We start from the raw sequence: 56,748 nt of genomic DNA, 5'->3' as shown, positions 1-56,748 counted from the left end.
ACCAGAGCCAGCACCAGCAAGGCCAAGGGCGGCACCAGCAAGTCCAGGGTCATGGCCAGCAAGCTGCCGTTGCCCTGCTTGAGGGCGGCCAGCGCGCGCCTGGGCGCATCGCTCAGCATCAGCCCCAGGTGGCCATGCTCCCAGCGGGTGCGCTGGCTGTTCAGGCCTTGCTCGTTGGCTGGGAACTGGCTGGTGACCAAGGCCTCGGGGCAGAAGACCGGCGGCTTGCCTTGCTGGCACAGGTCCAGGCCCAGCTTCACATCCTCCACCAGGTGACCATTGGCCAGGTCGACCAGGCCCAGGTCGTGCCAGCCGAACGCCATGCCGGCGCCCATCAACTGGCATGGCAGGCCCAACCGGGACCAGCCACGTGGGCGGACCAGGTTCTTCACCCGCCAGGCGAATTCGGCGACTTGCACCTTCGGCCCGGCCCCCGCCGGCGCATGGGTCAGGTACAACGCCTGGACCGGGCGGGCGACTTGCTGGCAGCGCAGCGCCAGGCGTTCGATCGCACCCTCGCCCACCCGGCAATCGGCATCCACCACGATCACTACCTCGGGCGGCTGGCGCGCCAGGTGCCGCACGCCAAAGTCCAAGGCGTAACCCTTGCCACGCAGGTGCAGATCGTGCCGCTCCACGACCTCGGCGCCGGCCTCGCGCGCCAGTTGCGCGGTGTCGTCGGTACAGTTGTCGGCGACCACCAGCAGGCGGTCGCCAGGCTGCAATTGGGGGGTGATGCTCGCCAGCGTGGCGCGGATGATCGAAGCTTCGTCATGGGCTGGCACCAGCACAGCCACCTGCCCGCGCCTGCTGCTGGCGAACGGCTGTACCGGCCTGGGCAGGCAAGCCAGCAGCACTTGCAGCAACAGCAACAGCACCGGTAGCAGGACGATGATCGCCAGCAGGCCGAGAAACCAAGCCAATACACTTATCATGCGGATGCCTTGAAATAGCTGGCCAGCCGGGCCGCCTCGGTGTCGATATCATGCCGTTGCAGCACACGTTGGCGGGCCGCCTCGCCCATCCGCTGCAGCACTTCGACAGGTTGCGCCAGGCACTCGGCCATGGCTGTCGCCAGTTCGTCCACCGCACCGGCGGGAAACAACCAGCCATTCTCGCCCGGCTGCACCAGCTCGGGAATGCCAGCCACATAGGTGGTCAGCACCGGCCGGCGCAACGCCATGGCTTCCATGATCACCACCGGCAAACCCTCGGCGAAGCTGGGCAGCACCAACGCGCGGGCGGCCAGGATTTCCCCGCGCACCTGCGCGCTGCTGATCCAGCCGGTGATACGCACGTGCTGCTGCAGGCCGTAGCGGGCAATCAACGCCTCGATCTGTCCGCGCATGTCGCCGTCACCGGCCAGCACCAGCTCGAAGCTGATTGGCCGTGCCGCCAGTAGCCGTGCTGCTTCAAGCAACAGCAACTGGCCTTTCTGTTCACACAAGCGCCCTACGCAGACCAGGCGCAGCGCTGCGGGTACGCTGGCTGGCGCCACGTCGTGGAAACTGCGCTCGAGGCCACAATGCACCAGCTTCACCTTGGCCCAGTGGTCGTGTGCCACCCAGCGGAACAGCTGGCTGCGCCCGTACGAACTGACCGCCACGACAAAAGCGGCGCGCCGCACCTTCTCGCCGAGGTGCAGCAACATTGGTTTGTCGAATTCTTCCGGGCCGTGCACGGTAAAGCTGTAGGCTGGCCCGCCCAGTACGTGGGCCAGCATCACCACCTCGGTGGAGTTGGTACCGAAATGAGCATGCACATGTTGCGCCTCGCCGGCGTGCAACCATTGCAGCACCTGGCAGGCCTCGGCCAGGTAGACCAGGTGGTAGGGCCAGCCGCGATCGGCCCGCAGGCCCAGGCGCGTGGCCAGCCACAGCGCGCGGCAGAAGCGCCGTGGCTGCCTGCGCAGCACTTGCCAGGTGGGTTGCAGCAAACCCTTGATGCCGCTTTGCAACACGTAGCGGGTGTTGCTACGTTCCATCGCGTCTTCGGCGTCCTGCAGCTCGGCGTCCCACCCGCGCAAGGCAATACGTTGCACCGTAAGCCCCTGGCGCTCCAGCGCGAGGATCTCGCGACGGATGAAACTGTGGCTGACTTTCGGGTACTGGTTGATGAAATAGGCAATGCGCATAGAAATCCAGATCAAGACCTGCATGATGAACCTTCTGACCCGCCGCAGTAGCCTCAGCTGTCATTTCAAGCTGTCGACCACCGGCGGCTGGCGCCCCGCCGATGCCCCTTGGTCAGGTGCATCCCCCTGCTTCTCTTGTAGCCCAAGGTTGTGACCGCTGCCTGCCAAAGCAGCCTGCAAGCGCGCGAAAACATCCTCGAGCAGTGCCTGGCGACGGCGGTACATCGCCCGTTTCTTGCTCGGGATGTCCTCGTTCGCGCGTTGTGCCGGAGCCATTGGCAGGGCAAAAAAATCCGCACGCTCGCTGGCAATGGCGCCGTGCTCCTGCCAGATCGCATCATAGTTGGCGACCAGGTCCTCGCCCTTGTCATGGCCGAAATACGCGTGCCGGTGGTGGCGGCAGGCATCCCGGACGGCATACAGATGCACCACGCGCAAGGTCCTGGCCAGGCACTTCAGCGCTTCGAGCAGCAGGCTGCGCGGGCGCAGCCCCTCGAACGCCTTGGTCAGGTCGCGGTAGATGGCCAGCGAGGTTGCGCTGTCGACGCCCTTGTGAATGCCTTGCACAGCACCGATGAACAGGCACAGCTCGCCCTGGCTGCGGCACAAGGTGAATGCCAGGGAGGCGACACGCAGGTCGTTGCGGAACAGGTTCAGCACCAGCTCGCCTTCCCGCTTGAACCAGATCGGCCGGTCAAGGACCAGGCGGCAGCCGGGGGAAAAATTGGACAGCTCGCACACTACCTGGCTGGCTGTCCGTTCCAGCAGCAACAGGGCCGGAAACTGCCCGGCCACCACCTCGAAGTGCGAGGCCACCACCTCCAGGCGCTGGGGTGCTTCCCAGCATCTGCTGATGTAGGGCCACTGCACCACGCCGATGCAATCCACGCCCAGCCGTCGCCAGCGCGCCTCGCCCAGGGCCAACCTCATGCGCTGCACAAAGGCGTTCAGTTGCGGCCATTGCCGGGCAATCTGACGTAGCAGCCGGTACTTGTTGTTCAGCGCCCGCAACGAGTAGCCCGGTTGCAGGGTGAACACGCTTTTCACGATCGTGCCAAGCATCCACGGCCCCTCTTGCTTGTATTCGATCAAGGCCGGCGTGCCGGCCACGAAGCGCTGCTGCAGGAACCGCAGCTGCCCGAGCATTTCCGGGAACTTGCCCAGCACCAGGAACACCGCCTGCAGCCAGTTCTGCCGCGCCGACCTGCCACCGCGGCGGGCCAGGCGCACGACCTGCAGCGGGTAGACCAGCAGCAACAGCAGGCCCCAGCCGCCCAACGCCAGGCAGGCCAGCAACGTCGCCACGGGGATGCCCAGGCCCCAGACCCAGGCGCGGCGCGATTCGCGCAGCCAGTGCCGCTCGGGCGCCTGGCCATGCAGGTAAGCCCCTTCTGCGTAGGCGTGGCCGGCGCGCAGGCTGCGCCGCCACCATTGGCTGAAACGGCTCATGGCGGCGTCGTGCAGGGTCATCTCGGCGTCCAGGCGCCAGATTTTCCACCCCTGAGCGCGCAGGCGGACGCACAGCTCAGGCTCTTCGCCCGCGATCAGCCCGGCGCGGAAGCCGCCGGCAGCGGCAAACGCATCTGCCCGCATCAGGGCATCGCCACCACAGGCCTTGGCCTCACCGATCGGGGTATCCCATTCCAGCTCGCACAACAGGTTGTATACCGAACGCTCGGGGAAACGCTCACGTCGCCGGCCACACACCACCGCCACGTCGGGGTGGCTGTCGAGAAACGCCTGCGCCACCGCCAGCCAGCCAGCGGCGACCTCGCAATCGCCGTCGACGAACTGCACCAGGCGCAGCGACGGCAGCAGCTGTTGCAAGGCGGCAAAGCCTTCGTTGCGCGCGCGGGCGGCGGTGAACGGCTGGCCCATGTCCAGCGCCAGCACCTCCACACCCAGGCTGCGCGCCAGTTGCGGTGAGCCGTCGCAAGACCCCGAGTCGACGTACAGCACCTGGTCCGCGCCATGCACCAGCGAACGCAAGCAACGCGCGAGGCGCTGGCCTTCGTTGCGGCCAATCACCACCACGCCGATCCCGCGCGCCATGGGTTTCACTCGACCGGCACCGTGCTGGCCGCTTGCCGGGCCTTGATGGTTGCCGGCACCCCCACCGCCAGCGAGTTGTCGGGCACATCCACCAGCACCACGGCATTGGCCCCAATCACCACGTTGTTGCCGATGCGGATGCTGCCCAGCACCTTGGCTCCACTGCCGATATCGACATTGTTGCCGAACACCGGCGCAATCGGCTCGCTGACGTTCTTCAGGCCCACCACCACGCCGTTGCGGATGCGACAGTCATCGCCAAACCGGGCATAGCCACTGATCACGATGCCGCCAAAATGGTCGATGACGAAGTTGCGGCCAATCACCACTTCGCACGGCAACTCCACGCCGGTGAGGATCTGCACGCATTTGAACAACACTTTGTACAGCAGCGAAAACAGCTTGCGCAGCGGTGCCGGGCGCACGCCATAGCGCCAGCGGCCGAAGCGGTACACCAGCAATACCCAGAAGCCCTGGGCAGCCCAGTCGCCCCCATGGGCCCGCAGGTCGGCACGTACATTTTCGAACATGGCTCCACCTACCTTGTCGGTTGGCTGGCGTACCGGGTCTTGAACAACAGTGACCAGGTCGCCCGACAGTGACGCCAGCAAGCGCGTATCGCGCCCCAGCCGCGTCGTTTCAACAGCGCCTTGAGTGCCAGCACCAAGTCGCCGAGGGTCACCAGCAGCATGTGCAGGGCCAACCCGGCCAAGCCGTGATGCTTGCGAAAGTACAGCAGCTCGCTCTCGATCTGGTACGCCGAGATCTGCCGGCTGGCTGCCTCCAGTTCGGCGACCGAGCGCGAACTCTCGCCACCGATGTGCACCACTGTGGTGTGCGGGTAGAACACCACCTTCCAGCCCGCCGCCTTGACCCGCTTGCAGTGGTCGACTTCTTCGTAATAAAGAAAGTAGCGCGGGTCGAACAGCCCCACCTGGTCAAGCACTTCGCGGCGCACCAGGTAGAAGCAGCCAGGCAGCCAGTCACATTCGCGCACCGATGCGTGGTCCCAGCCCATGTCGTCGACCATCTTCAGCCCCGGGAACAAGCGCCCCAGCCCGGTGCGCCCGACAAACACGTTGAGCGGTGTCGGAAAGTAGCGGCAACTGGGCTGCAGGTCGCCATCGCGGCCCTCCAGGCGCACACCCAGCACGCCGCACTCGGGGTGCGCCTCCATGTACTCGAGGGTCTTCTGCAGGGAATCGGCAGCGACGAAGGCGTCGGTGTTCAGCAGCAAGGCGTACTTGCCCTGCAGGTGCGCCAGCAGCTGGTTGTTGGCCCGGCCGAAACCCACGTTGTGCTTGTTGCTCAGCAGCAGCGCCTGCGGGCACACCGCGGCCAGGCGCTGCAGCGAGTCATCCATCGAGGCGTTGTCCACCACCAGGTAGTTGGCCAGCCGTTCGCCGTCGGCCCGGCGCAGCGCATCGAACATCGGCTGCAGCAGCCCGGCCGTGTTGAAGTTGACCACCAGGACATCGACCGGTTTGCTAGCCATTGCTGCCATCCCCGAAGAAGTACTGGCGCCTTTGTGCCATCAGCAGCGGTTCCAGCTGGGGGTCATAGGCGCCGTTGCGCTGCTTGACCAGGTCGATCCACGGGTAGGCTTCGCAACGTGCCTCGACCCGTTTGATCAATTCTTCGGTGGTACAGATGAATTCTGCCGGGTTGCCGCCGAATACCGTGCCTGGCGGCACGTCCTTGGTCACTACCGCGCCGGCGGCGACGATCGACTCCGGCCCGATGGTCACGCGCGGCATGATGATCGCGCCATGGCCGATGAAGCAGTTGTCCTTGATGTCGATATAGCCGACCGAGTCCAGGTGCTTGCCGAAGCGGTGCTCGATCAGCAATACCACCCCGTCATGACCGATCAGCGTGCAGTCGGCCAGGCCCACACTGTTGCCGATGCGCACCAGCGAAGGGTCGAGGAACTTGCTGCCGGGGTTGGCGTGAAAGTGGCTGCCCACCGAATGAAAGTTGCCCCAGCGGCTGAGGTACGCGCCCCATTCCAGCGCTGTGGGCCTGCAGAATCTGCGGTAGAACGAGCTGCCGCGCCCGGTTGCATGAACATACTGCGCCACGGCCTTGCGTATCCATCCTTTCATGCTGCCAGCCTCGCACTCTAAGCAATCTGGACTGTTCCTGAGGCGCCTCCGGTCTCGTTCTTGTAGGTGCTGACCGCAACGCGCTCACCCCGTTCACAACGTTTGTCACCCCACAGCGTCCCTGGCCGCGCTCATCCTGGCATCGAGGTGGTCAGCCAGGCGCAAGGCAAACTGCAGCAACGGCAAGGTCGGATTGGAGGCACCGCCGGTGGCGAAGATGCTGCTGCCAGCGATGTACAGGTTGGCGATCCCGAACACCTTGCAGTCGCGGTCGACGACACCGGTTTGGGCGGAGGACGCCATGCGCGTGGTGCCCATGTGGTGGGCATGTGGCGACATCCTCAATGGTATCGAGGTGTCATAGACATAGTCATTGAGCTTGATGAAGCCCAGGTCGGTGTCGGCCCATTGCTTGGCCAGCTCACTGCCAATGCACTTGATGGTGTGCCGGTCATCAGCGCTCAGGGCCCAGTTGACGTTGACCTTGGCGACACCGAGCGCGTCCCTCTCGTCGAGCAGCGAAATGCGGCTGTGCAGGTTGGGGAACTGTTCGATCAGGGTGCTGATGAGGCCGTCGCCGGGGCAACTGAACCGAGCGACGAAGGCGATCTTGTTGGCGACCCCCATGTCGCAGGCCAGGTTTTCCAGAAAGTGCTTGACCTCGGCCGTGCGCCCATAGGTCTGCACTTCGGCCAGCAGCGCGGCCCTGACATTGCCCTTGCCGGCCTTGTACGCGTCAATGAAGGTATCGGTGGTGAAGTACTCGCGTGGCTCCGGGGCCAGTCCCGACTTGAGGATGAAGGTGCCCAGGTCGATGTTCAGGTGCTCCATGAAACAGCTCCCGACCAGCCCGTCCTTGCTCACGATGCCCGCCCGCAGCAACGATTCGCTGTTGAGCAGTTGCCTGGCATTCTCGATGCCGCCGGTGGCCAGCACGAAGGTTCTCGCCACCAGCCGCTGGCGGTTGCGCTGGTAATCGGACAGCACCACCGCCGCCAGGTTGCCGGTGGCCTCGTCGAACTCCAGGTCCACGCAATTGCAGTTGATGAACACGTCCAGGCCTTCGGTCTGCTCGAGAGCGGCGGCGTATTTCTGCGCAAACCGCGTTGGCGGGCTGAGCAGGAAGCGGTCCGGTTCGAATTCGTCGCCCCCGAGCCCGCTGTTGATCGCCTCGAAATCCGACCCGGGTGGCAAGTCGACGATGTCCATGGCGGCAGGCAGGTAGCTGGCGATTTCCGCATAGGGGATCGGCCAGCCAGGCAAGCCGCCAATCGGCGCAAGGGCGAAATCCGAGGCCGTGAACGGCCGGCAACGGCCGGCCCAGTGGTTCGATGTGCCACCCAGGTAACGCAGCCGGGACTCCTGGGCATACAGCTCCAGGCCGGTGGACTTGCAGGCATACAGGTCTTGCGAAAGCGCTGAATACTCGCGCCCGCCACCTTCGGCGAGCAGCACCTGCCAGCCCGCAGCAGCCAGGCGCAGGGCCAGGGTGATGCCGGCCGGGCCAGCGCCGATGATGCAGACGTCATAGCGGTCGCGCAGGGTCTTCTGTTGTTGGTAATCCTTGATCATGCTTGCTCGTTCCGGAAGTAACGGGACGGCAACACCCAGCCATTGATCAACACGTGCCCGCGCTTGCCGCCACCTTCGCTGGCAATGGCTGTTGCAGTAGCGAACACTGCCCCGCCGACGCCCAGCAAGACACAGCTCTGGATAAAACCCCTGCGCCCCAACTGCCCAGCACAAAAAGTCAACTTGTCCATGGCCCGGCCTGTGCCCTTGAAAGTCTCTTTCGGCAAGCCGCATCACAGCCAGTTGAAAAAGGCTGTCAGCAGCGCCCCGCAAAGCGCGCCGAGCAGTAGCATCGGCAGCACCATCAGCTCACGTTTGAGGCTGAAGATATCCAGCTTGCAATTCACGTACACGATCAGCACCAGCGTCGGCAAGGTGTGCAGGGCCACCCCCCAGATCGCCCAGTCCACACCGCCAAGCATCAGCAACAACGGCAGCAGCACCCACAGCGAGACCAGGCGGATGATGTTGTCGATGGCCTGGTACTTGGTCAGGCCCAGGGCAATCCACACCTGGTGTGCCAAGGTATAGCGCAATGTGAGGAACGACAGCGAAAGAATAGCCAGCATCGGGCCAGCTTCACGGTAGCGGTCGTCGTACATCCAGCCGATCAGCAACGGGCTGGCAGTGAGGAACCCGCCACAGATGAACAGTACCAGCAAGTCGACCAGCAGGCGGAAGCGGTGATACAACGCCTTCAGGCGCTCCTGGTCGCCGGCCCGGGCTGCCTCGCTGAAGGCGGGGAGCGCCACCGCCCCGAAAATCTTCATCAGTGCGGTCTGCACGGCACCCAGGATGAGTACGGCAATCGAATAGACCCCCAGTTGCGCCGTCGTCATGCTGGCACCGAACCAGATGCGGTCACCGTACATGGCCAGCACACCCACCATCGACGACAACAGGATCCAGCGGCCAAACACGATCAATTCGTCCAACGCACTGCGGTCCCACTGCAGGCGGTTGCGCGGCCACTCGAGAACAGTATGGCCGAGCAGGGTCCAGGCCAGGGCCGACACCAGGCCGGCGATGACCAGTGCCCAGACCGAGTGGGTCAGGTAACCCAGCACCAGCATCACCACCAGGCCGACCACTTGCGAGGCCAGGTCGACCAGCGCCACGCGCTTTTGTTGGAAAGTGCGCACAGCCACATCGATCTTGGTGGACTGGAAACCCCAGATCACCGCCGACAGCGCGGTGGCCGCCAGCACCATCGGCAGCTCGGGTTCGGCATAGGTGGAATCTGCCGGCCACACTTCGGCGTGCTGGGCAAGCCAGGCCGCCAAGGCCAGCAGCACGGTCAGCACGCACAGCACCAAGCCGCGGATGATCTGCACCGTCCAGGCGGTATTGAGAAACTGCGGGTCGTCGCCGCGCTGGCTCTGCACGATGTTCTGCCGCAGGCCGACATCGGACAACAGATGCAGGAGTACCGAAACGGTGTTGGCAATGACCATCACCCCGAACATCTCCGGCACCAGCAGGCGGGCCATGAGCAGATTGCCGCCAAGGCGCATCGCTTGTGACGCCACCTGCGAGACCAGGTTCCACGACCCGGCCTTGAGGGCCCGCTTGCGCAGGCTCGCGGTGGCTGACACATCAATCGACGGCATGACATCGATCTCTGACTGACTAAAAAGTCACTATAGTTTCAATTAGCCACGATGCTAGCCGTTGCCCACCAAGGGGAAGGTGCCCATAGCCGATGCCTGAACATTTGCGTGCGTTGATCGTCATCCTGTTCCTGGCTAGCGTGGTCTTCCTGCTGGCCCGGCGGCCTGCCTGCGACCTTATCCCGCTGCGCGACTTCAAGCGCCGGCGCAACCTGTGGTTCCTGCTGACCCTGCTGGCCTTCTTCTCGCACAGTTTCTGGCTGTACCTGGGCGCAGGCGCAGTCATCCTGTACATCGCCGGGCGCCGCGAGCACAACCCCATGGCGCTGTTCTACCTGCTGCTGTTCCTGATTCCGCCGGCTTCGCTGCAGGTGCCGGGGTTCGGCCTGGTCAACTACCTGGTCGAAATCGACCATATCCGCCTGCTGAGCGTGTGCGTGCTGTTGCCGGCAGCGCTGGCCCTGCGCCGCCAAGGCGACACCCTGCGCTTCGGCCGCACCTGGCCCGACAGGCTGCTGGCGGCGGGGCTGCTGCTGATGAGCGTGCTGTACCTGCGCGAAACCACCCTGACCGACACCCTGCGCCAGACGTTGTACCTGTTTATCGACGTGCTCCTGCCGTATTACGTGGCCAGCCGTGGCCTGCGCCAGATCAGCGATTTCAAGGACACCCTGCTGGCCTTCGTGCTCGCCTCCTTCCTGCTGGCCCTGATCGGCGTTGCCGAGTCTGTGCGCCACTGGCTGCTGTACAGTGCCCTGGTCGACGCCATGGGCGTGCCATGGAGCATGTCCGGCTACCTGAACCGCGGCGGTTCGCTGCGCGCCAGTGCCACCACCGGGCAGGCCATTGTGCTGGGCTATGTGATGTGCGTGGCCATTGGCCTGTTCCTGTTCGTCCAGGGCTACGTGCGCCGCCCCTGGCAGCGTTTGATGGGTGCCCTGCTGCTGGCCGCCGGGCTGTTCGCGCCGCTGTCGCGCGGCCCGTGGATCGGGGCCATGGTCATCGTGGTGGTATTCGTCGCCCTGGGCAAAGGTGCGCTCAGGCGCCTGGCACTGCTGGCGGTGGCCGGCATGCTGGCCCTGCCCCTGCTGACCGCCGTGCCCGGTGGCGACAAGGTACTGGACCTGCTGCCGTACATCGGCAACGTGGACAAGGACAACATCACCTACCGCGAGCGGCTGATGGACAATGCGTGGATCGTCATCCAGCGCAACCCGCTGTTCGGCTCGTTCGATTTCCGCAATACCCCGGAAATGCAATCGATGATCCAGGGTGAAGGCATCATCGACATCGTCAACACCTACATCAATGTGGCGCTGCGGGTCGGGCTGGTCGGCCTCGGGTTGTTCCTGGCGTTCTTCGCCAGCGTGCTGCTCGGCATGCGCAAGGCCATGCGCAGTTTCCCCGACAAGGACGACGAGCGGCGCCAGCTCGGCCGAGCGTTGCTGGCGACGCTGGCCGGCATCCTGGTGATCATCTTCACCGTCAGCAGCATCACCTTCATCCCGGTGGTGTACTGGACGATCGCCGGGCTGGGCGTGGGCTATAGCCAGATGGTACGGCGGCTTCATGACAGCCAGGTCAGCGAGCTGGCCAGCTCAGGCCTTCAAACCGGGTGACGCCTATGAACCTGCTTCTGCTGCGCCGCTCGGCCCTGCAAACCCTGCGCGTTTCGGCCCTGGCCGGCCTGGCCCTGCTACCCTCTGCCGGCTGGGCATCGGCGTGGCAAGTCAGTGTCGATGAGCAGAATGGCCTGCCCATGGTGACCCTCGGCGGTGGGCCGGTGATGAAAGCCAAGTTCGACTTCTGGGCGGCCAACTGGAGCTGGACCGGCTTCGACACCGCAGTCAAGGTCGATGGCCCCTACCACTACTCGCTGCAGGGCAGCAACAAGGCGCTGGATTTTGACCTGACGGCGGATATACGCAAGGAGCAGGCGCAAACCCTGAGCTGGCTTTTCAACCTTGCCGCGCATAGCCGCCAGGCCGGGGTGATCGGCGGTGGCATGGTGTTCCAGTTCGACCCGGGGCAAATCGCCGGGGGCATGGGGGCGCCGCAGTTGCTGCCCGGCAACCGTGGCTGGTGGTGGGGTAAGGCTGAGCAGGGTCGACGCATCGAGATGCGCTTCGACCCGCCGCTGGCCAAAGTGTATTTCGAACGCGGCAACCCGTCCGAATTGCGTGCGTTTCTCTACGGCGACCCGATCAACGCCGGCCAGCAGCAGATCAAGGCGGTACTGAACATCAGTGGTGACATCGAGCTGGGGCCTACGCCCAGCGAACGCTTCGGCCTGACCGACCCCAGCCGTTGGCCGGATGACCACCTGGACTGGCGCACCTCGCCGGTCGACCTGTCGTTCCTCAACGATGCGGAAAAGCCCGCGGGCAAGCGCGGCTTCGTCAGGGCTGTCGGCGAACAGTTGCTGTTCGAGGACAATACCCCGGCGCGCTTCTGGGGTACCAACCTGTCCGCCTATGCATTGTTCAAAAGCCCGGACGAAGAAATCCGCCACCAGGCCAAGCGCCTGTCGGCGCTGGGCTTCAACCTGGTACGCCTGCACCACCACGACTCGCCATGGGTCAGCCCGAACGTGTTCGGCGACGCCACCGTGGTACGCGATACCCGCCAACTCGATGCTGAGTCGCTGCGCAAGCTCGACCTGTGGATCAAGGCGCTCAAGGACGAAGGCATCTATGTCTGGCTGGACCTGCACGTCCAGCGCGCGCTTACCGCCAACGATGGCATTGACGACTTCCAGGAGATCGCCAAGGGCCAGGATCACATCGACCTGAAGGGCTACGCCTATGTCAACCGCAGCATCCAGCAGGCCATGAAGCGCTTTGCCGAGCAGTACCTGGGCCATGTGAACCCGTACACCGGCCTGGCCTACAAGGACGACCCGGCGATTGCCGCGGTGCTGATCACCAACGAGGACGACCTCACCCAGCACTACGGCAACGCCTTGCTGCCAGACAAGGACGTGCCCCGCCACAGCGCACGCTACATGGACGCTGCCAAGGCCTTCGCCCGCCAGCATGGGCTGCCGAGCGAGCTTACCTGGCATGCCTGGGAGCATGGCCCGTCGAAGCTGTTCCTCAACGACCTGGAACAGCGTTTCAATGCCGACATGATTGCGCACCTGCGCAGCCTCGGCGTGAAAGTACCGATCGCCACCACCAGCACCTGGGGCGGCAATGGCCTGAGTGCGCTGCCAGCGCTGACTGCAGGCGATGTGATCGATGCCCACAGCTACGGCGCCAATGGCCAGCTGGAGAAGAACCCACTGACCAGCGACAGCATGATCGACTGGCTCGCTGCCGCCCAGGTAGTCGGCAAACCGATCACCGTCAGCGAGTGGAACGCCGAGCCCTTCCCGTTGCCCGATCGTCATTCGTTGCCGCTGTATGTGGCCGCTACCGCCAGCCACCAGGGCTGGGACGCCATGTTGCAGTATGCCTACAGCCAGCAAGCCTTCAACCCAGGCTGGCGCACGGCAGACAATTGGCACGCCTACAACGACCCGGCGATGCTCGCCACCCTGCCCGCTGCCGCCCTGCTCTATCGCCGTGCAGACGTGCACCCGGCCAGCACCCGTTACGTGTTCGCACCGACGCCTGCCACGCTGTACCGCCAGGAAATCACGCCGCGCAATTCGGTGCTGCTGCGCACGGCCATGGAAAAGGGCCAGTTGCAGATCGCCCTGCCGCAAACGCCGGAACTGCCCTGGTTGAAACCCGCCGCCATCCCGGCCGATGCGCAGGTGCTGAACGACCCGGGGCAAGCCCTGCTGGCGGCCAACGCCAACGAGGCAGTTACCGACACGGGTGAAATCAGACGCAACTGGCAGCTGGGCATCTACACCATCGACACCGCGCTGACGCAAGCCGCCAGCGGTTGGCTGGGTGGCCGCTCGATCAGCCTTGGCGCCATCCAGGTGCAGGCACAGACACCCTATGCCAGCGTCGTCGTGCAAAGCCTGGACGGCCACCCCTTGGGCCAGTCGCGCGAGCTGTTGGTGTCGCTGGGCACCCGGGCCGTGCCCAAAGCCGATGCCAACACAGCGTTCAACGTCGAACCGCTTGCCGGCACCTTGAACATCAAGGCGCCTGCTGGCCTGAAACTGTACGCCCGGGAGCCAGCGGCACAGCTCAAAGCCTTGCCCGTGACCTACCAGGATGGGCATTACCGCATCACCTTCGATGGCCAGTACATGGCCAATTGGCTGTTCTTGAAATAGGGCATATGGCCATCTACCCTCAAACAGACCTGTAGCTGAAGCGCCCGCCCGGCTTGGCCAGGGATGATTCACTGCGGCTGTACAACAGCAGAGTCCAGGAGGCTTGGATGAAGTTTCTGGTTGTCGGTGGCGCAGGCTACATTGGTTCGCACATGGTCAAGCATCTGCTTGGTACTGGCCATGAGGTGGTAGTGGCCGATCTGGTCTCACCCGGCCCTGGTGTGCAGTGGGCGAAACTGGACATCGCCGACGAGCCGGCCCTGGACGTGCTGTTCGCTGTTTGCCGCTTCGATGCGGTGTTCCACTTTGCCTCGTACATCCAGGTGGGCGAGTCGGTCAGCGTGCCCGGCAAGTACTACCAGAACAATGTCGCGGCAACCCTCAGCCTGCTGCAGGCCATGGTCCATGCCGGCATTCGCTACCTGGTGTTTTCTTCCAGCGCCGCTGTCTATGGTAACCCGCAGTATGTGCCGATCGACGAAGCGCATGCCAAGGGGCCGATCAACCCCTATGGGCTGAGCAAGTGGATGGTCGAACAGATTCTCGAGGACTTCGACCGCGCCTACGGCCTGAAATCGGTGTGCCTGCGCTATTTCAACGCCGCCGGCGCTGACCCGCAGGGCCAGCTGGGCGAATGCCACGACCCGGAAACCCACCTGATCCCATTGATCCTGCAGGCCGCTTCGGGCCGGCGTGAAGCGATCACGGTGTTTGGCCGCGACTACGACACGCCGGATGGCACCTGCATTCGCGACTACGTGCATGTGGCCGACCTGGCGACGGCCCATGCGCTGGCGGTGGACTACCTGCTGGCGGGCGGCGAGCGCACCGCATTCAACCTGGGCAATGGGTTGGGCTTCTCGGTGCAGCAGGTTATCGATACCGCCGGGGGCGTGACCGGCCGACAGATTCGCAGCCTCGATGCCCCGCGCCGTGCGGGCGACCCGCCGCGGCTGGTGGCCGATGCTGGCAAGGCCCTGCGTGTATTGGGCTGGCGCCCGCAATTTGCCGAGCTGGAACAGATCGTGCGGCATGCGTGGCAGTGGGAGTTGCAGTATCCCTGGCTGATGCGCCAGCGCTAGGCTCTGTATGAAAAGTCTGAGACGCAGGTCAGGCAAGGCGAAAACAGCCAAGGAAGCGGAGTGTACTGGAGTACATGAGCATTCCGAGGCTGTTTTCAACGCAGCATGAACAAGTATCAAGGCTTTTCGTACAGAGCCTAGGGCACACCTGTGGCAGCGGCTATGCGCTATGCCTGCCTGGCAGCAGAAGGCTCAGTAATAGGTTCGCGGTTGCTCGTCTGCCTTGTTCAACACTGTGCCGACCAGGTTCACCCTGGCCAGGTGGTGCAGGCAATCCTCGATTTCCTTCTTGTTGTTCATGCCGTTGGCCACCACCAGCAATACACAATCGAACTTGGGTATCACGGTGATCGCATCGTCAGAACTGAGCAACGGTGGCAAATCGAAAATGCAGATGCGCGACTCATAGCGGTTGCGCAGGTCGCTGATCAGGTTGCTCACCTTGGGCGACGACAGCATTTCGGTGGACATCGGCACCGGCACCCGCGTGGGCAGTACCACGAAGCGTGGCAGCGTCGGGTTGACCAGGCAGTCCTGCAACTCGGCCTGGTCGCTCAGGAACTCGTTCAATGACTGCTCCATGGGCAGGCCCAGGCTGCTGCCGACCTTGGGCCGACGCAGGTCGAAGTCCACCAGCAATGCGGTCCTGGTGGTGTGGTGGGCGATACTCATGGCCAGGTTGATGGCCAGCACGGTCTTGCCCGCTTCAGGCGTTGGCGAGGTGATGGCCAGGGTACGCCAGCCATTCTCGTCCATGGCCCTGAGCACTTGCGTGCGCAGCAGGTCGATCGGCCCGTTCATGCTGGAGTTCTTGTTGTACGCCACGATGCGGTGGCGCTCCAGGTGCTCGGCGCGCAGTGGCACCACCTTGGTGTTGACGTAGTCGAACTCGCCAGGCACTTCCCTCAGCGCCGTGCCAGGGGCTGGGGACAATGCCTGAGGGGTACCCGGGGTCACCGGGTGAAGCGTGTGGCCAACAGCTGGCTTGGTCCCGTCCATCGCTGCTTTCCTTATGCAAACCGAGACATGACTTTGAACAACAGCACATCCAGTGGCAGGTAGAACACGTGCACCAGCACCATCAGGATAGCCACCAGTACCAGCGCTGCCAGCAACAGCCAGTTGCGCCACCGCTTGCGCCGGGCCACGTCGGCCTTGGTATCGATGTACGGCAGCGCCACCAGCACGCGTCTGCCCAGCAGGTTCTCCAGGGCGCCGACGCCGCGAATACGCTGGTTGAACATTTCCAGCAGCATCACCAGCGCACCACCCCCGGCCGGTGCCAGCACCAGGCCCAGGGCGGCGATCTTCTTGCGGTTGGGCTTGATCGGCTTCTCCGGCAGCAGCGGTGGTTCCAGCAGCACAAAGCGCTCGGCCTTGTTTTCCTGCTCGAGGCTTTCGGTGATCTTCGCGCCCATCTCCTTGGCCCGGATTTCCTCGTACTTCTTGCGCGCGTTGTCATGGTCACGCATCAAGGTCACCAGGCCACGCTCGACCTGCGGAGCCTCGAGAATCTCGGCCTCGTAGCCTTCCATCTTCCTGGTCAGTTCGCGTTTCTGCTCGGCCAGCGACGCGATGCGCTCCTGTGCCGCGCTGATCTTGGCCCGCACGCGCGCGGCATCGAGGTTGCCGGTGGAAACCGCCGCCGTTGAGTTGCCGCTGGCCTGGAGTGCCTGGATCTTGCGCTTGACCGCCACCACATCGGGGTGGGCTTCCTTGTAGCGGCTCAGCAGCCGCGCATACTCGGCCTTCAGGCTTGGCAGGTCCTGGGGCTCGTCGGCAGCCGTGGCCCGTGGGCCTTCGCCAACCTTGGTGGCCAGCCCGGCATTGGCCGCGGACAATTCCAGCTCCAGGTAACGCAGCTCTTCCTGGGCGGCCTTGTAATCGCGGTCGACTTCGCGGAATTCCAGCTCCGAGCGCGACAGCATGTTCATGCGCAGGGTCTGGTGCTCGGGCAAGGCGTTGGCATGGGCCTGCTTGAAGTCTGCCAGCTGGTTCTCCAGGCTGGCCAGTTCAGCCCCCAGCTTGTTCGCTTCCTGGGTCAGGAACTCGGTGGTCTCGTTGGCGCGCTCGGTGCGCTGCTTGAGGTTCTCGTTGAGGAACAGCGTGACCAGGTCGTCAGCGACTTGCTTGGCCACTTGCGCTTGCCTGTGCTCGAACGACACATTGAACGCCACGGTCGCTTCACCCCGCCCGCGTACATAGGTGGTAAGCGGCTGGACCACGATGGCGCTGCGCATCTGGTCGATCCTGTCGCCTTCGCTGAAACGCTCGTCGGCGAACAGGTTGTACTTGTCGATGATGCGCAGCAGGTTCTCGCGGGTCATCACCCGTTGGCGAATCACCTCGATGCGCTCGTCGGCAAAGCTGCTGTTGTTGGTCGACACCAGCTCGGGGGAAATCTGCTGCGACTCCACCAGGATGGTGCCGGCCGACTGATAGATCGGTGGCACCATCACCGCCACTGCGACAGTCGCCGCGAGAATGACTACGATACTCACCGCCAGTAACAGGGCTCGGTCCTTGATAATGGCGATGTAATCTCTGAGGGACAGTTCGTAGTCAGACTTCATGGGGCCACCTGCCTGAAGTTCAGATGTCGGGGTACCTGTACGTCAACGTCAAACCCACGATCGTAGCGCTAGCATCGGCTTCGCGATCCTGCTGCCGTTGCTTGTACATCAGCGACAGGCGCAGGTCCCAGTACGGCGAAAACTCGCGGCTGGCCCACACGCTGTAGGTCTGCAGGGTGTTGGGTGTCTGCCCTTTGCTGTCCTGCCAGGCAGCGTCCGCACCCACCCGGGTCAGCTCGCTGACCGCGTAGCTCCACACACCGCGCACCTGGTCCAGCTGGGCGAAGCCGCCCTCGGCGCTGGCCACCGTGCTGCGCTCGGCGGTGAGGCTGGCAAGGGCGCGCGCACCGGTGTACAGCAGCGCCACGCCACCCTCGCCACGCCCGCCGCCTTCGTTACCGGAGACTTCAGTGGCACCGACGTGCACGTCGGCGCTGAGGTCTTCGGACAACTGATACTTGACCCCGATCGCCGGGCTGTAACTGTTCGAGGCCGTCGCTGTCTGGTCCTGCTCGGGCTCGTAACGGCGCACGTCAAAGCGGCTGCAGACATCGGCCCGCTCGCTCCAGGCGTAGGTCCAGGTGAACACGTTGCCCAGTTCGTCGTAACCGGTCAGCGTACTGATGTCATAACGCGCCCGGTTGTAGGTGGTCTCGTTGCTCAAGGTGCTACGTTCGGTGACTGCCTGGCTCCAGTTGCCGGTCAAGGTATAGAGCTTCTGCGTGCCATCGGTGGTGACCACTCCGGTATCCAGCACTGTCCCCGACAGCGTCGAACTTTCGTTGTAGCGCGCCAGCAGGCCAAAGCGCCCACGTTCGGTCTGGCGTTGCCAACCCAGGCTCACATCCGGGTCCTCACGGTTGTCCACCACGGCCGTGTCCGACGAACGCAACACATGCATGCCCAGCCCCAAGCGCAATTCATCACGGTCGAAAGTGCCGATCAGGGTGTAATCGGGCGCGATGATCGTGCGCGTTATGCCCTTTTCATCCGACGACAGCAGCAAAGGGTTGCTGTCGTATTCGACGGAGGTCGGTACCACCACCGTCGACTGCCAAGTTGCCGCCAGTGCAGCGTCGGTAAATGGCAAGACCAAGATTGCCGTTGCAATGCGAGTTGTTCTAAGAAGAGGCATTAAGTGTTCTTATTAAAGGCAAGATCAAGGAACGACCAGCGTGTCGCCAGCCTGAAGTTGGATGTTGGTGGACATGTCCCTGCCCGACACCAGGTCTTTATATCGCACAGGCAGGATTTTTTGGGAAGCGCCGGCACCCCGCACGACTTTGATTTCGCTTTCATCGGCAAACTTGTCCAGGCCGCCGGACATGCTCAGGGCCTGCAGCACTGCCGTAGGGCCGGCCATTTGTACCGGCCCGGGCTTGATCACTTTGCCCTGAACATAAACCAGGTTGCCGGCGATGCTCTTGACGACGACACTGACGTTCGGGTCGGGGAGGAACTTCTCGAGTTTGGCGGCCACTTGTTTTTCCACCGCCGTTACATCCAGCCCGGCAACTTCGATACGCCCGGCCAGGGGAAAGGTAATACTGCCATCGGGCAGTACCGTGGCTTCCTGGCGCAGGCTGTCTTCCTGCCACACCGAAACCATCACCACATCGCCGGGGCTGAGCAGGTAGGTACTGTTCGGTTCGGCATTGCTGGCACCGGCCCCCAGCATCAACAGGCAGAACGCGGCAAACATTGAACGCACCATGAGGGTCCCTCCGGCCCAAAGGCCCGACGAAGAGCACTGAATGAGAACAGCCCACCAACGCTCGCTCCGCATTGCGGCAATATGCCCGCCGCGACCGGCTCACCTGCCTGGAGGCCTCTACCTTGACGCTGTGCAGCTTGGGCTATGCTGCCGGCAACCGTGGACCTTCAACGGCTACTGGCAATATAGCAACGGCTGGCAAATTGACAAGGAAGGCGCGGCCGCTCAGATCTTCCTTCTATTGGCAACTGCCACGAAACCAACGACGGCAAAGGCAAACAGCCAACCTGCGGTTGACACGGGGATGATACTGTTCTGGTTGATATATAAATCCGCTGCGCGCGCCGCGCCACTTAACAGCGCCAGCAAAGACATCGATTTGATTATCAGAGCCGTGCGCATACGCCCCTCCTTTAAAGAGGAAAATCAATAAGTTATTGGCGTGGTAGTGCAGGAGTTGTTCGCTGTTGAATTGAGCTTATGAGCACAATGGCAATGCGTCAATGATTCGACACAATAATAAAATTCAATAGACGCCCGAGCGATTCGTCAAAAAAACGACAGGCAAATTGTGCATGCCCGTGTTACCTCGGCGTTGATAGCGTTTCATCGCTGAGAAAGGCAACGGCCGGGGCGCTACGGCCCCGTGGTTTCATCATCGGCGTGGTGCACCACCACCAGCAACTGCGCTGGCAACGGCCCCACCGAGCGCAACCGGTGCGGTGTCTGGGCGTTGAAATGCAGGGCATCGCCTTGCTCCAGCAGCACCCGTTCGTTCATGAAGTCCACTTCTACCTGGCCGGCGTGGACGAACAGGAACTCCTCGCCCAGGTGTTCCTTGAAGGTGGGGTCGCTGAACTCGAGCGGGGGCTGGATCAGGAATGGCAACAGGCTGCGTTGCCCGACCTGGCTGGTCAGGGCCGCATACCCCGGCCCTGCCCCGTCACCCACCAGGGCTTGGCGCTGGGCATGGCGCACCAGGCTGTAACGGTGTTGGCCGGCCTGCTCTTCGGCGAACAGCTCTTCGACATTGACGTTCAGCGCCCGCGCCAGTTTCAGCGCGGCGGCGATCGACGGTGTGTTCAGGCCACGCTCGACCTTGGACAGGTAGCTTTTGGTCATGGCGGTCTTTTCGGCCAGCGTTTCCAGGGTCATCCCCAGTTTCTTGCGCAGCAGTTTCAATCGGATAGACATATAACGCGGGTTCCCAGGCGAAAGCAGCCGGGCAATGATACGTGGACTGCCAAGGAAATGCTGGGGCTGCTACGCAGGCCATCGCTGGCAAGCCAGCTCCCACAGTGGCTGCGCATGGCTTGAGATCGATGCGGCCAAAGTGGGCGCTGGCTTGTCGGCGACGCGGCGCAAAGCGCCCCCCGGCTTCAGGGCATAACCGGCGGCACATACTGCAGTGTGGTACCCAATGCCCACAGCAGCACCAGCACCAGCGGCACATGCACCAGCAGCTGAACGAACGAGAAGCCGATCAGGTCGCGCGCCTTCAGCCCCAGCACGCCCAGCAGTGGCAGCATGTAGAACGGATTGATCAGGTTCGGCAGGGCTTCGGCGGCGTTGTAGATCTGTACCGCCCAGCCCAGGTGGTACTGCAGGTCGTTGGCCACCAGCATCACGTAAGGGGCCTCGATGATCCACTTGCCACCCCCCGAGGGGATGAAGAAGCCCAGTACTGCCGAATACACCCCCATCAGTACGGCGTAGGTGTCATGCGTAGCGATCTGGGTGAAGAACAAGGAAATGTGATGGGCCAGGGTCTGTTCATCGACCCCCTTCACCTGGGTCAGGATGGCCGCGATCGAACCATACAAGGGGAACTGGATCAGCACCCCGGTGGTGGTCGGGACCGCACGGGCCACGGCATCCAGGAAGCTGCGTGGGCGCCAGTGCAGCAAGGCACCGAGCATGATGAACAGCAGGTTGTAGGTGTTCAGCCCGGAAATGGCGGTAATTGCCGGCTTGGTGGCGAACTCCTGGTACAGCCAGCCGGCAGCCAGCGCGACCAGCAGCAGGATCAGGATCGGGCTGTGCTCCAGCCACTCGCCCGGGCGGGTGCGCTGGGGTGCCGGTGGTGCGCTGAAGCTGGGGTCGACCCCACAGTCCTGGGCGCTGCGCGCGCTGTTCGGGCCAGGCGCGGTGGCGTAGGCGATCACCAGCGAGACCACTACCAGCGCGGCCAGCATCACCCCGGACTGCCAGAGGAAGATGGTTTCGGTGAACGGGATCACCCCGGTTATCGACAGGATTGACGGTGGCAGGCTGGCCGGGTTGGCTTGCAGCTGCGCCGCCGACGACGACAGCCCCAGCGCCCAGACGGCACCCAGGCCCAGGTAGGCGGCGGCACCGGCGGCGCGGTAGTCCATCTGCAGCTCGGTACGCCGCGCCAGCGCGCGCACCAGCAGGCCGCCGAACACCAGCGACAGGCCCCAGTTGAGCAACGACGCCAGCATCGAGATCAGTGCCACCCAGCACACCGCCGAGCGGCCATTGCCGGGAATACGCGCCAGGCGGTCGATCAGCCGTGCGGCGGGCGGCGAACTGGCCACCACGTAGCCGCCGATGACCACGAAGGCCATTTGCATGGTGAACGGGATCAGGCTCCAGAAGCCATCGCCAAACGCCTTGGCAGTGTCGGTCGGCTTGGCGCCCATGGCCAGGGCGCCGATGCCCACCAGCATCACCGCCAGGGCAGCGAATACCCAGGAGTCAGGGAACCAGCGTTCGGCCCAGTTGGAGCAGCGCAAGGCAAAGCGGGCGGAGCGGCTGTCTTGAATTTCAGCGGCCACGGTTCAATTCCTCTTGTTGGTTTTATCGGCTACATCAGCAAACGCAAAACCCCTGCAGGAGCGGCCTTGTGTCGCGAAAGGGCCGCGAAGCGGCGCCCTCGATCTCGGCGTCGATGCCGAAATCGCGGGGCTGCGTCGCAGCCCTTTCGCCCACAAGGTCGCTCCTGCAGGGGCGCTGTGCGGCGAATGCCTAGAAAGTCATTTCCTTCACGTCATCCGGCACGATCAGCTTGCCGGCGGTCTTCTCGATGATTTCTTCGACGCTCACCCCAGGCGCAGTTTCACGCAGGATGAAGGCGCCGTCTGCGATTTCCAGGTAGGCCAGGTCGGTCAGCACCTTGCGAATGCAGCCGGCCCCGGTCAGCGGCAAGCTGCACTGCGGCAGCAGCTTGGACTCGCCGTCCTTGGAGGCGTGGGTCATGGTGACGATGATGTTCTCGGCACCGGCCACCAGGTCCATGGCGCCGCCCATGCCCTTCACTAGCTTGCCAGGGATCATCCACGAGGCGATGTTGCCGTGCACGTCCACCTCGAACGCGCCCAGCACGGTCAGGTCGACGTGGCCGCCACGGATCATGGCGAAGGATTGCGCCGAATCGAAGATCGAGGCGCCACGACGGGCAGTGACGGTCTGCTTGCCGGCGTTGATCATGTCGGCATCCAGGGTGCTCTCGGTGGGGAACTCGCCCATGCCGAGCAGGCCGTTTTCCGATTGCAGCATCACATCCATGTCGGCGGGCACATAGTTGGCCACCAGGGTCGGAATGCCGATACCGAGGTTGACGTAGTAGCCGTCTTTCAATTCACGGGCGACGCGTTGCGCCATCTGTTCGCGGGTCAGTGCCATGGTCAGGGTCTCTTTGTTGTTCTGATGGATGGCGCTCAGGCCTTGACGGTGCGCTTTTCGATACGCTTCTCGAAAGTGCCGACGATGACGCGGTCGACATAGATGCCCGGGGTATGGATCTCGCTGGGCAGCAGTACGCCGGGCTCGACGATTTCCTCCACTTCGACCACGGTGATCTTGCCGGCGGTGGCCGCCAGCGGGTTGAAGTTCTGCGCGGTGTTGCGGTACACCACGTTGCCGTAGTGGTCGGCTTTCCAGCCCTTGACGATGGCGAAATCACCGGTGATGGATTCTTCGAGGATGTACTTGCGGCCGTTGAACTCGCGCACTTCCTTGCCTTCGGCTACCGGGGTGCCGTAGCCGGTGGCCGTGTAGAAGGCCGGGATGCCGGCACCGCCAGCGCGCATCTTCTCGGCGAGGGTGCCCTGCGGGGTCAGTTCCACTTCCAGCTCGCCGCTGAGCAGCTGGCGCTCGAATTCGGCGTTTTCGCCTACGTACGAGGCGACCATCTTGCGGATCTGCCGGTCTTCCAGCAGCACGCCAAGGCCGAAGCCATCGACACCGCAGTTGTTGGAGACCACGGTCAGGCCCTTGACGCCACGCCGCTTGATTTCGTTGATGAGGTTTTCCGGGATGCCGCACAGGCCAAAACCACCTGCCAGTACCGTCATGTTGTCGGTCAGGCCTTCGAGGGCCTGTTCATAGGTTGCAACGCGCTTGTCCAGTCCGGCCATGCTGATCCGCCTTTTGTAGTTGTTTAACCGACGAGGCTGTCGGTGAGCGTGTGGAGGACATCTTCACCGCAAGCGACTGATTTGTTAATTTTGTTTTCGTCATTGATTGATAACTTTTACAAAACAGCCAGCAGGCCCGTCATGAATGTCAAGCAACTGCGCGCCTTTGTCGCCGTGGCCAAGTACCAGAGCTTCGCCCAGGCCGGTGAGCACCTGCATGTCTCGCAACCGGCCCTGAGCCTGACCATCAAGGCCCTGGAGGAAAACCTGGGGGGCGCCCTGCTCAGCCGTACCACCCGCAGCGTCAGCCTGACCGCCGAAGGTGAGGTGCTGCTGCCGCTGGCTCGGCGCCTGCTGGCCGACTGGGACGACACCGAAGAGATGCTGCGCCAGCGCTTCACCCTGCAACTGGGCCGGGTTTCGGTGGCGGCCATGCCGTCCTTCGCCGGCAACCTGTTGCCACATGCGCTCAAGGTGTTTCGCCAGCGCTACCCGAAGGTCAACGTCACCGTGCACGATGTGATCAACGAGCAGGTACTGGAACTGGTACGCCATCGGCGCGTCGAACTGGGCATCGGCTTCGAACCGGAAAACATCGATGGCCTGGACTTCCACCCCCTGTACATGGACCGTTTCGTTGCCGTGGTGCCGGCCGATTCACCGCTGGCCCGATTGCCCCAGGTCAGCTGGGCGCAACTGCTGGGCGAAGACTTCGTGGCCTTGCAGCGCCCTTCGGCGGTGCGCCTGCTGATGGAGCAGAACGTTGCCGCACGGCACGGCAAACTGGCGGTGGCGTTCGAGAGCCACCAGCTTTCCACCATCGGCCGCATGGTCGCCAGCGGCCTGGGGGTCAGTGCCGTGCCGGCGTTGTGCATCAACCAGATGCAGGAGCTTGGCGCCCGCTGCGTGGCCCTGGTCGAGCCCACGGTCGAGCGCCGCATCGGCGTGATTGCCCTCAGCGAACACAAGCTGTCCACGGCGGCGCAGGCGCTGCTCGAGGTGCTGCTTTCCAATACCCGCATTCCGGAGGTGACATGCGTTACGTGACACTGGCAGGTTCGAGCGTTCCGGCCATCGGCCAAGGCACCTGGTACATGGGTGAAGATCCAGGCCGCCGGGCGGCCGAGGTGGCGGCCCTGCAACAAGGCATCGAGCTTGGCCTGAGCCTGATCGATACCGCCGAGATGTATGCCGAAGGCGGTGCGGAAACGGTGGTTGGCCAGGCCATTGCCGGGCGCCGCGACCAGGTGTTCCTGGTCAGCAAGGTGTATCCGCACAATGCCAGCCGGCGCAGCATGGCGGCTGCCTGCGAGCGCAGCCTTGCGCGCCTGGGCACCGACTGCATCGACCTGTACCTGCTGCACTGGCGGGGCCAGCACCCGCTGGAAGAAACCGTCGAAGCCTTCGAGCGCTTGCGCGAGCAAGGCAAGATCAGGCGTTGGGGCGTTTCCAATTTCGACGTCGACGACTTGCGCGAATTGCACAACCCCGATTGCGCGACCAACCAGGTGTTGTACAACCCGGCGCAGCGGGGCATCGAGTTCGACTTGTTGCCGTGGTGCGAACAGCGCGCCCTGCCGACCATGGCTTATTGCCCGCTGGCCCAGGCCGGGCGCCTGTTGCAGCACCCGGTGCTGGCGCAAATCGGTGAACGGCACGGTGCCACAGCGGCCCAGGTCAGCCTGGCCTGGGTGACCCGTAACGACGGGGTGATCGCCATCCCCAAGGCCGTGGCGCCCGAGCATGTGCGGCTGAATGCGGCGGCGGGTTCGCTGGCCTTGACCAGCGAGGACCTGCGGGCGATCGACCGCGCGTTCCCGCCGCCGACGCGCAAGCAGCGTCTGGCGATGGTCTGACGGGCAACACCAGGCTTACTTGCAGGAACGGCCTTGTGTCGCGAAAGGGCCGCAGAGCGGCCCCGGCAATCTTGCGGTGATGCACAGCCTTGGGGGCGCTTCGCACCCCTTTCGCGACACAAGGCCGCGCCTACAAGGGGCCTCGCAGGCATGGCGTACCGGGGCCTGAGCCTAATGGAAATCGCGGCTGCGCACATCCAGCCCCTGCAGCAACTGGCTGACATCTTCCAGCCGTCGCGCAATCAAGTGACGCACGCCGTCAGCCTGCTCCAGCCGCCCGCTGACCTTGAGCAACTGCGCGCCCACCAGTGCCCGTCGCTGCCGCTCGGCCAGGTCGCGCCACACCACGACATTGAGCATGCCGTGCTCGTCCTCCAGGGTGACGAAGGTCACGCCACTGGCCGTCTGTGGCCGCTGGCGGCCCACCACCAGCCCGGCCACGGCAATGTTGTCGCCATGCTCGACACCTTGCAGTTCGGCCGAACTGCGACAGCCCAGCGCCCTCAGCCGTGAACGCAACAAGGCCAGCGGATGCGGCCCAAGCGTGGTGCCCAGGGTCTGGTAATCGGCCATCAGGTTCTCCGCCACACTGGGGACAGGCAGTTCAACGGTGTCTTCCGGCACAGCTTCCACGTCGGCGAACAACGGCAGCTGCGGCTGCACCGCCGCCACCTGCCAGCGCGCCTGATGGCGATCACGAGCCAAGGCGCGCAGCGCGCCGGCATCGGCCAGCTGGGCGCGGCCACGCGCGTCGAGCCCGGCGCGCAGGCACACGTCCTCGACATCGCGCCATGCCCGCTGCGCCCTCGCCTGCACCAGGCGCCTGGCATCGGCCTCGGCAAAACCACGCACCAGGCGCAACCCCATGCGGATGGCCAGGGCCGCGCCCGCGTCAGGCTCAAGCGTGCAGTCCCAATCACTGTGGCAGACATCCACTGGCCGAACCGCTATGCCCTGGCGCCGGGCCTCTTGCAGCAACTGGTCGGGGCTGTAGAAACCCATGGGCCAGCTGTTGACCAGCGCACAGGTAAAGATCGCCGGCTCATGGCACTTGAGCCAGCTGCTGGCATAACACAGCAAGGCAAAGCTGGCCGCGTGCGACTCCGGGAAGCCATAACTGCCAAAGCCCTTGATCTGCTCGAAGATGCGCTCGGCAAACGCCAGCTCGTAACCATTGCGCAACATACCCTGTACCAGCCGCTGGCGGTGCGGTTCCAGGCCGCCGTGGCGCTTCCAGGCGGCCATGCTGCGGCGCAACTGGTCGGCCTCGCCGGGGCTGTAGTCGGCGGCGACCATGGCCAACTCCATCACCTGCTCCTGGAACAACGGCACCCCCAGGGTGCGCTCGAACACGGCCTTGAGCTGCGGCGAGGGATAGGTCACTGGCTCCTGCTTCAGGCGCCGGCGCAGGTAAGGATGGACCATGTCCCCCTGGATCGGCCCGGGGCGGACAATGGCCACCTCGATGACCAGGTCATAGAAGGTTACCGGGCGCAGCCGAGACAGCATGGCCATTTGCGCGCGCGACTCGATCTGGAACACGCCCATGGTCTCGGCCCGGCTGATCATCGCGTAGGTGGCCGGGTCTTCAGCGGGGATGGTCGCCAGGGTCAAGTGCCGGCCGCGGTGGCGGTACAGCAGGTCGAAGCAACGGCGCAGGGCACTGAGCATGCCCAGCGCCAGCACGTCGACCTTGAGCAGGCCGACCATGTCCAGGTCGTCCTTGTCCCACTGGATTACCGTGCGTTCCGGCATCGCGGCATTCTCCACCGGCACCAGCTCGTCCAGCGGTTGCTGCGAAATGACGAAGCCACCCGGGTGCTGCGACAGGTGCCGGGGGAAACCGATCAACTCACCGGCCAGCACCAGCACCCGCCGCAGCGAAGGGCTGCCCGGCTCGAAACCGGCCTCGGCCAGGCGCTGGTCATCGGGTATGCGATCGCTCCAGCGACCACAGCATTTGGCCAGTGCATCCACCTGGTCGGCGGGCAACCCCAGCACCCGCGCCACATCCCGCACCGCACCGGCGGCATGGTAGGTGTTGACCACCGCGGTGAGCGCCGCCCGGTGCCGGCCATAGCGGCGGAACACATACTGGATCACCTCTTCGCGGCGGTCGTGCTCGAAGTCCACATCGATATCCGGCGGCTCGTTGCGCTCGCGCGACAGGAAGCGCTCGAACAGCAGGCGGTGTTCCATGGGGTCGAGTTCGGTGATGCCGAGGACGAAACACACCACCGAGTTGGCAGCCGACCCGCGGCCCTGGCAAAGAATCCCCTGCCTGCGGGCGAAGGCGACGATGTCGTGCACGGTCAGGAAATAGCTCTCGTAGCCCAGCTCCTCGATCAGCGCCAATTCCTTGGCCAGCACTTCCCGCACCTTGCCACTCGCCCCGCCCGGCCAGCGCGACGGCAACCCCTGCTCGCACAGCACCCGCAGCCAGCTCGCCGGGGTATGCCCCTCGGGCACCAGTTCGCGTGGGTACTGGTACTTCAACTCGCTCAGCTCGAAGCGGCAGCGCGCAGCGATGGCCAAGGTCTCGGCCAGCAGGTCGGCAGGATAGAGTTCGCCCAGTTGTGCCTGGCTGCGCAGGTGACGTTCGCCGTTGGCAAACAGAAAGTGTCCGGCTTCCGCCACCTGGCAATGCTGGCGGATGGCGGCCATGCAATCCTGCAGGGCGCGGCGGCCGCGTATGTGCATGTGCACGTCGCCGCAGGCCACGGCACGGATACCGACCCTGGCTGCCAGGCTGCGCATGCGTTCGAGGTGCAGGGCATCGTCACTGCCGCGGTGCAGGTGCACCGCCAGCCACAGGCGCTCAGCGAACAGGCTGTACAGCCACTGCCCCGCAGCGCTATCGCCGCTGTCATCGGCCACCCACAGGGCCAGCAGGCCCTGGTGGTGCTGCTGCAGATCATCGCGAAACAGCTGGTACTCGCCCTTCTGCGCACGCCGCCGGGCGCGGGTGATCAGCGCGCAGAGGTTCTGGTAGCCCGCCAGGTCCTGCACCAGCAGCACCAGCTTGGGGCCGTCCTGCAGCTGGACTTCACTGCCCACGATCAATTGCAGCTGGTGTTCCTTCGCTGCCTGCCAGGCCCGGACGATACCGGCCAGGGTGCACTCGTCGGTGATCGCCAGGGCCTGGTAGCCCTGCTCGCGCGCCCGGCGGAACAGCTCGTCGGCACTCGACGCGCCGCGCTGGAAGCTGAAGTTGGACAGGCAATGCAGCTCGGCATAACCCGGGGCGTTCATGCAAACCAGCCTTGCAGCCACAACGGGCCGGCCTGGCTCAGGTCGCGGTAGGCCCAGCCGCGCAGACCGTCGCGGGTTTCGATACGGTAGTAGTCACGGCGCACGTCGCTGCCATCCCACCAACCCGACTCGATGCGCTCGGCATGGCCTTGCACGCGGTAACCGGTTTCGTCCAGCCTCATCGGCGCCGGCAGCAACCAGCCCGGGCGGCTGCCAGGGGCTACCGGCAGGTTGCCCTGCCCGCCCTGCGCTACCGGCTGCCAAGCGTATTCGGGGCGGTGGTCGGCGGCTACGCTCAGGCTCTTGACCGCCTCGTCGCCCAGGCGTGCGCGCAGGCGTTCACGCAGTTGCTCCCAGGGCTGCGCCTGTTGCGCCCGCGGGTCGAACAACGCCTGGTGCTGTGGCACGAACGGTGGCAGGTCCTCGGCCACCAGCCGCAGGTTGCGCACCGGGGCGGGAATGCGCAGTGGCTCCAGGCGCCCGCGGGCCAGCTCGAACAGCCTCGCAGCATCGCGTTCGGCAGCCAGCAGGCCGACCTTGAGCAAGGTATCCGGCCCGTCGGCATGCTCCAGGTGCAGGCAGAACCGCTGCACGCCGCAATCACGCCCGGCGAGGAACGCGGCCAGGTCGTTGAGCATGCGCCGCAACGGGAACAGCAGGGCCTGGTGTGATTCGACGTCGAAGTTCAGCTCCAGCCGGGTTTCGAAACGGTCGGGTGGCTGGTAGAAGGCCAGCCCCAGATTGCGCAGCCCAAGCAGCTGGTCCAGGTGCAGCTGCACCTGGGCCGCAAAGCGCCTGGCCAAGGTGTCGCGGGGCAAGGCCAGGACCTGGCCCAACTGCCGCAGCCCCATGCGCGCAAAAGCCTCGGCCGCCTGCGCCGGCAGGCCGATACGTTCAATGGGCATGCCCAGCAGCGCCGCTCGGGTGGCGTCGGCATCGCCGACGGCCAGGCCGTCGTGCCCGTTGGCGAGCATGCGCGCCGCCACTGGGTTGCTGGCCAGGACGATGCGTTGGCGCAGCCCCAATTCCGCCAGTTCCTGGCGCAGGCGTGCCTCGAACAGCGACCAGGGGCCGAACAGCTGCAGGCTGGAGCCCACCTCCAGCAACAGCGCGCGTGGATAGTGCAGGCTGACCTGGGCACTGAAGCGGTAGGCCCAGGCCGCCAGCAACTGCTGCACCTGGTCGATGCGCCTGGGGTCGGCTTCAACACAATCGAAACCCTCGGCCAGGGCGCGCGCGGCGGTCAGGGTTTGCCCGGCGCGCAGGCCGAGGGCGGCCGCTGCCGGGTTGACCGCCTGCAGCACCCGCCGTTGGGTAGGCCCGCCCAGCAGCACCAAGGGGGTATCGGGGTCGTCACGCTCACGCAGGACCGTGTCCAGCGCCAGCTGTGGAAACAGGATGCAGGCCCAGAGCATGGTGCATCAGCCCCGCCCTGGGCAGGCGATGGGTAGCGCCGGTGGCATGCCGCCACGGCTTTTCAGTACACGCCATTGTGCCGGGCGGGTATCGACGGCAATGCGCAGCGCGGCGGGTGAAGGGTTGTGCGCCGCCTGCTGCGGCCGGCAGGCAAAGGCCAATGCCTGGCCGGTTTCGGCGGCCACCTGCAGGCGCCGCAAGGCACGGTCATCGGCACGTTCCGGCCAGCACAGCACCGCCGCGCAGCTGCCGGAGCGCAGGCACTGTTCGGCCGCCCACAGGGCATCGGCGGGTTCGGCATCCACCTGCACCAGCCAGCGCAGATCTACCCCGGCAGCCTGCCAGGCCGGGGCGTAAGGAATGAAGGGCGGCGCTACCAGCACCACCCGGCCAGCATCAGCACTCAAGCGCGCCAGCGTTGGCCACAGCAAGTGCAATTCGCCACAACCAGGGCTGGCCAGCAACAGTTCGCTGAGGGCCGCTGCCGGCCAACCACCTTCTGGCAAGCGTTCGTCGAGGGCAGCATGGCCGGTGGGCTGCAGCCCGAGTGGCCGCGCCTGGGCCTGGCGGCCGCGCCATACCCGGCGCTGGTCGAGCAGCCTGTCGAGATCGACCACCGCGCCCATCAGTCACGCCTCAGCAAGCCGCAGAATACGCCTTCGATGAAGAACTCCTGTTCAGGCCGCACATCGATGGGCGCATAGGCCGGGTTGCGCGGCAACAGCCGGTAACCGCTGCCCTGGCGCTGCAGGCGCTTGATAGTCACTTCGCCATCCAGGCGCGCGACCACGATCTGCCCGTCGCGGGCATCGGCCTGCTGCAGGATGCCGACCAGGTCGCCGTCGAAGATGCCATCGTCGATCATCGAGTCGCCACGCACCTTCAGCAGGTAGTCGGGGGTGCGGCGGAACAGGCTGGGGTCGAGCAGCAGCTGCTCGTGGATGTCGAGGTCCGGGCCGATGGGGGCACCTGCAGCCACTTGGCCGAGCACCGGTAGTTCGAGGATTTCCGGCCGGCGCAGCGGCTCGGCCAGGCGAATGCCGCGCGCCTGGTTCGGCGTGACATCGATGTAGCCGGCCTGGCACAGGGCGGTGATGTGCTTGCGGGCGACGCTGCGCGAGGCAAAACCGAAGCGCGTGGCGATATCGGCCAGGCTCGGTGGCTGGCCGTGGTCGGCGATGCGCTCGCGGATGAAGTCGAAGATCGCGCGGCGTTTGGGGGTCAGAGTATCCATGGAGCACATTTGTACTCTTTTCGGAGCACGCTGAACAGCCCCCTTCGTCGCCAGCTTTCGCTATCATCCCCAGGCGCGTGGTTTTTTATCTGGATACCCAATGCTGACTGCCCTGCTGTTCGACCTCGACGGAACCCTCACCGACACCGACACCCTGCACCTGCAGGCCTTCCGCCAGCTGCTGCACGAGCATGACGGCCGCGAACTGAGCCAGGCACAGTTCGAGGCCCAGGTCAGCGGCCGCGCCAATGGCGAGCTGTTCGCCGAGCTGTTTGCCGGCGCCAGTGCCGAACAATGCCGGGCGCTGGCCGAGCGCAAGGAGGCGCTGTTCCGCGACCTGGCGCCCAGCCTGGAGCCAATGCCGGGCCTGTTGCGCCTGCTGGAACACGCCCGTACCCAAGCCCTGGGCCTGTGCGTGGTGACCAACGCACCGCGGCTCAATGCCGAGCACATGCTCAGCGCCATGGGCCTAGGGCGGCACTTCGAGCACGTGCTGGTGGCCGAGGAACTGGCACGGCCCAAGCCCGACCCATTGCCCTACCTGACCGGCCTGCAGCGGCTGGGTGCCGAGGCCGGGCAGGCACTGGCCTTCGAGGATTCGCTGCCGGGGGTGGCGGCGGCGAGTGGCGCAGGGATCTTCACCGTGGGCGTGGCCACGACCCAGACGCCGGCGCGGTTGCTGGCGGCGGGGGCCGGGTTGGTGATTGACGATTTCAACGACCCGGCGTTGTGGACGTTGATCAAGGCCATGCAATGACCTGATGCGGTCATTGCAGGAGCGGCCTTGCGTCGCGATGGGGCGCAAAGCGGCCCCGACAATCTTGCATGGTGCGGAAATCCTGGGGCCGCTTTGCGGCCCATCGCGACACAAGGCCGCTCCTACAAAAGGCGCTCGATACATGCTCATCGACGAAGAACTGACCCTCAAGAAGCTGCAGACCTTCCTCGCCTTCATGCGCACCGGCAACCTCGGCCGCGCCGCCGCCGAGCTGGCGACCAGCGCCGTCAGCGTGCATCGCGCCATCCATTCGCTGGAAAGCGCGCTGCGCTGCCCGCTGTTCAAGCACGAAGGCCGCCAGCTGATCCCGCTGGAAAGCGCCTACGTGCTGGAAAAGAAAGCCCGCCAGCTGATCCAGGACGCCGAACAGATGGTGCGCCAGACACGTGAGGCCGCCGGTTTCTATGCCGAGCGTTTCCGCCTGGGGGCGCTCTACTCGCTGACGGTGAAAACCGTGCCCAAGCTGGTCATGGGCCTCAAGTTGCGCCGCAGCGAACTCAATATCGACCTGACCCTGGGCTCCAACGTCGACCTGTTGCAACGCCTGAAAAACCATGAACTGGAGGCCATTCTCGTCTCGCTCGACGAAAGCGTCAGCGACCCGGCCTGCGAACAATTGCCGCTGTTCTCCGACGACATCTTCCTCGCGGTCCCCACCGACTCGCCTTTCGCCGGGCAGGCCGAGGTGGACCTGGCCGACCTGGCCGACTCCACCTTCATCACCCTGACCCAGGGTTTTGCCACCCATCGCGATGGTGCACGGGTGTTCCAGCAGGCCGGCTTCGAGCCCAAGGTGGCCATGCAGGTGAACGACATCTTCACCCTGCTGAGCATGGTCAGCTCGGGCGTGGGCTTTGCCCTGCTGCCCGGGCGCATTGCGGCGGTGTACGAAAACCGGGTCCGGTTGATCGCCCTGAAGCCGCAATATCGCGTGCAGCAGCATATCGGTGTGGTGTTTCTGAAGGCACGGGAGCGCGAGCCGAACCTGCTGGCACTGTTGGCGGAGTGCCGGATGTATAGCCTGGAGCGTTGACTGGGCTTTCTTTCGGTTTGCTGTACCGGCCTTTTCGCAGGCGCACCCGCGAACAGGCCGCCACAGGCTGGCTCAAACCGCCAAGGCCCGCTGCACCTCACCCACGGTGGTGGCCAGGCTGCTCAGGTGCAGGCTCAGCACCCGCTCCACGGGTGCCTGGTCCAAAGGCCAGTGCAAGGCAATGCTACCGACCAGGCGCCCTTCGGCATGCACCGGCAAGGCGATGGCCCGGATCAGGAACGGCAAGCGCACCGGGTACTCCCAGTGCCCTTCGGTGCGCTGGCCAAAGCCTTTGTTCGTTTCTTCCTCGATACCACGCAGCAGCGTTTCGTCGCCAACCCGCTCATGGGCTGCCAGGCGCTGTACTTCATCCTCCGCCAACTCGCCCAGGCACGCTCGCCCCATCGCCGAGTGAAACAGGCTGGCATGGTGGCCGACGATCTGGCAGGTGTGCGGGTAGCGCTTGCGCAGAACCTGCGGAACAGCACTCTCCATCACTTCCAGCCGCTCCCCGTCAAAGCACGACAGGTCGGCGACCAGCCCGGTGCGCTCGCTCAGTTCCCGCAGCATCGGCGCAGCGCTTTCCACCAGGCGCCGCTTGAAGCGCGCCTGGCGGTCGCCGAACAGGCGCCGGGCGCACAGCCGGTAACGCCGGTCGCTCAGGCCACGGTACACCCAGCCTTGCTCCTGCAAGGTGGCCAGCATGCGCGATACCGTGGCCTTGGGCAGCGCCGTCAGGTAATGCAGTTCTTCCAGGCCCAGTGCCTGGTGTTCGCCCAACAGCTCGACGATGGCCAGCGCCCGTTGCACCGAACGCACGCCGCCAGTGTCTGCCGTGATACCCATGTAGCGACCTCCCTGTAGCTGGATGGTCAGGATAGCCAGCAAGATCCGCGCCTGCACGGCGGTTTCATGCCGCCTGCAGACACCGCGGTGGGCGCCGCTCGACCCAGCGGGTGAGCTGTTCGTGGGCATAGGCCAGCTGCAGCAACGCATGGTCGGCCTGGGCCGGGCCTATGATCTGCAAGCCCATGGGCAGCCCGGCGGCATTGAAGCCGACCGGTACGCTGATGCTCGGCAAACCGGCCAGGGTCGGCCCGATCACTACCTCCATCCAGCGGTGGTAGGTATCCATCGCCCGCCCCCCAACCACCGTCGGCCAAGGTTGCCGTGCATCGAAAGGGAACACCTGGGCCGCTGGCAACAGCAGGAAATCGTAACGCTCGAACAGCTTGCCCAGCGCGAGGTACCAGGCGCTGCGGTCCAGCGAAGCCTGGTACAGCGCCGCCGCGCTCAGCTGCAGGCCGCCCTCCACTTCCCACTGTGCCTCGGGCTTGAGCAGCGCGCGCTTGCCCGGGTCGGCATAGGCCGCCGCCAGGTTGCCGTGCACCAGGAAGTGGCGATGGGTCAGCCAGCATTGCCACAATCGCGCCAGGTCGAACGCCGGATGGCAGGCCTCGACCCGGCAGCCCAGCTCAGTGAAGTCCGCCAGGGCCGCTTCGCACAGGCTCAGCACCCCGGCGTCCATCGCCAGGTAGCCCTCGTAGTCGCCCAGCCAGCCGAGCCGCACACCACGGAAATCGCGCTGCAAGCCCGCAGCAAAATTAGACCGGCCCTGGCTTAGCGACAATGGCGCGCGTTCGTCAAAGCCTGCCTGGACCGACAACAGCCGTGCCACATCCACCACGCTACGCCCCATCGGCCCCTCGGTGGCCAGCTGCTGGACGAACAGTTCCGGCGCAGGCCCATAGGGCACCCGGCCCTGCGACGGGCGCAGGCCATACACGTTGTTGAACGCCGCCGGGTTGCGCAGCGAGCCCATCATGTCACTGCCGTCGGCGACCGGCAGCAGGCGCATGGCCAGCGCCGCTGCCGCCCCACCGCTGCTACCCCCGGCTACCCGTGTCGGGTCGTAGGCGTTGGTAGTGGTGCCGAACAGGCTGTTGTAGGTTTGCGAACCGAGGCCGAACTCGGGCACGTTGCTCTTGCCGATGATCAGCGCACCGCTGGCCCGTACCCGTGCCACGCTGATCGCGTCCTGCTCGGGTAGCTGCTCGGCAAACAGCGGTGAACCCAGGGTGGTGCGCAGCCCCGCCGTGGCGGCCAGGTCCTTGATCGCCTGGGGCATGCCGTGCATCCAGCCGCGCGAATGGCCAGCGGCCAGCTCGCGATCACGTTCATCGGCCTCGGCCAGCAGCGCTGGGGCCGGGCGCAGCGACACCAGCGCATTGACCTGCGGGTTGAACCGTTCGATGTGCGCCAGGTAAGCCTGCATCACTTCGCGGCACGACACCTGGCGAGCATGGATGGCCTGCGACAATGCCTCGGCATCAAGGGCAACGATGGGGTCGATGGCGAGCGGCATCACGGTTTTACTCCCAGGTTGAAGGCGGCAGGTTTGAGCGGCCGGGGGGCTTCCTTCAGGCAGCAGGTGCCCAGGAGCGTCAGCAGGCAGGCAAACAGCACATAGAATGCGGGTGCCACCGGGGTGCCGAGGACCTTGCTCAGCCAGGTGACGATCAGTGGGGCAAAGCCACCAAACACCATCACCGCCACGTTATAGGCCACCGACACACCGGTGGAACGTACTTCGACCGGGAACTGTTCGGCCAGGGCGGTAGGCGCCGGGCCGAAGAAGCCGCCAATGGCGGTGCACAGCAGCAATTGCATCAGCAGCAGGCGCTCCAGCGACGGCGCGGCGGCCACCCACACATACAACGGATAGATCATGACGAAGAAGGCCAGGGTAAAAGCCATCAGCACCGGGCGCCGCCCCAGCCGGTCCGACAACGCCCCGGACAGCGGAATCACCACGGTCATCAGCCCCACGGCCAGCATCTGCACCAGCAGCACCTGGTCCAACGGCAGCCCGAGGTTGTTGTGGGCGAAGGTCGGCATGTTCACCAGCACCACGTAGAACGACACCGTCGCGCCACAGGCCAGGCCCATCGACACCAGCAGGCTGCGTCGGTGTTCACGCAGTACCTGCCAGAGGCTGGGTGACGGGCCCTTGGCCTGGCGGCGCGCCGCGACGAACGCCTCGGGTTCTTCCATGTGCCTGCGAATCCACAGCCCCACCGGGCCGATCAGCAGGCCGAGCACGAACGGGATACGCCAGCCCCAACTGTCCAGCGCTTGTGGCGTGCACAGGTGCGTCACCAGGGCCACCATCGCCGCGCCGGAAAACACCGCCAGGCATTGCCCTACCAGTTGCCACGAACCGTACAGGCCCTTGCGCTGAGCCGGCGCGCTTTCCACCAGGAATGCCGTGGCGCTGGCATACTCGCCACCGGTGGCGAAGCCCTGCAGCATGCGCGCCACCACGATCAGCATCGGCGCAGCCATGCCGATGGCCAGGTAGTCCGGGGCGAAGGCGATCATGGCGATGGACAGGGTCATCAAGCGGATGATCAGCTGCATGGCCGCCTTGCGGCCCTTGCGATCGGCGTACATGCCCAGCATCACGCCACCGACCGGGCGCATGAAGAAACCGACACCGAAGGTGGCCAGAGCCATCAGCAACGAGGCGTACTCGTCGTCGGAGGGGAAGAATTGGCGGGCGATGATGCTGGCTAGGAAGCCGTACACGATGAAGTCATACCACTCCAGGGCATTGCCGACGACCGCGGCGACCACCTGCCGGGTACGTGACACGCCCGTGTTCGAAATCTGCATAGGAAACACTCCACGAGGATTGGGTGATCGCCCGGCGTCAAAGCAGCCGGGTTCCAGCGGCAGTCATCAGAAGGAACGGTCAGGCCGGTGCGAGCCAGCGCTCGGCCAGCGCGCCCCAGTAGGCGGCGCCGGTCAGCAGGATGTCGTCGTTGAAGTCATAGGCCGGGTTGTGCACCATCGGCCGCGATACGCCATTGCCGATGAACAGGTAGGCGCCCGGGCAGCGTTGCAGCATCCAGGCAAAGTCTTCGCTGCCCATCAGCTTGCGGGTGTTGCGCTGCACTGCCTCGGCACCCAGCAACTCCTCGGCCACCTGTGTTGCGAAGGCATTTTCCGCCGCATGGTTGACCAGCACCGGGTAGGCCGGGCGGTGTTCGATGGCGGCGCTGCAACCAAAGCTCGCGGCCTGGCTGATGATGATCGCCCGCACCCGCTCCAGGGTCTGCGCCCGTACCTGCGGGTCCAGTGCGCGCAGGCTCAGGCGCAGCAGCGCCTGTTGCGGGATCACGTTGGCTGCCTCACCGGCCTGCAAGGCACCCACGGTGACCACGGCTGCCTCCTGTGCATCGATATTACGCGCCACCACGGTTTGCAGCGCCATGACCACGCTGGCCGCGGCTACTAGCGGGTCCACCGTCAGGTGCGGCATCGAGCCGTGCCCGCCAACCCCGTCGAGTGTCACCGTGAGCAAGTCCTGCGAGGCCATCATCGGCCCCTCGCGAAAGCCCAGGTGCCCAGCCGGCAACCCGGGCATGTTGTGCATGCCGAACAGTGCATCGCAGGGGAAGCGTTCGAGCAGGCCGTCGGCCAGCATCGCCTCGGCACCGCCCTGGCCCTCTTCGGCCGGCTGGAAGATCAGCGTCAGCGTACCGTCGAAGCGTCGGGTCGCCGCCAGGTAACGCGCGGCGCCCAGCAGCATGGTGGTGTGCCCGTCATGGCCGCAGGCATGCATGCAGCCCTGGTGCTGGCTGCTGTAGGCGGCGCCGGTGGCTTCGTCGATGGGCAGCGCGTCCATGTCGGCGCGCAGGCCCAGGCGGCGTGTACTGCTGCCGTTGCGCAACAGGCCGACCACGCCAGTCTTGCCGACGCCGGTGTGCACCTGGTAGCCCCAGGCCTGGAGCAATCGGGCGACCAGCGCCGAGGTGCGGTCCTCTTCGAAGCCCAGTTCCGGGTGAGCGTGGATATCGTGACGGATCGCCTGCAGCTCGCTGGCCACCTCGTTCAGCCAGGCCAGGATGTGCTGATGTCGGGACATGTAGAATCTCCTCGCGCGGGTGGTTTGCCGTTCTTGTTGTTCGCCTTGAGGTCACGACGGCTGAGGCAGGTCGTGCTGGCTGACAGATAAACGCGAGTGCCGCGCAACCACAATCGAATGTGGTTCCACACTGCGGAACAGGCTGGGCCAGCGTCCGCTTCGGCAGCACAAGTGTGCATGGGCGAGATGCCGTCTTGCCATGATTGCGCCGCTCTAGCCCGTGGGTTCTAATCGCGCCCGATCCATCTGCCAAGGAAGTTTCACCATGTACAGGAAGATCGTGCCGCTGGCGCTGTTGGCAACCCTGGCCGGTTGCTCGAACAACGAAGACAACCGCGAGGCCAGCTTTCACAAGGCCGCCCAGGCCTACCTCGACAGCCAGTACCCGCGCTGCTTCGTGGTCAGTTCATTCCCGACCAGAACCCAGGACTTCGACCTGCATGGCAACAACCAGGCGCTGCACGCCCTGGCCCAGGCCGGTGTGGTCAGCGAAAAGGAGATATCCCGCACCGAGGTGCCTGCCCGCCTGTGGCAAGCGGCGCGCACTGACATCTACTATGCCTACGACCTCACCGACGAAGGCCGCAAGTACTACAAGGCGGGCAATGGGCTGTGTTTCGGCAAGGCACAGGTCACCGCCATCGAGCAATTCAGCGAGCCGAGCGAGGCCATGGGGCAGAAGGTGGCGCGGGTGACCTATGCCTACAAGATTACCGGGTTGCCGGCCTGGGCCGGTCATGAGGCAGTCAAGGCCAGTATTGCCGAACTGGGCAAGGCAGTGGCCAGCACTGATGCACCGCTCAAGGAAACCGGGACGATGGTATTGACCAGCCAAGGCTGGGTGGATGAGCGCTTGCTCGGCAACTAGCCGCGCTCGCCGGCAGGTCACCTAGCGTGCGTGTGCCAGGCGCAGCCTGGCGCGGGCTTGCCGACGACAGGCCGACAGCGGCTCTACATCCACCAGGCCAGCACCACTGGCAGCCAGGCGAACGACAGCAGCGTCGAGCACATCACCAGGTTCGCCACCTGCTCCGGCTCGCGGTTGGCGCGTATTGCCATCAGGTAGTTGAACACCGCCACTGGCATCGCCGATTGCACCACCAGCACCGCGCGCGCCAGGTCATCCAGGCCCAGCGCCATGCCCACCGCCCAGCCCAGCGCCATGCCCACCGCCCAGCCCAGCGCAGCCCCCAGGCCAATGCGCAAGCCACCCAGCAGCAAGCCGCTGCCCACCTGGCGCAGGCGGATGCTGGCCAGCGACACACCCAGGGTCAGCAACATCAGCGGGATGGTCATGCCGCCCAGCAGGTTGACGGTATTGGCCAGCCAACGGGGCAGTTCGAAGTCGAGAAAGATGATCGGCATGGCCCCGGCCAGGCTGATCACGATGGGGTTGCGCAGCAAGGCCTTGAACGAAGCGGCCGTGCCTGAAATCGCCATGCCGAGGGTGAACTGCACGATCGACAAGGTCAGGAAGAACGCCACGGCCAGGGCCAGGCCATGTTCGCCGAAGGCATACAGGCTGATGGGCAGGCCCATGTTGCCGGTGTTGGGGAACATGAACGCCGGCATCAGCACCCGCCAGTGCCGGCCGGTAACGCGGCACACCAGCCAGCCGGCCAGGGCCATGCCCAGGGTGCACAGCAGGCAGGCCATGGCCATGCTGGCGAAGGCTTCCGGCTGCAGTTCGGTACGGCTCAGGGTGGACAGCACCAACGACGGGGTGCCGATGGTCATCACCACCCGGGCGATGAATCCGGTGGGGTAGTCCAGGCCCTTGCGGGCCCAGCCATAGCCGATGCCGGCAACCACGAAGACTGGGGCCAGGACTGCGAACAACGAGGCGAACATGGGGGCTGCCTTGCTTGGGGATGGAGGCAGCATTATGCCGCAGGCTGCGGCGTCTCGTCGCATGCCTGGCCCCCTTGGGCAAAACCTGCGAAGCCCTTAGAATCGCGCGTCCTTTTCGCCCGCCGCCCTGGCGGGCCGATCCCACTCGAGGTACCTATGTCTCCGCGTTTGCTGGCCATGGCGCTGGCGCCCCTGCTCGGGCTGTTCATCATCGCCCTGGGCAACGGCTTCATGTCTTCCCTTACCACCCTGCGCCTGGGCGCTGCCGGCGAATCGGCCACTACCATCGGTGTCGTCTCGTCGACCTACTTCATCGGCCTGACCCTGGGGGCCATCTTCAACGACCGGCTGATCCTGCGCATCGGCCATATCCGCGCCTACACCAGCTTCGCCGCGTTGATCGCAGTGACCATCCTGCTGCAAGGCCTGTTCTACGAGGTCACCTGGTGGTCGCTGCTGCGCCTGATCAACGGCTGGGCGGCGGTGGGCGTGTTCCTGGTGATCGAAAGCTGGCTGTTGCTGGCCGGCGATGCGAAGATCCGTGGCCGCCTGCTGGCGCTGTACATGATTGCCTTCTACGGGGCCGGGGTGATCGCCCAGGCGGGCCTGGGCGAAATCACCCACCTGGGTGACACCGCGCCGTTCATGCTGGCTGGCGTGCTGGCCGCGCTGTCGGTGCTGCCGATCGTGATCCTGCCACGGGTGTCGCCACTGCTGGACCAGGTCGAACCGCTCAAGCCACGGCAGTTGCTGGGCGTGGCACCGTCGGGCCTGGTCGGCTGCTTTGGCTCGGGGGTGGCCATTGCCGGCATCTACACCCTGCTGCCGCTGTACCTGCAACGCATCGGCCTGGATGTCGGTGAGGTCGGCAACATGATGGCCTGGGTGATCCTCGGCGCCATGCTGCTGCAATACCCGGTCGGGCGCTGGTCCGACCGCAAGGACCGTCAGGATGTGCTGATCGCCCTGGCGGCACTGTGCATGCTGCTGTCGCTGGTGACGGTGTTCCTGCCGTCGGACTCGGCCCTGCTGCCGGCCATGCTGTTCCTGCTCGGCGGCGGCGTGTTCACCCTGTACCCGGTGGCGGTCAGCCATGCGGCCGACCGGGCACCGTCCGATGCGCTGGTGCCGATGATCCAGGGCCTGCTGCTGATCAACTCGCTGGGCTCGGCCATGGCGCCGGTGGCGATCTCGCCGATGATGACCGAATTTGGCGAGGCCGGGTTGTTCTGGGCCTTTGCCGTGGTCAACCTGGCCATGGTGTGCTTCTTCATGTGGCGCCGTGGCAAGCGCCCGGCCGCAGAGCACCCGGCACCGTTCACCGCGTCGACCACCTTCTCGCCGACCGGTGCCGAATTGCGGGTGACTGAAGACTTGATGCATGCAGCGCAGGAGCATCCACCGCTGGCCCCCACCGAGCCTGTGCCCAGCGGTCGCAGCGCAAGCCACTGAACGTAGGGGCTCTACGCAGCCCCGGCGACCGTCGCTGGAAACGTGTAGAGGACTGTCCTGCCTTGGGGCTTGATGTGTTTGCCTGAAGATCTTCGTTGCCTATCAGATCGAGCGCCGCCCGCGCGCGCTCGATCTGATAGGCGCTACATCGTTACCACTCGTCGCGCCGAAGGCACCGCGCCCCTCCTCCCCAGCCAAACGAATGACAGATCATCTGCCCAGGAGTGTTGCCATGATCCGCATTCGTCCCCTTTCGCTGTCCCTCGCCCTGGCCCTGGCCACGCTGGCCGGTACCAGCCTCGCGGCTGGCGAGAGCACCACTACCGACACCCGCCCGCAAGCCGATCAGAGCGGTGGCAAGACCGCCGGTGAAGGCAGCAGCGTCAACAGCCCGGGCAGCAGCAAGGACAACGACAGCAGCGACACCGGCAGCAACAGCGATGCCGCCGACGGCGCCGCTGGCGGCTCCAACAGCACCGGTGAAGCCACAGGCTCCGGCGCGGGCCATACCGGTGGCAATGCCGAGGACCAGGACAGCCGTTGAGGCAGCGCTGGGCTATAGTGCGCCGAAATGCCCCAGCGAGAGTGCGCCATGCACCTCAACCCCTGGCTGCTGGCTACCCTGCTAGCGTGCAGTCCGCTGGCTGTCGCGGCTGGCCAGGGCGCACTGTCGATCAGTTCCTCATCGTTTACCGACGGCGGGATAATCGCCTTGCCGCAGGTTGGCCTGGACCCGGCCTGCGGTGCGGGCGAAGAGCGCAGCCCGCAACTGAGCTGGGACAACCTGCCCGCGAGTACGCAGTCGCTGGCCCTGATCCTGTTCGACCCGGACGGCGGCGAAGGCCTCGGAGTGGTCCACTGGCTGGTCTACAACATCCACCCTGACCAGGATGGGCTGCAGGAAGGCGCCGCCGGCCTCACCGGGCAACGCGTTACGGTGGGGCGCAATTCGCGCGGCACGCTCAGCTACCGGGGACCCTGCCCGCCTGCCGGCGACAACCCGCACCACTACGTATTGACCCTGATCGCCACCGACCTGCCGCCAGGCACCTTGCCCGAAGGCCTGGACCGCACCGGCCTGCTGCAGTTGCTGCAAGGCCATGCGCTGGGCGCGCAGAGCCTGGTCGGGCGCTACGGGCATTGAACCAGGCAGTTCAAGAACTAATGATCGCCGCGATAGCATTTACTCATTGAATGGCCTGGCCTAACTGAAGTAAGCTCGGGCTCATTCACTGGAGAGCAACATGCCGAAACACAACCGCAATCACGCCAACCACACCGGTCGCACCCTGCGCCCTGTGCTGGCTGTTGCCGGCTGCGTGGCACCTGCCAGCTATTACTTCGGGTATTGGTTTAGCCACTAGGCGCCGCTACCCATACGGCGCCCACCTTCGAGGGGCCGCCGAACATGAGAATACTCAAACCCCCGGTCGGCCTCCCGACCGGGGGTTTTGCTTTTCTGGCCTTTGCACGACACCGATTCACATTGAGGACCGATTCATGAACTACGCCACTTATTACGCCGCCAACACCTACGCCTGGCGATTTAGCCAATCCCGTTCGGGCCAGCCTGCCGCCTCCGTTCGGTCTTGCACAGGTGGCAATGCAGCAGCCAATAGCAATTCAACGATCTGTCGAACACCTCGATAGGGCCGACAGCGCGGGCCACAACCCGCCGTCCGCCCAGGGAAAAACGCCATGCAAGCTTCCAGCCTCGCCCTGCCCCTGACCCAGCCGCAAGCGGCCAATACCAGCGTCAGCCAGCGCCTGCCCAGCCCGCACCTGCTCAAGCAGCAAATGCCGCTGTCCAGCGTACTGGCCCAGCAAGTCCATGCCCACCGCCAGGCCATCCGCGACATCCTCGACGGCCACGACCAACGCCTGCTGGTGATCGTCGGCCCATGCTCGATCCACGACCCGCGCTCGGCCCTGGAATACGCCGATCGCCTGGCCGCCCTCAGCCGCGAAGTCGACGACCAGCTGCTGCTGGTGATGCGCGCCTACGTCGAGAAACCCCGGACCACGGTCGGCTGGAAAGGCTTGGCCTACGACCCGCACCTGGACGGTAGCGACGACATGCATGCCGGCATCGCCCTGTCCCGCGGGCTGATGCTGAACATGCTCGAACGCGGCCTGCCGATTGCCACCGAGTTGCTGCAACCGATGGCCGCCGGCTACTTCGATGACCTGCTGGCCTGGGCCGCGATTGGCGCGCGTACCACCGAATCGCAGATCCACCGAGAAATGGTCAGTGGCCTGGAGCTGCCGGTAGGCTTCAAGAACGGCACCGACGGCGGCATCGCCATCGCCAGCGACGCCATGCGCAGCGCTGCCCATCCGCACCGCCACTTCGGCATGGATGCGCAGGGCTACCCGGCCATCATCGAGACCCTGGGCAACCCGGATACCCACCTGGTGCTGCGTGGCGGCCACACCGGCCCGAACCACGATGCCGAGAGCATCGCCATGGCCCGCCAGGCATTGGCCAAAGCCGGGTTGCAGGCGCGCATCCTGGTCGATTGCAGCCACGCCAACAGCGGCAAGGACCCCGCGCGCCAACCTGCCGTGTTCGACAACGTGCTGGCCCAGCGCCTGGCCGGCGACCGCTCGATCGTCGGGGTCATGCTCGAGGGCCACCTGTTCGATGGCTGCCAGGCGCTGGGCAAGGGCCCACTGGCATACGGCGTGTCGATCACCGACGGCTGCCTGGGCTGGGCGTCGACCGAGACCCTGTTGCGCCAGGCGGCGGAAAAACTCCGGTAGGCCGCTTGCAAGCCTGGCGAGACATACCCCGGACAAGTGCGCTAGGCTTGCCTTTTTTACCCCCAAGGAGCAGTACCCATGGCCCGTGCAACCGCCCGCCACATCCTGGTCAGCAGCGAAGAGAAATGCAACGAACTGAAAGCGCAGATCGAAGCCGGTGCCGACTTCGCTGAAATCGCCAAGGCCAACTCCACCTGCCCGTCCAGCCGCCAGGGCGGTGACCTGGGCTCGTTCGGCCCGGGCCAGATGGTCAAGGAGTTCGACACCGTGGTCTTCAGCGCCCCGGTCAACACCGTGCAAGGCCCGGTGAAGACCCAGTTCGGCTACCACCTGCTGGAAGTGACCAGCCGCCAGGACTAAGCCCTCGCAGGCGATGAAGGCTTCCGTGCCAGCGGGTTCACCCGCGAATGTGCCAGCTCAGGCAACAAGATTGCTTACCCGGGCGCATTCGCGGGTGAACCCGCTGCCACAGTGGTTGCGTTGCCTGCTCCTGCTTGGTCTTGCCTTCAACGCCCACGCCACCCCCAGCCACGCCCTCACCGTCTACGGCGAAGCCCCCCGCTACGACGCCAGCTTCCAGCACTTCGACTACGTCAACCCCGACGCTCCCAAGGGCGGCATCCTGCGCCGCTCGGCCATCGAGATCGGCCAGTTCGACCATATCCTGCCGTATATCGACAAAGGCATCGGCGTCAGCGAGGTCGATGGCCTGCTCTACGCGCCCCTGGCCATGCGTTCGTTCGATGAACCCTATACCGTCTATGGCCTGGTTGCCCGGCGCATGGAGCGCGGCCCGGATGACGCCTGGCTGCGCTTCGACATCGACCCGCGGGCCACCTTCGCCGATGGCCAGCCGGTGCGCGCCGCAGACGTACGCTTCACCTTCGAGCTGCTGATGAACAAGGGCAGCCTCAAGTACCGCACCCAGTTCGCCGATGTGGCCGGGGTAACCGTGGAAGGCCCGCAGCGTGTGCGTTTCGACCTCAAGCCCGGGCATGGCCGCACCCTGGCACTGGACCTCGCCAGCCTGCCGGTGCTGCCCGAGCACGATTGGCAACAGCGCGATTTCGCCAATGGTGCCGGCTTCGACAAGCCGGTGGGCAGCGGGCCGTACCGTATCGGGCGCATCGACAATGGCCGCAGCATCACCTTCGAGCGTGACCCCAACTGGTGGGCGCGGGACCTGCCGGTCAGCCGTGGCCGCTACAATTTCGACAAGTTGCGCATCGAGTACTTCGGCGACACCGAAGTGGCGCGGCAGGTGCTCAAGGGCGGCGGCTACGACTACAATCGCGAGTTCTCCGCCACCGCCTACACACTGGGCTACGCCGGCGCGCAACTGGATGACGGGCGTCTGCAGCGCGCCCACCTGGGCCCGGCCAAGCCGCAGGTTGCCCAAGGCTTCGTGTTCAACCTTGACCAACCGCAGTTCAAGGACCGCCGGGTGCGCCAGGCGCTGGGCATGCTGTGGGATTTCGAATGGAGCAACCGGCAGATGATGCGCAACCTGTACATCCGCCAGCAGAGCGTGTTTTCCAACACCCCGCTGGCCGCCCGCCAGTTGCCCGATGCCGGTGAGCTGCAACTGCTCGAGCCGCTGCGTGGCCAGGTGCCGGACGAAGTCTTCAGCAAGGTATTCAGCGCGCCGGTCACCGATGGGTCGGGGATCATTCGCCAGCAGCAGTTGCAGGCCCTGGCCCTGCTCGAGCAGGCCGGCTGGCACCCGCAGGGCGACCGCCTGGTCGACAGCCAGGGCACGCCACTGGCGTTCACCTTTCTCAATGGCCAGGCGGGCATGGAGCGCCTGCTGCTGCCGTGGAAGCGCAACCTGGCGCAAATCGGCATCACCCTGAACATCCGCAATGTCGACTCGGCCCAGTACGTCAACCGCCTGATGGCACGCGACTACGACATGATCGTCACCGGCTACCCGGTTACCCTGTCGCCCGGCGCCGAGCTGTACAACTACTTTGGCTCGGCAGCGGCGCATGACCCCGGTTCGAACAACCTGATGGTGCTGCAGGACCCTGCCGTGGACCACCTGGTCGACGGCCTGGTGCGCGCCGCCAGCCAGGCCGACATGCTGCAGCATGCCCGCGCCCTGGACCGGGTGCTGCAATGGAACTACTACTGGATCCCCAACTATTACCCGCCGGGCAGCTCCACCGTGTGGTGGAACCGCTTCGGCCGGCCCAAGGTCCAGGCGGCCTATGACGAAGGCCTGGACACCTGGTGGGAGGTCAGCCCCAGCGCGCTGACCAATGCGCAGATGGCCGAGCGCCTGAAGGCTTCGCCATGACCAGCTACATTCTGCGGCGCCTGTTGCTGATCATCCCGACGTTGCTGGCGATCCTGCTGGTCAACTTCGCCATCGTCCAGGCGGCGCCGGGCGGCCCGGTGGAACAGGCGGTGGCACGCCTGCAAGGCCTTGGCGCCGGCGCGCCCGCTGCCCGGGCCGAGGTGGTGCATGGCGAGTCCCGTGCCAGCCGTGGCCTGGACCCGAAGCTGATCGAAGAGATCAAGCGCCAGTACGGCTTCGACAAGAGCGCCCCCGAGCGCTTGTGGCTGATGCTCGGCCAATACGCCCGGCTGGACTTCGGCAACAGCTTTTTCCGTGGCGCCAAGGTCACCCAGCTGATCCTCGACAAGCTGCCGGTTACCCTGTCGCTGGGCTTGTGGGCGACGCTGATCACCTACCTGGTCTCGATCCCGCTGGGCATCCGCAAGGCGGTACGCCATGGCAGCCGCTTCGATGCCTGGAGCAGCGCGCTGATCGTGGTCGGCTACGCCCTGCCCTCGTTCCTGTTCGCCCTGTTGCTGATCGTGCTGTTCGCTGGCGGCACCTCGCTCAACTGGTTCCCGGTGCGTGGCCTGGTCTCGGACAACTTCGACGAACTCAGCCTGCTGGGCCAGGTCGCCGATTACTTCTGGCACCTGGTGCTGCCGGTCGGCGCGCTGGTCATCGGCGGCTTCGCCACCCTGACCCTGCTGACCAAGAACGCCTTCCTCGACGAGATTGCCCGGCAATACGTGGTCACCGCCCGCGCCAAGGGCCTGAGCGAGCGCCGGGTGCTGTATGGCCATGTGCTGCGCAATGCCATGCTGCTGGTAGTGGCCGGGTTGCCGCAGGCGTTGATCACGGTGTTCTTCGCCGGCTCGTTGCTGATCGAGGTGATCTTCTCGCTCGATGGCCTGGGCCGCATGAGCTATGACGCGGCGCTATCGCGCGATTACCCGGTGGTGTTCGGCACGCTGTTCATCTTTACCCTGGCGGGCCTGTTGATCCGCCTGATCGGCGACCTGTCGTATACCTTGCTCGACCCGCGTATCGACTTCGACACGAGGGCGCACTGATGCTTTCACCGCTATCGCGCCGTCGCCTGCAACGCTTTCGCCGCAACCGCCTTGGCTGGGTTTCGCTGTGGCTGTTCGCCTGCCTGCTGTTACTGAGCCTGGGTGCCGAACTGGTGGCCAACGACAAGCCGTTGCTGCTGGGCTACAAGGGTGAACTGTACGTGCCGGCGCTCAAGCGCTACAGCGAGCAGCAGTTCGGCGGCCAGTTGCCGTTCCAGCCGGATTACCGCAGCGCCTACGTGCGCCAACTGATCGCCGACCAGGGCGGCTGGATGCTGTTCGCGCCGATCCCGTTCAGTGCCGATACGCCCAACTACGACTTGCAGGTACCCACGCCCAGCCCGCCCAGCCCCAGCAACTGGCTGGGCACCGACGACCAGGGCCGCGACGTGCTGGCCCGGGTGTTGTATGGCACTCGGGTATCGTTGCTGTTCGCCTTTGCCCTGACCGTGGTCAGCGTCCTCATCGGCGTGGCGGCCGGTGCCCTGCAGGGCTACCACGGCGGTTGGGTCGACCTGCTCGGGCAGCGCCTGCTGGAGGTATGGTCGGGGCTGCCGGTGCTGTACCTGCTGATCATCCTCAGCGGCTTTGTCGAACCGGACTTCTGGTGGTTGCTGGGGATCATGGCGCTGTTTTCCTGGCTGACCCTGGTCGATGTGGTGCGCGCCGAGTTCCTGCGCGGGCGCAACCTGGAATACGTCAAGGCGGCTCGGGCGCTGGGGTTGCCGGACAGCCAGGTGATGCTGCGGCACATCCTGCCCAATGCGATGAACGCCACGCTCACCTATGTACCGTTCATGCTGACCGGGGCGATCACGACCCTGACGGCACTGGATTTTCTCGGCTTCGGCATGCCGGCCGGGAGCGCTTCGCTGGGTGAGCTGGTGACCCAGGGCAAGCAACACCTGGAGGCGCCGTGGCTGGGCTTTACCGCGTTCTTTGCACTGGCGCTGATCCTGTCGCTGCTGGTGTTTATCGGTGATGCCTTGCGCGAGGCGTTCGACCCCAGAGGGTAGGTTTTCACGCCTGGCCTGTCCGCGAGTAAACCCGCTGCCACAGGTACCGCACAGGATTCAGCCTTCACGTTGAGCCGGCGGAAACGGGTTTACCCGCGAACAGGCCGGCACTGCTTTTACATGATTCGGAACTTGACCCATGCACGACAGCGACAGCCTCAAGGACTACCCCCAGGTACGGCAACTGGCGATCCGCTCGCTGTTCGAGATCATCGAGCAGTCCAGCGAAGGCACGGTGATCGTCGACCGCCAGGCACGCATCGTGTGGATGAACGAACGCTATGCCCGGCGTTTTGGCCTGGCCGATGCCGCCGGCGCCATCGGCCAGCCGTGCGAAGCAGTGATACCGGGTAGCCTGATGCGCGAGGTGGTGAACAATGGCCGGCCGATCCTGCTCGACATGCTCGATACCCCCAACGAGCCGCTGGTGGTCATGCGCCTGCCCATCCACGATGACCAGGGCACGCTGATCGGCGCCATCGGCTTTGCCCTGTTCGATCAACTGCGCAGCTTGTCGCCGCTGCTCAAACGCTACTCCAGCATGCAGCAGGAACTGGCCTCGACCCGCTCGCAGCTGCGCGCCCGCCAGGCTAAATACAGCTTCGCCCAGTTTGTCGGTAGCAGTGCCGCCAGCCTGGAGGCCAAGCGCCGCGCCCGGCGTGGCGCCAGCAGTGATTCGCCGGTGTTGTTGCTGGGCGAAACCGGCACCGGCAAGGAGCTGCTGGCCCACGCCATCCACGCAGCATCGGCGCGCGCGCACAAGGCCTTTGTCAGCATCAACAGCGCAGCGATCCCGGAAACGCTGCTGGAGGCCGAATTCTTCGGTACCGCCCCCGGCGCCTTCACCGGCGCCGACCGCAAGGGCCGCAGCGGCAAGCTGCAACTGGCCGAGGGCGGCACGCTGTTTCTCGACGAGATCGGCGACATGCCGCTGGCGCTGCAGAGCAAGCTGTTGCGCGTGCTGCAGGAGAAGGAATACGAGCCGGTAGGCTCCAACCAGATGCTGCGCAGCGACGTGCGCATCATTGCCGCCACCTCGATCGACCTGCAGGCAGCCATCGCCCGCGGTGCGTTCCGCGCCGACCTGTATTACCGGCTCAACGTGCTGCCGATCGAGGTGCCACCGTTGCGACAACGGCTGCAGGACCTGCCGGCGCTGTGCGAGGCCATCCTCAGCGAGCTGGGCAGCCAGCACGAGCTGGAGCCTGAAGCGCAGCAACTGCTGGCGCGACATGCCTGGCCGGGGAATATCCGCGAATTGCGCAATGTGCTGGAGCGGGCCACCTTGCTGGCGGACCAGCCGCGGCTCGGCGCTGGCGACTTGCGTACGGCCTTGGGGCCGTTGAGCCCGGTGGCACAGGCGCCCCTGCGCCAGAGCTACCGCGAGGCCTGCGCGCAGTTCGAGCGCGAGTTGATTGCCAGGGCATTGGCCGAGCACGAAGGAAATGTGCCAGAGGCTGCAGCCGCGTTGGGGCTGGGCCGCTCGACCTTGTACAAGAAAATGGTGGCGCTTGGTCTCTGATTTGAGACTTTGTTTTCTATTTTGAGATCGTTACAAAACCTTGCCCCCGATCGCGACACAAGCCCGCTGCTACCGGTTATAGGGATGCCTGTGTAGGAGCGGCCTTGCGTCGCGATGGCCGCAAAGCGGCCCAAAAAATCTCAAATCAGAGACCAAAACCAAGGCAAAAACAAATTCACCATAAAATTCAATAGCTTAGAAACTGGCACGATTCCCGCTATAGCCTGGGCACCGATAAAAACAAGACTCACCCAGGAGACCCACCCGATGACCGTGCTCATCGCCCTCGCCGCCTTGGCCCTGCTGATGCTCGCAGCCTACCGTGGCTACAGCGTAATCCTCTTTGCCCCGATCGCCGCCCTCGGCGCCGTGCTGCTCACCGACCCGTCCGCGGTGGCCCCTGCATTCACCGGGGTGTTCATGGAGAAAATGGTCGGCTTCATCAAACTCTACTTCCCGGTGTTCCTGCTGGGGGCGGTGTTCGGCAAGCTGATCGAACTGTCTGGTTTCTCCCGCTCGATCGTCGCCGCAGCCATCCGCGTACTTGGCACCCGCCAGGCGATGCTGGTAATCGTGCTGGTCTGCGCCCTGCTCACCTACGGCGGCGTTTCGCTGTTCGTGGTGGTGTTCGCGGTGTACCCGTTCGCCGCCGAGATGTTCCGCCAGAGCAACATTCCCAAGCGGCTGATTCCGGCCACCATCGCCCTGGGCGCATTCTCGTTCACCATGGACGCCCTGCCCGGCACCCCGCAGATCCAGAACATCATCCCCAGCACCTTCTTCAACACCACTGCCTGGGCCGCGCCCTGGCTGGGCCTGATCGGCACGCTGTTCGTGTTCTGTGCGGGCATGGCCTACCTGCAGCGCCAGCGCAACAAGGCGCAACGTGCCGGGGAAGGCTACGGCAGCAACCTGCGCAACGAACCGGAAACCGCCGCCGACCTGGCCTTGCCCAACCCCTGGCTGGCCTTGTCGCCGCTGCTGCTGGTGGGGGTGATGAACCTGCTGTTCACCCACTGGATCCCGCAATGGTACGGCGCCAGCCACAGCCTGCAGCTGCCTGGCATGAGCGCACCGGTGCAAAGCGACGTGGCCAAGCTGACGGCGATCTGGGCGGTTCAGGCGGCCTTGCTGGTGGGCATCCTGATGGTGCTGGTGTGTGCCTTCGGCGCCATTCGCACACGCCTGGCCGAAGGCAGCAAGAGCGCCGTGGCCGGTGCCTTGCTGGCGGCCATGAACACCGCCTCGGAGTACGGTTTTGGCGCGGTGATCGCCTCGCTGCCGGGCTTCCTGGTGCTGGCCGACGCCCTGCGCGGCATCCCCAACCCGCTGGTCAACGAGGCCATCACCGTGACCTTGCTGGCCGGGATCACCGGGTCTGCCTCGGGCGGCATGAGCATCGCCCTGGCGGCCATGGGCGACAGTTTCATTGCCGCGGCCAATGCCGCCCACATTCCGCTGGAAGTGCTGCACCGGGTAGCGGCCATGGCCAGCGGCGGCATGGACACCCTGCCGCACAATGGCGCAGTCATCACCTTGCTGGCGGTGACCGGGCTGACCCACCGCGAGGCCTACAAGGACATCTTCGGTATCACCCTGATCAAGACCCTGGCGGTGTTCGTGGTCATCACCACGTTCTACGCCACCGGTATCGTCTAAGGAGCATTGCATGACCCTCAACGGCAAGACTGCACTCGTCACCGGCTCGACCAGCGGCATCGGCCTGGGCATTGCCCAGGTGCTGGCCCGCGCGGGCGCCAACATCGTGCTCAATGGCTTTGGCGACCCGACGGCGGCGCTGGCCGAGATCGCCCGGTACGGGGTGAAGGTGGTCCATCACCCGGCCGACCTGTCGGACGTGGCCCAGATCGAGGCGCTGTTCACCCAGGCCGAACAGGCGTTCGGCGGCGTCGACATCCTCGTCAACAACGCCGGGATCCAGCATGTGGCGCCGGTGGAGCAGTTTCCGCCAGAAAGCTGGGACAAGATCATCGCCCTCAACCTGTCTGCCGTGTTCCACGGTACACGACTGGCCTTGCCTGGCATGCGCACGCGCAACTGGGGGCGCATCATCAATATCGCGTCGGTGCATGGCCTGGTCGGCTCGACCGGCAAGGCGGCCTATGTGGCGGCCAAGCACGGCGTGCTCGGCCTGACCAAGGTGGTGGGCCTGGAAACCGCCACCAGCAACGTCACCTGCAATGCCATCTGCCCAGGCTGGGTGCTGACCCCGCTGGTGCAGAAGCAGATCGACGATCGTGCCGTCAACGGCGGCGACCCGCTGCAAGCGCAGCATGATCTGCTGGCGGAAAAGCAACCCTCACTGGCCTTCGTTACCCCCGAGCACCTGGGCGAGCTGGTACTATTCCTGTGCAGCGAGGCCGCAAGCCAGGTTCGCGGTGCCGCCTGGAACGTCGATGGTGGCTGGTTGGCCCAGTGAGGGGCGGCCTGGACCTGGCGCTGGCCTGGCATTCGTTTATCTGCAAGGAGGCCCTATGCGCCCTACCCCGATGACCGCGATCCTGGCCCTGACCCTGGCGGCTGCCGCGCAAGCGTCAGCTGCCAGCCTGAAGGATGTCGCGCCCTACCCCGAGGCGGACAAAGGCTTCACCCGCCAGGTCATTCACCTGCCGGCCCAGGCCGATGAGTCCGCCTACCAACTGGAAATCCTCGCCGGCAAGACCCTGCCGGTGGACTGCAACCGCCAGCGCCTGGGCGGCAGCCTGGAGGAACGCACGCTGGATGGCTGGGGCTACAGCTACTACCGCCTGGACAAGGTCAGTGGCCCGGCCAGCACCCTGATGGCCTGCCCGGATGGCAAGAAGACCGAGGCCTTCGTACCGGTGGTCGGTGAGGGCTTCATGCTGCGCTACAACAGCAAGCTGCCGGTGGTGGTGTATGTGCCCAAGGATGTCGAAGTACGTTATCGCATCTGGAGCGCATCGCAGGACGTGCAAAAGGCTAAAGTAGAGTAGACACCGTTCAGGTAGGAGCGGCCTTGCGTCGCGATGGGCTGCGAAGCAGGCCCAGATTTTCAGCTTCGCAGCACAAATTGCCGGGGCTGCTTCGCAGCCCATCGCGACGCAAGGCCGCTCCTACAGGTTCAGGCCCACATCTGGCAGTAGCAGGAGGTACGGCATGAACGATGTGCTCTGGCGCCCCTCCACGGCGCAGATCGCGGCCAGCCGGATGGACGCTTTCCGCCGCTGGGTCAACCTGCGCTACAACCTGCAACTCGACGACTACCAGGCGTTGCACCGCTGGAGCATCGAGCAGCGCGCCGCCTTCTGGCACACCCTCGCCGACTATTTCCACGTTCACTGGCATACCCCGCCGAGCCAGGTGCTGCGCGAAGGCGCGCAGATGCCCGATGCCCAGTGGTTTGCCAACGCCACCCTGAGTTTCGCCGAGCACCTGCTGCGCCGCCGCGACGACCGTCCTGCCGTGGTCGCCGTACGCGAAGACGGTCAACGCCAGGTGTTCACTCATGCCCAGTTGGCCGCCCAGGTGGCCGGGCTGCAGAACGCCCTCAAGGCTGCCGGCATCGTCCCGGGCGACCGGGTCGCCGCCATCATGCCCAATACCTGGCAGACACTGGTCGCCATGCTGGCCTGCACCAGCCTCGGCGCTGTCTGGTCCAGCTCGTCACCGGAGTTCGGTGTGCACGGCATCATCGACCGCTTCGGCCAGATCGAGCCCAAGCTGCTGATCGCCTGCGCCGGCTACCAGTACGCCGGGAAAGACATCGACCAGGTGGACAAGGTCAACCAGGTGTGCGCGCAGTTGCCCGGCCTGCAACAGCTGGTCGTGGTGCCCCATACCCGCAGTGGTACGCACGCCGCCGAGTTCCAGGCCGCCAGCGTCAGGCTGTGGGATGACTTCTACCAGCCCGGCGGCGAGCCGCGCTTCACCCCGCTGCCGTTCGACCATCCGCTGTATATCCTCTATTCCAGTGGCACCACCGGCGTGCCCAAGTGCATTGTCCACCGCGCCGGTGGCGTGCTGTTGCAGCACCTCAAGGAGCACGGCCTGCACAACGACCTGAAGGCCGATGAGGTGCTGTTCTACTACACCACCTGCGGCTGGATGATGTGGAACTGGCTGGCCAGCGGCCTGGCCGTGGGTGCAACACTGGTGCTGTATGACGGCTCGCCCTTCCACCCCGGCCCCGAACGCCTGCTCGACCTGATCGACGCCGAGGGCATCCACGCCTTCGGTACCAGCGCCAAGTACCTGGCGGCGCTGGAGCAGGCCGGCCTGGAGCCGGCGACGAGCCACCGCCTGACCAGCTTGCGGCTGTTGCTGTCCACGGGCTCGCCGTTGTCACCACACAGCTACGATTACGTGTACCGCAAGGTCAAGGCCGAGCTGTGCCTGGCGTCCATGTCCGGCGGCACCGACATTGTCTCCTGCTTCGTGCTGGGCAACCCGACCCTGCCGGTGCGCCGTGGCGAAATCCAGTGCAAGGGCCTGGGCATGGCAGTGGAAGTGTGGAACGAGCACGGTCAGCCGGTGCTGGGCGAAAAAGGCGAACTGGTTTGCACGCGCCATTTCCCATGCATGCCGTTGGGCTTCTGGCACGATCCGGACCGTAGCCGTTATCACGACGCCTATTTCAGCCAGTTCCCCGGGGTGTGGGCCCAGGGCGACTACGCCGAACAGCGCGCCGACGGTGGGCTGGTGATCCATGGCCGCTCCGATGCCGTGCTCAACCCCGGTGGCGTGCGCATTGGCACCGCGGAGATCTACCGCCAGGTGGAAAAGGTCGAGCAGGTACTGGAAAGCGTGGCCATCGGCCAGGACTGGAACGGCGATGTACGGGTGGTGCTGTTCGTGCGCCTGCGTGACGGCCTGCAGCTGGACGATGCCCTGCGCCAGCAGATCCGCCAGGTGATCCGCCAGTACACCACGCCGCGCCATGTGCCGGCGGTGATCGCCCAGGTCGATGACATCCCGCGGACCATCAGCGGCAAGGTGGTGGAGCTGGCGGTGCGCAATGTGGTGCATGGCCTGCCGGTGAAGAATACCGACGCCCTGGCCAACCCTGAGGCACTGGAGCAGTTTCGCGGACGCAAGGAACTGCAAAGCTGACGTTTATGCCTGGCAATTGTAGGAGCGGCCTTGCGTCGCGATGGGCTGCGCAGCAGCCCCAGGTTTTCAGCTCCGCAGCACAGTTTGCCGGGGCTGCTGCGCAGCCCATCGCGACGCAAGGCCGCTCCTACAGGGCAGGCGTAATGGCTTCAAGTGGGGTAAGTCGGGCATAATGTGCGCCTTTTGCACCCGCGAAGCACAGGTACTGTACTGCCATGAAAGCCCAAGCCCGCCACATCCTGGTCAAGACCGCTGACGAAGCCGAAAAGCTCAAGCAGCGCATCGCCAACGGCGAGGCTTTCGACGTCCTGGCAAAAAAATTCTCCACCTGCCCCTCAGGCAAGCGCGGCGGTGACCTGGGCGAGATCCGCCCAGGGCAGATGGTCGGCGCCATCGACCAGGTGATTTTCAAGAAGCCCCTGCGCGTGGTCCACGGGCCGATCAAGAGCAAGTTCGGCTATCACCTGGTGCAAACCTTCTATCGCGACTGATAGCCGCCTAGCGGCGCGCAGCCAGCAGGCCGAGGCCGGCGCAGCCCAGCAGGGAGGCGCTGACCCGGTTGAACAGCCGGCGTGGGCCGGGCTGGCTGAACCAGCGCTGCAGGTAGGCGCCGAGGCCGGCGTAGATGGCGATGGCGGCCCATTCCAGCAGCAGGAACATTACCCCCAGCCAGAGGAACTGCTCGCTCACCGGCGTGGCACTGCCGACCGAGACGAACTGCGGCAGGAAGGCGGTGAAGATCAGAATCGCCTTGGGGTTGCCGGCCGCCACCCAGAACTCCTGGCGCGCCAGGCGCCAGGTGCCGCGCGGGTGATCAGCGGCCACCAGCGCTTCGCCCACCGGCGCCCGCCACAGCTGCCAGGCGATGTAGAACAGGTACCCTGCCCCGAGCACCTTGATGGCCAGGAACAGGTACTCGCTGGTATGCAGCACCACGGCCAGGCCCATGGCAGCCAGGGCGATCATGCCGCTGAAGGCGACGATGCGCCCGCCACCGGCCACGCACGCCGTGCGCAGGCCGTAGCGGCTGGCGTTGTGCAGCGACAGCAGGTTGTTCGGCCCCGGTGCCATGTTCAAGGCAAAGCAGGCGGGGATGAACAGCAGCAGGCTTGAAAGGTCCATTGTCTTTCCTCTGGCGAACAGGCTTCTATTGCGGCGGATACGGGCCTGGCGGTCAAGTTACAGCCAGCGGAAAAAACTGTATGGGTGCGCCGCGCCTGATAAGCTGCCGGCCATACCGAGGATTGCCATGATGCCCCGTTCCCATGCCACGCTGTGGCGCGACCCGGCCCTGCCGCATGTCGAAAGCCGCCGCGCCTGCCATAGCCGGGCCTGCTACAAGGCCCACAGCCACCCGACGTTTTCCATCGGCGCGGTGGATGCTGGCATCAGTCACTTTACCGGCGCCGCTAACGGGCAGGAACGCCTCACCCCCGGCACGCTGGTCATGGTCCCGGCCCGCCGCGTGCATGCCTGCAACCCCGAGCCCGGGCAAGCCTGGAGCTACCAGATGCTGCATGTAGCGGCCGACTGGCTGGCCCGTTTGCGCCAGGAGTCGGCGCTGACCGGTGAAGGACCCGCTGAAGGCCCCGGTGAACCGGCGCGCATCTGTCGCGACCCGGAGGTATACCGACAGTTCTGCGAGCTGAACCGCTTGCTGTTTTCCAACGCCAGCAGCGGCGAAAAGGATGCCGCGCTGGTTGCCTTCCTGGCTGACCTGGAGTTTACCGCGCATCCACCGC

51 protein-coding genes and 1 pseudogene (2 of these 52 running past the window's edge) are annotated in these 56,748 nt (G+C 65.1%); 23 read left to right on the top strand and 29 right to left on the bottom strand.

What is annotated here, in order from left to right; all coding sequences use genetic code 11:
* From ACJA3S_RS12505 to ACJA3S_RS12460, 10 genes and pseudogenes are all read right to left on the bottom strand, one after another.
* Positions 1-935, bottom strand: the 5' portion of a protein-coding gene (locus ACJA3S_RS12505; protein ID WP_406822080.1) for a glycosyltransferase family 2 protein. The gene continues 253 nt to the left of window position 1, outside the view; the window shows 935 of its 1,188 coding nt (coding positions 1-935); its start codon is at positions 933-935; its stop codon lies off the left edge, out of view.
* A complete protein-coding gene (locus tag ACJA3S_RS12500; RefSeq protein ID WP_406822248.1) occupies positions 932-2,134 on the bottom strand; it encodes a glycosyltransferase family 4 protein in 1,203 nt (400 codons plus the stop codon). Before ACJA3S_RS12500 ends, ACJA3S_RS12505 begins: the two co-directional genes overlap by 4 nt.
* 60 nt (positions 2,135-2,194) lie before the next feature.
* Positions 2,195-3,196 (bottom strand): VirK/YbjX family protein, encoded by a 1,002-nt coding sequence (locus tag ACJA3S_RS12495; protein ID WP_406822247.1) that lies wholly within the window; start codon positions 3,194-3,196, stop codon positions 2,195-2,197.
* A gap of 15 nt (positions 3,197-3,211) precedes the next feature.
* Positions 3,212-4,186, bottom strand: a pseudogene (locus ACJA3S_RS12490) (glycosyltransferase family 2 protein); the annotation flags it as partial.
* Positions 4,187-4,191: 5 nt separating this feature from the next.
* The gene (locus ACJA3S_RS12485; protein WP_406822079.1) at positions 4,192-4,716 is read right to left on the bottom strand and encodes a serine O-acetyltransferase; all 525 of its coding nucleotides are present in this window, start codon (positions 4,714-4,716) and stop codon (positions 4,192-4,194) included.
* Between the two features lie 8 nt (positions 4,717-4,724).
* Positions 4,725-5,681, bottom strand: coding sequence for a glycosyltransferase family 2 protein (locus ACJA3S_RS12480; RefSeq protein ID WP_406822078.1), 957 nt, complete (start codon positions 5,679-5,681; stop codon positions 4,725-4,727).
* On the bottom strand, positions 5,674-6,291 hold the full coding sequence (locus tag ACJA3S_RS12475; RefSeq protein WP_406822077.1) for an acyltransferase: 618 nt from the start codon (positions 6,289-6,291) through the stop codon (positions 5,674-5,676). Before ACJA3S_RS12475 ends, ACJA3S_RS12480 begins: the two co-directional genes overlap by 8 nt.
* 105 nt (positions 6,292-6,396) lie before the next feature.
* Positions 6,397-7,863 (bottom strand): FAD-dependent oxidoreductase, encoded by a 1,467-nt coding sequence (locus tag ACJA3S_RS12470; protein WP_406822076.1) that lies wholly within the window; start codon positions 7,861-7,863, stop codon positions 6,397-6,399.
* Positions 7,860-8,054 (bottom strand): hypothetical protein, encoded by a 195-nt coding sequence (locus ACJA3S_RS12465; protein ID WP_406822075.1) that lies wholly within the window; start codon positions 8,052-8,054, stop codon positions 7,860-7,862. The genes ACJA3S_RS12470 and ACJA3S_RS12465 overlap by 4 nt, the downstream gene beginning before the upstream one ends.
* A gap of 42 nt (positions 8,055-8,096) precedes the next feature.
* Positions 8,097-9,473 carry an oligosaccharide flippase family protein gene (locus ACJA3S_RS12460; RefSeq protein ID WP_406822074.1) on the bottom strand — a complete coding sequence of 459 codons (1,377 nt, stop codon included), beginning with the start codon at positions 9,471-9,473 and terminating at the stop codon, positions 8,097-8,099.
* A gap of 92 nt (positions 9,474-9,565) precedes the next feature.
* Between ACJA3S_RS12460 and ACJA3S_RS12455 the strand changes: the two genes are divergently transcribed.
* From ACJA3S_RS12455 to galE, 3 genes are all read left to right on the top strand, one after another.
* The gene (locus ACJA3S_RS12455; protein ID WP_406822073.1) at positions 9,566-11,092 is read left to right on the top strand and encodes an O-antigen ligase family protein; all 1,527 of its coding nucleotides are present in this window, start codon (positions 9,566-9,568) and stop codon (positions 11,090-11,092) included.
* 5 nt (positions 11,093-11,097) lie between these two features.
* Positions 11,098-13,710 (top strand): glycosyl hydrolase family 5, encoded by a 2,613-nt coding sequence (locus tag ACJA3S_RS12450; RefSeq protein ID WP_406822072.1) that lies wholly within the window; start codon positions 11,098-11,100, stop codon positions 13,708-13,710.
* Between the two features lie 107 nt (positions 13,711-13,817).
* A complete protein-coding gene (gene galE, locus ACJA3S_RS12445; protein WP_406822071.1) occupies positions 13,818-14,792 on the top strand; it encodes a UDP-glucose 4-epimerase GalE in 975 nt (324 codons plus the stop codon).
* A gap of 192 nt (positions 14,793-14,984) precedes the next feature.
* On the opposite strand, the gene ACJA3S_RS12440 is transcribed toward galE, so the two are convergent.
* The 9 genes from ACJA3S_RS12440 to ACJA3S_RS12400 form a co-directional block, all read right to left on the bottom strand.
* Entirely contained in the window at positions 14,985-15,791 is an 807-nt protein-coding gene (locus ACJA3S_RS12440; RefSeq protein ID WP_406822070.1) for a CpsD/CapB family tyrosine-protein kinase, read from the bottom strand.
* Between the two features lie 11 nt (positions 15,792-15,802).
* Entirely contained in the window at positions 15,803-17,365 is a 1,563-nt protein-coding gene (locus tag ACJA3S_RS12435; RefSeq protein WP_406822069.1) for a GumC family protein, read from the bottom strand.
* A 19-nt stretch (positions 17,366-17,384) separates the two neighbouring features.
* Positions 17,385-18,500 carry a hypothetical protein gene (locus ACJA3S_RS12430; protein ID WP_406822068.1) on the bottom strand — a complete coding sequence of 372 codons (1,116 nt, stop codon included), beginning with the start codon at positions 18,498-18,500 and terminating at the stop codon, positions 17,385-17,387.
* 24 nt (positions 18,501-18,524) lie between these two features.
* Positions 18,525-19,079, bottom strand: a complete 555-nt coding sequence (locus ACJA3S_RS12425; protein ID WP_170030037.1) for a polysaccharide biosynthesis/export family protein — start codon at positions 19,077-19,079, stop codon at positions 18,525-18,527.
* A gap of 225 nt (positions 19,080-19,304) precedes the next feature.
* Complete coding sequence (gene eppA / locus ACJA3S_RS12420) at positions 19,305-19,481, bottom strand: EPS-associated small membrane protein EppA (RefSeq protein ID WP_406822067.1); 177 nt, start codon at positions 19,479-19,481, stop codon at positions 19,305-19,307.
* A 234-nt stretch (positions 19,482-19,715) separates the two neighbouring features.
* A complete protein-coding gene (locus tag ACJA3S_RS12415; RefSeq protein ID WP_170030039.1) occupies positions 19,716-20,273 on the bottom strand; it encodes a helix-turn-helix domain-containing protein in 558 nt (185 codons plus the stop codon).
* Positions 20,274-20,458: 185 nt separating this feature from the next.
* On the bottom strand, positions 20,459-21,877 hold the full coding sequence (locus ACJA3S_RS12410; RefSeq protein WP_186674199.1) for a TIGR00366 family protein: 1,419 nt from the start codon (positions 21,875-21,877) through the stop codon (positions 20,459-20,461).
* 190 nt (positions 21,878-22,067) lie between these two features.
* A complete protein-coding gene (locus ACJA3S_RS12405; protein ID WP_186690346.1) occupies positions 22,068-22,724 on the bottom strand; it encodes a CoA transferase subunit B in 657 nt (218 codons plus the stop codon).
* A gap of 35 nt (positions 22,725-22,759) precedes the next feature.
* Complete coding sequence (locus ACJA3S_RS12400) at positions 22,760-23,458, bottom strand: CoA transferase subunit A (protein ID WP_170030045.1); 699 nt, start codon at positions 23,456-23,458, stop codon at positions 22,760-22,762.
* Positions 23,459-23,599: 141 nt separating this feature from the next.
* On the opposite strand from ACJA3S_RS12400, the gene ACJA3S_RS12395 reads away from it, so the two are divergent.
* Together ACJA3S_RS12395 and ACJA3S_RS12390 are read left to right on the top strand one after the other, a co-directional pair.
* On the top strand, positions 23,600-24,505 hold the full coding sequence (locus ACJA3S_RS12395; protein ID WP_170030046.1) for a LysR family transcriptional regulator: 906 nt from the start codon (positions 23,600-23,602) through the stop codon (positions 24,503-24,505).
* A complete protein-coding gene (locus ACJA3S_RS12390; protein WP_406822066.1) occupies positions 24,493-25,314 on the top strand; it encodes an aldo/keto reductase in 822 nt (273 codons plus the stop codon). The genes ACJA3S_RS12395 and ACJA3S_RS12390 overlap by 13 nt, the downstream gene beginning before the upstream one ends.
* 171 nt (positions 25,315-25,485) lie before the next feature.
* Here the strand turns inward: ACJA3S_RS12390 and ACJA3S_RS12385 are convergent, their stop codons facing one another.
* From ACJA3S_RS12385 to lexA, 4 genes are read right to left on the bottom strand one after another with little or no spacing between them, the layout of a single operon-like run.
* Positions 25,486-28,566, bottom strand: coding sequence for an error-prone DNA polymerase (locus tag ACJA3S_RS12385; protein ID WP_406822065.1), 3,081 nt, complete (start codon positions 28,564-28,566; stop codon positions 25,486-25,488).
* Positions 28,563-29,981 carry a Y-family DNA polymerase gene (locus ACJA3S_RS12380; protein ID WP_406822064.1) on the bottom strand — a complete coding sequence of 473 codons (1,419 nt, stop codon included), beginning with the start codon at positions 29,979-29,981 and terminating at the stop codon, positions 28,563-28,565. The genes ACJA3S_RS12385 and ACJA3S_RS12380 overlap by 4 nt, the downstream gene beginning before the upstream one ends.
* Before the next feature lie 6 nt (positions 29,982-29,987).
* A complete protein-coding gene (gene imuA / locus ACJA3S_RS12375) occupies positions 29,988-30,608 on the bottom strand; it encodes a translesion DNA synthesis-associated protein ImuA (RefSeq protein WP_406822063.1) in 621 nt (206 codons plus the stop codon).
* Complete coding sequence (gene lexA / locus ACJA3S_RS12370; RefSeq protein ID WP_406822062.1) at positions 30,608-31,225, bottom strand: transcriptional repressor LexA; 618 nt, start codon at positions 31,223-31,225, stop codon at positions 30,608-30,610. The genes imuA and lexA overlap by 1 nt, the downstream gene beginning before the upstream one ends.
* 91 nt (positions 31,226-31,316) lie before the next feature.
* On the opposite strand from lexA, the gene ACJA3S_RS12365 reads away from it, so the two are divergent.
* Entirely contained in the window at positions 31,317-31,973 is a 657-nt protein-coding gene (locus tag ACJA3S_RS12365; protein WP_406822061.1) for an HAD family hydrolase, read from the top strand.
* A 142-nt stretch (positions 31,974-32,115) separates the two neighbouring features.
* Positions 32,116-33,027, top strand: a complete 912-nt coding sequence (locus ACJA3S_RS12360) for a LysR substrate-binding domain-containing protein (RefSeq protein WP_406822060.1) — start codon at positions 32,116-32,118, stop codon at positions 33,025-33,027.
* 72 nt (positions 33,028-33,099) lie between these two features.
* Here ACJA3S_RS12360 and ACJA3S_RS12355 read toward each other — a convergent pair whose 3' ends face one another.
* The 4 genes from ACJA3S_RS12355 to ACJA3S_RS12340 form a co-directional block, all read right to left on the bottom strand.
* On the bottom strand, positions 33,100-33,873 hold the full coding sequence (locus ACJA3S_RS12355) for an IclR family transcriptional regulator (RefSeq protein ID WP_406822059.1): 774 nt from the start codon (positions 33,871-33,873) through the stop codon (positions 33,100-33,102).
* A gap of 64 nt (positions 33,874-33,937) precedes the next feature.
* Positions 33,938-35,395: an amidase gene (locus tag ACJA3S_RS12350; protein ID WP_406822058.1), complete on the bottom strand. Its 1,458-nt coding sequence runs from the start codon at positions 35,393-35,395 to the stop codon at positions 33,938-33,940.
* Positions 35,392-36,702 (bottom strand): MFS transporter, encoded by a 1,311-nt coding sequence (locus tag ACJA3S_RS12345; protein ID WP_406822057.1) that lies wholly within the window; start codon positions 36,700-36,702, stop codon positions 35,392-35,394. Before ACJA3S_RS12345 ends, ACJA3S_RS12350 begins: the two co-directional genes overlap by 4 nt.
* A 79-nt stretch (positions 36,703-36,781) precedes the next feature.
* On the bottom strand, positions 36,782-37,957 hold the full coding sequence (locus ACJA3S_RS12340; RefSeq protein ID WP_406822056.1) for a M20 aminoacylase family protein: 1,176 nt from the start codon (positions 37,955-37,957) through the stop codon (positions 36,782-36,784).
* Between the two features lie 265 nt (positions 37,958-38,222).
* Between ACJA3S_RS12340 and ACJA3S_RS12335 the strand changes: the two genes are divergently transcribed.
* Positions 38,223-38,825, top strand: a complete 603-nt coding sequence (locus tag ACJA3S_RS12335; protein ID WP_406822055.1) for a hypothetical protein — start codon at positions 38,223-38,225, stop codon at positions 38,823-38,825.
* An 83-nt stretch (positions 38,826-38,908) separates the two neighbouring features.
* Here ACJA3S_RS12335 and ACJA3S_RS12330 read toward each other — a convergent pair whose 3' ends face one another.
* Complete coding sequence (locus ACJA3S_RS12330) at positions 38,909-39,808, bottom strand: AEC family transporter (protein WP_406822054.1); 900 nt, start codon at positions 39,806-39,808, stop codon at positions 38,909-38,911.
* A 156-nt stretch (positions 39,809-39,964) separates the two neighbouring features.
* Here ACJA3S_RS12330 and ACJA3S_RS12325 point away from each other — a divergent pair, with 156 nt between their 5' ends.
* From ACJA3S_RS12325 to ACJA3S_RS12260, 14 genes are all read left to right on the top strand, one after another.
* Complete coding sequence (locus ACJA3S_RS12325; protein WP_406822053.1) at positions 39,965-41,260, top strand: MFS transporter; 1,296 nt, start codon at positions 39,965-39,967, stop codon at positions 41,258-41,260.
* Between the two features lie 232 nt (positions 41,261-41,492).
* Positions 41,493-41,804, top strand: coding sequence for a hypothetical protein (locus ACJA3S_RS12320; protein ID WP_406822052.1), 312 nt, complete (start codon positions 41,493-41,495; stop codon positions 41,802-41,804).
* A 48-nt stretch (positions 41,805-41,852) separates the two neighbouring features.
* The gene (locus tag ACJA3S_RS12315) at positions 41,853-42,404 is read left to right on the top strand and encodes a YbhB/YbcL family Raf kinase inhibitor-like protein (protein WP_406822051.1); all 552 of its coding nucleotides are present in this window, start codon (positions 41,853-41,855) and stop codon (positions 42,402-42,404) included.
* Positions 42,405-42,958: 554 nt separating this feature from the next.
* Positions 42,959-44,023, top strand: coding sequence for a 3-deoxy-7-phosphoheptulonate synthase (locus tag ACJA3S_RS12310; protein ID WP_406822050.1), 1,065 nt, complete (start codon positions 42,959-42,961; stop codon positions 44,021-44,023).
* Positions 44,024-44,101: 78 nt separating this feature from the next.
* Positions 44,102-44,383, top strand: a complete 282-nt coding sequence (locus ACJA3S_RS12305) for a peptidylprolyl isomerase (protein WP_003258780.1) — start codon at positions 44,102-44,104, stop codon at positions 44,381-44,383.
* Between the two features lie 13 nt (positions 44,384-44,396).
* A complete protein-coding gene (locus ACJA3S_RS12300) occupies positions 44,397-46,322 on the top strand; it encodes an extracellular solute-binding protein (protein ID WP_406822049.1) in 1,926 nt (641 codons plus the stop codon).
* Positions 46,319-47,377: a microcin C ABC transporter permease YejB gene (locus ACJA3S_RS12295; protein WP_406822048.1), complete on the top strand. Its 1,059-nt coding sequence runs from the start codon at positions 46,319-46,321 to the stop codon at positions 47,375-47,377. The genes ACJA3S_RS12300 and ACJA3S_RS12295 overlap by 4 nt, the downstream gene beginning before the upstream one ends.
* Complete coding sequence (locus ACJA3S_RS12290) at positions 47,377-48,393, top strand: ABC transporter permease (RefSeq protein WP_406822047.1); 1,017 nt, start codon at positions 47,377-47,379, stop codon at positions 48,391-48,393. Before ACJA3S_RS12295 ends, ACJA3S_RS12290 begins: the two co-directional genes overlap by 1 nt.
* 139 nt (positions 48,394-48,532) lie before the next feature.
* Complete coding sequence (locus ACJA3S_RS12285; protein ID WP_406822046.1) at positions 48,533-49,915, top strand: sigma-54 interaction domain-containing protein; 1,383 nt, start codon at positions 48,533-48,535, stop codon at positions 49,913-49,915.
* Between the two features lie 267 nt (positions 49,916-50,182).
* Positions 50,183-51,574 carry a GntP family permease gene (locus tag ACJA3S_RS12280; RefSeq protein WP_406822045.1) on the top strand — a complete coding sequence of 464 codons (1,392 nt, stop codon included), beginning with the start codon at positions 50,183-50,185 and terminating at the stop codon, positions 51,572-51,574.
* 10 nt (positions 51,575-51,584) lie between these two features.
* Positions 51,585-52,355 (top strand): 3-hydroxybutyrate dehydrogenase, encoded by a 771-nt coding sequence (gene hbdH / locus ACJA3S_RS12275; RefSeq protein ID WP_406822044.1) that lies wholly within the window; start codon positions 51,585-51,587, stop codon positions 52,353-52,355.
* A gap of 55 nt (positions 52,356-52,410) precedes the next feature.
* Positions 52,411-52,890 carry a serine protease inhibitor ecotin gene (gene eco, locus ACJA3S_RS12270; RefSeq protein ID WP_406822043.1) on the top strand — a complete coding sequence of 160 codons (480 nt, stop codon included), beginning with the start codon at positions 52,411-52,413 and terminating at the stop codon, positions 52,888-52,890.
* Positions 52,891-53,053: 163 nt separating this feature from the next.
* Positions 53,054-55,006, top strand: a complete 1,953-nt coding sequence (locus ACJA3S_RS12265) for an acetoacetate--CoA ligase (RefSeq protein WP_406822042.1) — start codon at positions 53,054-53,056, stop codon at positions 55,004-55,006.
* Positions 55,007-55,221: 215 nt separating this feature from the next.
* Positions 55,222-55,497: a peptidylprolyl isomerase gene (locus ACJA3S_RS12260; RefSeq protein ID WP_013972552.1), complete on the top strand. Its 276-nt coding sequence runs from the start codon at positions 55,222-55,224 to the stop codon at positions 55,495-55,497.
* 7 nt (positions 55,498-55,504) lie between these two features.
* Here ACJA3S_RS12260 and ACJA3S_RS12255 read toward each other — a convergent pair whose 3' ends face one another.
* Positions 55,505-56,128, bottom strand: a complete 624-nt coding sequence (locus ACJA3S_RS12255; RefSeq protein WP_406822041.1) for a LysE family translocator — start codon at positions 56,126-56,128, stop codon at positions 55,505-55,507.
* 130 nt (positions 56,129-56,258) lie between these two features.
* Between ACJA3S_RS12255 and ACJA3S_RS12250 the strand changes: the two genes are divergently transcribed.
* Positions 56,259-56,748, top strand: partial view of an AraC family transcriptional regulator gene (locus ACJA3S_RS12250; RefSeq protein WP_406822040.1) — the 5' portion only. It continues 332 nt past the right edge of the window; the window shows 490 of its 822 coding nt (coding positions 1-490); its start codon is at positions 56,259-56,261; its stop codon lies off the right edge, out of view.

Source organism: Pseudomonas sp. KnCO4, assembly GCF_045344305.1.
GTDB classification, from domain to species: Bacteria; Pseudomonadota; Gammaproteobacteria; order Pseudomonadales; family Pseudomonadaceae; genus Aquipseudomonas; species Aquipseudomonas anuradhapurensis.
The sequence above is the reverse complement of the archived record's forward strand: the minus strand, read 5'-3'. Positions and strand labels throughout refer to the sequence as shown.

Coding starts and splice junctions, on each gene's coding strand:
- ACJA3S_RS12500 (WP_406822248.1), bottom strand. CDS start 2,134: ATGCGCATTGCCTATTTCATCAACCAGTACCCGAAAGTCAGCCACAGT.
- ACJA3S_RS12495 (WP_406822247.1), bottom strand. CDS start 3,196: ATGCTTGGCACGATCGTGAAAAGCGTGTTCACCCTGCAACCGGGCTAC.
- ACJA3S_RS12485 (WP_406822079.1), bottom strand. CDS start 4,716: ATGTTCGAAAATGTACGTGCCGACCTGCGGGCCCATGGGGGCGACTGG.
- ACJA3S_RS12480 (WP_406822078.1), bottom strand. CDS start 5,681: ATGGCTAGCAAACCGGTCGATGTCCTGGTGGTCAACTTCAACACGGCC.
- ACJA3S_RS12475 (WP_406822077.1), bottom strand. CDS start 6,291: ATGAAAGGATGGATACGCAAGGCCGTGGCGCAGTATGTTCATGCAACC.
- ACJA3S_RS12470 (WP_406822076.1), bottom strand. CDS start 7,863: ATGATCAAGGATTACCAACAACAGAAGACCCTGCGCGACCGCTATGAC.
- ACJA3S_RS12465 (WP_406822075.1), bottom strand. CDS start 8,054: ATGGACAAGTTGACTTTTTGTGCTGGGCAGTTGGGGCGCAGGGGTTTT.
- ACJA3S_RS12460 (WP_406822074.1), bottom strand. CDS start 9,473: ATGCCGTCGATTGATGTGTCAGCCACCGCGAGCCTGCGCAAGCGGGCC.
- ACJA3S_RS12455 (WP_406822073.1), top strand. CDS start 9,566: ATGCCTGAACATTTGCGTGCGTTGATCGTCATCCTGTTCCTGGCTAGC.
- ACJA3S_RS12450 (WP_406822072.1), top strand. CDS start 11,098: ATGAACCTGCTTCTGCTGCGCCGCTCGGCCCTGCAAACCCTGCGCGTT.
- galE (WP_406822071.1), top strand. CDS start 13,818: ATGAAGTTTCTGGTTGTCGGTGGCGCAGGCTACATTGGTTCGCACATG.
- ACJA3S_RS12440 (WP_406822070.1), bottom strand. CDS start 15,791: ATGGACGGGACCAAGCCAGCTGTTGGCCACACGCTTCACCCGGTGACC.
- ACJA3S_RS12435 (WP_406822069.1), bottom strand. CDS start 17,365: ATGAAGTCTGACTACGAACTGTCCCTCAGAGATTACATCGCCATTATC.
- ACJA3S_RS12430 (WP_406822068.1), bottom strand. CDS start 18,500: ATGCCTCTTCTTAGAACAACTCGCATTGCAACGGCAATCTTGGTCTTG.
- ACJA3S_RS12425 (WP_170030037.1), bottom strand. CDS start 19,079: ATGGTGCGTTCAATGTTTGCCGCGTTCTGCCTGTTGATGCTGGGGGCC.
- eppA (WP_406822067.1), bottom strand. CDS start 19,481: ATGCGCACGGCTCTGATAATCAAATCGATGTCTTTGCTGGCGCTGTTA.
- ACJA3S_RS12415 (WP_170030039.1), bottom strand. CDS start 20,273: ATGTCTATCCGATTGAAACTGCTGCGCAAGAAACTGGGGATGACCCTG.
- ACJA3S_RS12405 (WP_186690346.1), bottom strand. CDS start 22,724: ATGGCACTGACCCGCGAACAGATGGCGCAACGCGTCGCCCGTGAATTG.
- ACJA3S_RS12400 (WP_170030045.1), bottom strand. CDS start 23,458: ATGGCCGGACTGGACAAGCGCGTTGCAACCTATGAACAGGCCCTCGAA.
- ACJA3S_RS12395 (WP_170030046.1), top strand. CDS start 23,600: ATGAATGTCAAGCAACTGCGCGCCTTTGTCGCCGTGGCCAAGTACCAG.
- ACJA3S_RS12390 (WP_406822066.1), top strand. CDS start 24,493: ATGCGTTACGTGACACTGGCAGGTTCGAGCGTTCCGGCCATCGGCCAA.
- ACJA3S_RS12385 (WP_406822065.1), bottom strand. CDS start 28,566: ATGAACGCCCCGGGTTATGCCGAGCTGCATTGCCTGTCCAACTTCAGC.
- ACJA3S_RS12380 (WP_406822064.1), bottom strand. CDS start 29,981: ATGCTCTGGGCCTGCATCCTGTTTCCACAGCTGGCGCTGGACACGGTC.
- imuA (WP_406822063.1), bottom strand. CDS start 30,608: ATGGGCGCGGTGGTCGATCTCGACAGGCTGCTCGACCAGCGCCGGGTA.
- lexA (WP_406822062.1), bottom strand. CDS start 31,225: ATGTGCTCCATGGATACTCTGACCCCCAAACGCCGCGCGATCTTCGAC.
- ACJA3S_RS12365 (WP_406822061.1), top strand. CDS start 31,317: ATGCTGACTGCCCTGCTGTTCGACCTCGACGGAACCCTCACCGACACC.
- ACJA3S_RS12360 (WP_406822060.1), top strand. CDS start 32,116: ATGCTCATCGACGAAGAACTGACCCTCAAGAAGCTGCAGACCTTCCTC.
- ACJA3S_RS12355 (WP_406822059.1), bottom strand. CDS start 33,873: ATGGGTATCACGGCAGACACTGGCGGCGTGCGTTCGGTGCAACGGGCG.
- ACJA3S_RS12345 (WP_406822057.1), bottom strand. CDS start 36,702: ATGCAGATTTCGAACACGGGCGTGTCACGTACCCGGCAGGTGGTCGCC.
- ACJA3S_RS12340 (WP_406822056.1), bottom strand. CDS start 37,957: ATGTCCCGACATCAGCACATCCTGGCCTGGCTGAACGAGGTGGCCAGC.
- ACJA3S_RS12335 (WP_406822055.1), top strand. CDS start 38,223: ATGTACAGGAAGATCGTGCCGCTGGCGCTGTTGGCAACCCTGGCCGGT.
- ACJA3S_RS12330 (WP_406822054.1), bottom strand. CDS start 39,808: ATGTTCGCCTCGTTGTTCGCAGTCCTGGCCCCAGTCTTCGTGGTTGCC.
- ACJA3S_RS12325 (WP_406822053.1), top strand. CDS start 39,965: ATGTCTCCGCGTTTGCTGGCCATGGCGCTGGCGCCCCTGCTCGGGCTG.
- ACJA3S_RS12320 (WP_406822052.1), top strand. CDS start 41,493: ATGATCCGCATTCGTCCCCTTTCGCTGTCCCTCGCCCTGGCCCTGGCC.
- ACJA3S_RS12315 (WP_406822051.1), top strand. CDS start 41,853: ATGCACCTCAACCCCTGGCTGCTGGCTACCCTGCTAGCGTGCAGTCCG.
- ACJA3S_RS12310 (WP_406822050.1), top strand. CDS start 42,959: ATGCAAGCTTCCAGCCTCGCCCTGCCCCTGACCCAGCCGCAAGCGGCC.
- ACJA3S_RS12305 (WP_003258780.1), top strand. CDS start 44,102: ATGGCCCGTGCAACCGCCCGCCACATCCTGGTCAGCAGCGAAGAGAAA.
- ACJA3S_RS12300 (WP_406822049.1), top strand. CDS start 44,397: ATGAAGGCTTCCGTGCCAGCGGGTTCACCCGCGAATGTGCCAGCTCAG.
- ACJA3S_RS12295 (WP_406822048.1), top strand. CDS start 46,319: ATGACCAGCTACATTCTGCGGCGCCTGTTGCTGATCATCCCGACGTTG.
- ACJA3S_RS12290 (WP_406822047.1), top strand. CDS start 47,377: ATGCTTTCACCGCTATCGCGCCGTCGCCTGCAACGCTTTCGCCGCAAC.
- ACJA3S_RS12285 (WP_406822046.1), top strand. CDS start 48,533: ATGCACGACAGCGACAGCCTCAAGGACTACCCCCAGGTACGGCAACTG.
- ACJA3S_RS12280 (WP_406822045.1), top strand. CDS start 50,183: ATGACCGTGCTCATCGCCCTCGCCGCCTTGGCCCTGCTGATGCTCGCA.
- hbdH (WP_406822044.1), top strand. CDS start 51,585: ATGACCCTCAACGGCAAGACTGCACTCGTCACCGGCTCGACCAGCGGC.
- eco (WP_406822043.1), top strand. CDS start 52,411: ATGCGCCCTACCCCGATGACCGCGATCCTGGCCCTGACCCTGGCGGCT.
- ACJA3S_RS12265 (WP_406822042.1), top strand. CDS start 53,054: ATGAACGATGTGCTCTGGCGCCCCTCCACGGCGCAGATCGCGGCCAGC.
- ACJA3S_RS12260 (WP_013972552.1), top strand. CDS start 55,222: ATGAAAGCCCAAGCCCGCCACATCCTGGTCAAGACCGCTGACGAAGCC.
- ACJA3S_RS12255 (WP_406822041.1), bottom strand. CDS start 56,128: ATGGACCTTTCAAGCCTGCTGCTGTTCATCCCCGCCTGCTTTGCCTTG.